Here is a 45,504-nt window from a genome sequence, read left to right as displayed (position 1 = left end):
TTCATTTGCACGTATCACCTTTCATTGCTTGTTTCTCGACAATTCAAGTATATAGAAATCGGTGATTACGTGCTTTTTTATTTATGAAATTTTTTCAAACCCCAACAAATATTATAGAGCCGAAAAAAGAATTCGCTTGCTTCTTAGTGAAGTTTAGCGAATTCTTTTTATTTTGTAATTCATCTTAAGAAAGCTCAGCCTCTACAGGAGGTGTTGATTCTTTTACCGCTCGATTTGCTTTTGCCCCCCAGTAAGTTGCGATAATTGGACCTGAAATATTGTGCCAGAAGCTAAAAATCGCACTAGGTACAGCCGAAACTGGATCAAAGTGAGCCATTGCCAAGTTTGCACCTAACCCAGAGTTTTGCATACCAACTTCAATCGATACTGCTTTTTGATCATCATATTTAAGCTTAAATAATTTCGCTACTAGGAAACCAAGTAAGTAACCTAATCCGTTATGTAGTATAACAATGGCGAAAATAGTAGCACCAGTCTCCAAAATTCGGTCACGGCTGCCGCTAACAACAGCTGCTACAATTAAAACGATCGCAACTACTGAAACTGTTGGAAGAATATCAATACTTTTAGCTACAAGTGGTTTAAATACAAGTTGTACAACAACACCTAATACGATTGGAATTAATACTACCTGTACAACAGACATAAACATTGCCATGAATGATACTGGCAGCCATTCGCTAGCTAATAAGTAAATTAATGCTGGTGTCATAATTGGTGCTAATAATGTTGTAATAGATGTAATTGTAACAGATAATGCCGTATTTCCTTTTGCTAAAAATGTCATAACATTTGATGATGTACCACCTGGACAACAACCTACTAGTATTACTCCGACAGCAATTTCTGGTGGGAGATTAAATAATTTTGCTAATGCGAATGCAAGTAAAGGCATAATGACAAACTGAGAAACGACTCCAATTGCCACCCCTTTAGGATGCTTCAAAATCAATCTAAAATCATCGAGCTTTAAAGTCATCCCCATACCGAACATAACGATGCCCAGTAAAATAGTGATGTAGCCGCCAATCCATGTGAAGTATTCAGGAATCCAAATTGCAAAACCAGCAGCGACTAAAACCCAAAGCGCAAATGTATTACCGGCAAATTTACCGATTTTCTGTAAAGTGTTCATATTGATGTTACCTCTTTTCTACTGAATGCTGAAAATTCTAAATTAAAAGATTTCAAATAACAACAAAATTCTGAAAACTAAGAATAGTTGTGATTAAGTGAGAATTTTATGTAATTAATATAGAAATAGTGGAAATGGAAATATTGATTTTACTTTTAATTAAAAGAAATTTAATAGGAAATAATTTATAAAAAATAGCGTAAAATTGTTGCTTCGTTAGTTAACATATTACGTTACAAATTGATAGGATATGATAATAATTGAATGATTTTAACTTGAATATTGTATCTTCAGACTATTTTTGGTATACTCTTACTTGTTGTGAAGTTTCAATTTCAGGAGGTGGAGTATATGCATACGGTATTGTTAATACTACTGATTATCGTGAGCGTAGCTTTAATTACAATCGTATTATTACAATCAGGTAAGAGCGCGGGATTATCAGGTGCCATCTCAGGTGGAGCTGAGCAACTTTTCGGTAAACAGAAAGCACGAGGAATGGATTTAGTTTTACATAGAATTACAATCGTTCTTGCAGTCCTGTTCTTTATCTTAACTTTAGCTATTGTAAAATTATAATGTGATAAAAATTTAAAGCCTAGCCGAGCATGGTTAGGCTTTTTATTATAAAATAAAAAAGAATGCAGATACTGTATACATAAGAAATAAATGGAGGCTTACTTATGCAAAAGGCAGAACTAAAACCATTTTTCTTTAAAGCAGGGAATCGGGCAGTATTATTACTTCATGGATTTACTGGCAGTTCTTCTGATGTTCGAATGCTCGGTCGATTTCTTGAAAAGAATGGCTACACTTGTCATGCACCACATTACAAAGGGCATGGCGTACCGCCGGAAGAACTAATCGAAACCTCTCCAGAAGAGTGGTGGGAAGATGTTCTGCAAGGATACCAAACATTAAAGGATGCTGGCTATGAAGAAATAGCAGTTGCAGGTCTTTCATTAGGCGGCGTTTTTTCTTTAAAACTAAGTACACTAAAACCATTAAAGGGCATTGTGACGATGTGTTCTCCTATGACGATGAGAACGACAGATAAAATGTTCGAAGGTGTACTAAAATATGCTAAGGACTATAAACGCTTTGAAGGGAAAAAGGATGATGAAATCGAACATGAAGTAGAAGCAATCCGATTAAAAGGAATGCCGTCCTTATCCGAATTGCAGCAATTAGTTGCAGATGTTCGTGGAGAACTTGACATGGTTTATGCCGCTTTATTAGTCGTTCAATCGAAAAATGATGAAATTATTGACCCGAATTCTGCTCATATTATTTATGACGAAGTGGAATCCTTAAAGAAAGAATTAATTTGGTTTGAACATTCTGGGCATGTCATTACGTTAGATAAAGAAAAAGAGCAATTACATGAAGCTGTTTTGAAATTTTTAGAGTCGCTGGATTGGGAAGTTTAAAACTGTAAATGACCAGCACCTCATTCCGATTAAGGGGTGAGTCTTAGGCACAAACAATTGGGCGTTTTCACTGCAGAGCAGCTAAGGGCGTTACAGTTTTCTTATAGTATCGCAAAAAGGAGGGAAATTATATGAGTCAAAATGAAGAATTACAACAGCGCATATTAAATCTGCTGAAACAGGATGATTATAAGCCGCTTAAAGTTGATGAAATAGAAGATGTGTTACAACTAGAGGACGCTGATGAATTTAAAGAATTAGTTAAAACATTGGTGAGAATGGAAGACGCTGGTTTAGTTGTGCGCTCTCGCTCGAATCGCTACGGTTTACCTGAACGTATGAATTTAATGCGAGGTAAATTTATCGGCCATGCAAAAGGCTTTGGATTTGTAACACCAGAAGAAGAGGGAATGGATGATATTTTTATTCCCCCTCATGAAATAAATGGTGCATTAAATGGCGATACCGTGTTAATACGTGTATTAAAGGAGTCATCGGGCGACCGCCGAGAAGGTACTGTTACGAAAGTTATTGAGCGCAGTAAAACGACTTTTGTTGGTACATATCAAGCAAATAGAGGCTTCGGTTTTGTCGTACCTGATGATAAAAAACTAAATATGGATATTTTTGTTGCAAAGGAAGATACATTAGGTGCAGTTGATGGACATAAAGTAGTGGTTGAAATCGTTAATTGGCCGGATGATATCAAGTCTGCAACAGGAATAATTACAAAAATTTTGGGCCATAAAAATGACCCAGGTGTAGATATTTTATCCATTCTTTATAAACACGACATTCCACCAGAGTTTCCACAAGAAGTCGTGGAGGCTGCGGGTGAAGTGCCAGATGAAATTACGGAACAGGATTTAGTTGGCCGCCGTGATTTGCGCAATGAAGTGATTGTGACAATTGATGGCGCCGATGCAAAAGACTTGGACGATGCAGTTACAGTAACAAAAAATGAGGATGGAACATATAAACTAGGTGTTCATATTGCAGATGTCAGCTATTATGTGACAGAAGGCTCAATCATTGATACAGAAGCATATGAGCGAGCAACGAGTGTTTATTTAACTGACCGTGTAATTCCAATGATTCCACATCGGTTGTCAAACGGTATTTGTTCGTTAAATCCGCAAGTCGATCGTTTAACGCTTTCTTGTGAAATGATTATTGACCAAAATGGACAAGTGATTGAACATGAAATTTTCCAAAGTGTCATAAAAACGACGGAACGGATGACGTATTCTGATGTTTATAAAATTTTAGAACATCAGGATGAGGAATTACTGAAACGCTATGAGCCACTTGTTCCGATGTTTAAGGATATGGCGGACTTAGCGGAAATTTTACGTAAAAAACGTATGGATCGCGGTGCCATTGACTTTGACTTTAAAGAGTCGAAAGTGTTAGTTGATGAAGATGGCTGGCCAACAGATATCGTTTTACGCGAGCGTACTGTATCAGAACGCTTAATTGAAGAATTCATGTTAGCTGCCAATGAAACAGTTGCAGAACATTTCCACTGGATGCAAGTACCGTTTATTTACCGTATCCACGAAGATCCAAAGCCAGAAAAGCTACAACGCTTCTTTGAATTTGTAACGAATTTTGGATTAGTTGTAAAAGGTACGGGAAATTCAGTTCATCCCAAAGCGTTGCAGGAAATTATCGCTGCTATTGAAGGAATGCCAGAAGAACCGGTTATCTCGACGATGCTGCTACGTTCCATGCAACAAGCGAAATATTATCCAGAATCGATTGGGCATTTTGGATTGTCTACTGATTTCTATACGCATTTTACATCACCAATTCGACGTTACCCAGACTTAATCGTTCATCGATTAATTCGTACGTATTTAATTGAAGGTGATGTATCGAAGGAAACGACATTTAAATGGGCACAAGCAATGGATGAAATTGCAGATCACACATCTGAACGTGAACGCCGTGCAGTTGATGCGGAACGTGATACAGATGCGCTGAAAAAAGCACAATATATGTCTGATAAAATTGGTGAAGAATTCGAAGGAATCGTATCATCCATTACGAACTTCGGTATTTTCGTTGAACTGGCTAACACGGTTGAAGGACTTGTGCATATTAGCAATATGACAGATGATTATTATCATTTTGATGATCGACAAATGATTATGATTGGTGAACATACAAATCGTCAATTCCGCATTGGAGATGAAGTGAAGGTTCGCGTAGCCAATGTTGTCATTGAAGAATCTTCCGTCGATTTTGAAATTGTCGGTATGGTCAAACAATTTGCTGGCCGCACTCGAAAAGCAGCACCTAAAGTGATTCATGCAGGCAGAAAAGGTGAAGGCGGCTCTGGAAGAGGAGAGCGCCGTGGCAAGAAGGATGAAGGTGGTTCCGCAAGAGGAAATCGCCGTGGAAAAGGCAGCGACGAAAAAGAAAGCTCACGCGGTGGCAATGGCGGCCGCAAAGTAAAACAAAAACAGAAGTTTTACGAGGGTGTCGCTAAAAAATCGAAAAAGAAAAAATCGAAGAAACGATAATATTGTTGGAGGGCTAGCTGTAATTGGCTAGCCCTAAAAACTGTTGGAAAATGATGAGGTTGCTTCTAATTTCGGGTTGAGACTAAGAAATTAGAGGCATCTCCTTGGCAATTGTGCGGTTTAAATGTATTATTTTCTAATAGAGCTTTTGTTGTGAGATTGTGAGGTGTTTGCTTTGGCAAAAGGAACTGGGAAAGTATTAGCCCAAAATAAAAAAGCAGGCCATGATTACTTTATTGAAGAAACATTTGAAGCAGGAATGGTACTGCAAGGAACTGAAATTAAATCAATCCGAGCTGGCAAAGTGCAGCTAAAGGATTCATTCGTTCGTATTCGAAATGGTGAAGCATGGATTTCAAATATGCACATTAGTCCATACGAGCAAGGAAATCGTTTTAATCATGACCCGCTGCGTACTCGTAAATTACTCCTACATAAAAAGCAACTTGGCGAATTAGTCGGTCGTACAAAACAAGATGGCTACACAATTGTGCCACTAAAAATCTATATTAAAGACGGCTATGCAAAACTGTTAATTGGTGTAGGTAAAGGTAAAAAGAATTACGATAAGCGTGATGATTTGAAGAAGAAAGAAGCGAAACGTGAAATGGAACGTGCGTTTAAAGCAAAAAATCAATTTTAGAGATTCGCTAGTTCTACAGGGCTTTGGTTAATAAAGGTACTGTAGGAATAAAGAGATGTGTTGAAGTTTTGCTATAATTATCTTATAATAAGATTACAAATTGCCAGTGCATTAAGGCACAAGCTTATAACGCCTTTTTCCCGTATGTGTGAAAACACATCTCCTTATTATAATAGGGGGACGTTACGGATTCGACAGGGATGGTTCAAGCTTGAGCTGCGCGTCGGAGGTCTCGGCTCCGTCATCAACGGAAGTTATATAATAACTGGCAAACAACAAAATTTAGCTTACGCAGCTTAGTCTCGTAGCGCTCCGCCTCTCTATCGCCCATGTAGAGAACGTGGGGCTCAACTTTAGTGGGATACGGTCGGTGGTGCCGCTTGAGTCACCGGCAAGAGATTTCCAAGCTAGCGTGCAGGACGCCTGTTTGTCGGCATAATGACACGCGAATTGTAAGTAGGCAAACTACACGCGTAGAAGCTTGAGTATTGGAGTTTCTGGACGCGGGTTCGACTCCCGCCGTCTCCATAATATGAAATCAGTGGATTTCAAACAGAGTCAAAACCCTTGATAAACAAGGGTTTTTTATTTTGCACTGTTTCATTAAATCGTAGTTAATTTCAACAATCCGATGTTAAACCCGATGTTAAAAAATCAATTTAAATACTCATAAAGTCAGTGAATTTCATGATTGCTTCTTCTTTAGCTTTCTTTGTAACATGTGTATAAATGTCCATTGTTGTTTTTACATCACTATGCCCTAAACGATCTTGAACTTCCTTCAAACTAGCACCAGCTTCAAATAACAACGAGCAATGTGTATGACGTAAGCCATGTGTTGTGATTGAAGCAAGATTATATTTATTCTGTACATGTAAAATCCATTTGCGATCTTTGGTAGGCTGCAAGTATTCGTTTTTCTCATTACTAAATACAAGTTGATTTGGTTGCATTGTATTATAGCCTAGCATGTGATAATATTGCTTCTGCTTTTTCTTCCACTCTTTTAATACAGCCATTGTATTATCGTCCATTTTAATGGTACGAGAATCACCTGTTTTAGTAGATTTTACATACAACCGATTATTTTTACCTCTTGAAAGAGCCTTATTAATGCGGATTTCATTTTTTGTGAAGGTCAAGTCATTCCATGTAAGAGCAAATGCTTCTCCCTTACGCATTCCAGAATAAGCTAATAATCGGAAGAAGGCATATGCTTTATAATTACTTTCTTTTTCTAGGCACGAAAGAAATTCGATTAGCTGTTCACGAGTGTAAAAGTTTTCTGTTTTTTCTTCGTCAGTTACGATGGACTTCTTAGAAGCCTTAGTTGGCATATCTACATGATCAAATGGATTTTTTTGAAGATAACTGCGTTTAATTGCAAAATCTAGCACCTTAGCGGCATAGTGTTTTACTGTACGAAACTTCTTTAGTTTTCCCTCCCACTCATCCACATGTTTTTGACAAACATCAATATTGATCTTATCAATTTTATATTGACTCATAGCAGGTAATATATGATTCTTGAAGATTCCCCTTGTTTTTACGAATGTACTTTCTTCTACTGTTTTTTCGTAATTCTTAATCCAAATGTCATAAATATCTTGATAGGTCTCGGCAATCGTTTTTCGAAACGAACCTTTTTCAATTTCAAGTTTGATGCGTGCAAGCTCTAATTCTGCTTCTTTTTTTGTTTTAAAACCGCTGCGTGTTGTTCGTTTTTCATTGCCAGTTAACGGATCAACACCGATATATATTTTAAATCGATAACGCTTTTGTCCATTTTTTAATGTATAAGGTTCAATTGGTGTTGTATTTTTTTTAGCCATGATAATTCCCTCCTGTACCTTTCGGAGACAAGCTTTGAGGAGGAACTCAAATTTATCAAAGTCTATGAACTCTGACGTTTAATACATATCATATTTGGGCTTGGATTTCAATTTGAATAGGAGGTCCTCGATCAAAACTTGCACAATTATGTGATAATAAATTAGTGACTGTTGCGTTTTAGAAAATTATCAATTTCTGCTTTTGAAACACGTTTTACACCATCAATCACGCAGACTTTTAAGCCCATCTCTCTGAACTTTTTAAATGTATTGAATGATACTCCAGCGTAATCCGCACCTTCTTTAAGACTCATCCATTCCCTTGTCTGTGGATTTTCCGTAAATTCAGCAAAAGCATCTTTTACTGTTGCTAATACTACGTTTCTTAATTCTTCCTCGAATCCTGAAGGCATTTGTAATTCAAATCTCATGTTATCTTTACTCCTTAACATTCTATTACTGAATTAGTAGGTATCTGCTGTTGTTTTATCTCTACTAATTCCAACTTAGATATAATTAAGTAAACGGGCGGCTGTTAAAATTTATTGTTTCAAATAAAGTTGTTCATGTTCAAGACCTCCAAAAATGTCTAATTTTTATCCACAAAAAAACAATCTTGTTGGATAAAATTTATTATATATTCTTGAGTAATATCGGATTTGAAAACTGAAGGCAAGTTGAATAGGGGATTTGTTGGCAGTAACCCTTGATTTATAAAGGGAATTCAGTGAAAGTAACGAATATACATGTAGAAGATAATATTTATTCTAATTACAATTGCAGTGACAAAGCTCTTGCTATTACAGGGATGGAGCCATACTAAAATTAATTTTTCTGGGTATGTACCAACACCATGAAAAGCACCAGTTACTTTGTAACCGTTAATATCAAAGTCCCATCTAAAATTTAGAATTAAGTTGGATTCAGAAATTGCATTCAGAACTTAGAAGCTAGATACAGATGCTTTTATAGATCAAGAAGAGCATTATAACATCTAATAATTATAAAGAGGTTACAAACATTAAAAATAATTATTTAATAGAAATGCGGGTGATTAAACTGGATATTAATATAGGTCAACGTGAATATTTATTGGAGATACTTAATTATGAGTATGTTATACCAAATGAATTTCATACATGCGTTAAAGATGCAATAAAAAGATATGCAACTAATAGCAGATATTCTGAGGCTGCTATTGATTCAATGTTAAAAAAGCCTCAAAGTATGGCATCAAGTATAGGAGCAATTAGGGATAATAATTTGAGCCTTTTCAGAGGTAAATTTGCAGAATGGCTGGCATGTATTGAATATAATGCGTTAAAAAACAAGGGAAATGTATTAATGACAATTATTAATCCTGATTCAACTTCAAAGGCAGATTTATTGCATATCATTAATAATGGTGATAAATATGAAGCTATCCCTGGACCAGATATTAAATGCGGGGGTAGTACATATGTTTTAGAACAGTGGAGCAAAATTGTAAATAGTAGATATGATATACCTATGGTTGATATGGATGGTATTCTGACAACTGAAGAAGGGTTAAAAATGCTTACTGCCAAGCAACGAGAGAAGTTTGAACACCTTAAACAAGTACATCCTAAGAAGAAGCCTATTAAATCTGAGTGGAATAAACAAGAAATTAATAGGCTTATGATGGATTATCTTAAATATGTAAGCGATGATATTACCCCTGCTGATTCAGAAGATAGACCGTTTGTTGCCAGTAAAGAAAATCGCGATAGAATAAGAGATAAGTTATCTAAACTTCAAGGTAAAATAGAAAATCGGTCTAGCTGGGATGAGTTCTGTAAAAAAGCTTCTGAATTACCAAATATACCAGAAAATTATTTGAATCCTATGACCACGGCAAAAGTAGAAAAGAAAAAACTCGAAGAAGTATCCAGAAAAAATACTAAAGCTTCAACTGAAATTATAAATGGAAAGGGAAATAAAAAAGTTAACAAATCAATACTGAATGACTTTACAAAAATGGCAGCAAATTTCTTTGGATATACTTCTCGTACTGAAATGGTGCTGGATGTAGGTGGGAAAATATTAACCTCTCCTCCAGTTAAAGCCGCTGCGGGTAGAGTATTTGCGAACAAGTTATTTGGAAGGGGTTCGGAATCGGGACCAAGTCTAATTGATAATGATTCGATAGAAATAAAAAGTAGTACGAATGAAAGAGCTAATAAAAATTGTTCTACCCACGCTTCTCCTAGGGAACATAATGTAAAGGGGCATGGGCAGCATTACTATACAAGAGAAGGTCTGAAGTGGAAAGAAAAAGAGCCATATTCACGTGGGAAAAAGAATGAAAATATATGATGATGTTGATTATCTCTATAAAAAATAGCAAGTATAAAATCATACACACGGAATAATGTATAACTGCTTTGATTTATATAAGCGTTTAATTTGCTATATAGTATTAGGTAAATATAGTGACGGATTACTAGGCGGTCGCGAGGATTGAAATAAATAATAATGATGCAGAGATTGAATAATGGTCTCTGTATTTTTATGTTTGAACAAACGGAACAAATTGGATAAAAACAGAAGCACAGATCAATACCAGTGCTTCTGTTAGTACCTATTTTAATGCTTTATTTTGGGGTTGAACAAACATATTATACCCGTCGAAAGTCATCTTTTTACCGAATATTGTAAATCTCAAAGGTAAAATATTTAAAATAGAAACAGAAGAAATTAATATGAACAACAAAGATATGTTTGATAAAAAAGAATCAGAGTGAAATAATATATCCTTTGAAAAATAGTATACTAGGCAAACAGAAATAATATTAAATAAGATACCTCCAAAAGAGAAAAGGAAATATTTAAACCAATGGACCCTATTGGTTAATGAATAGTCACATCCCCCGCCTAAAAAATAGTATGTATTTATCTGTATTTTATTTATTGAAAAAAGCTCTTTTCCAATCCCTAATATAATCTTATTAAAGGGAATCTTAAATATTTTCAAGAAAAACGCATGACCCAATTCATGGATGAAAATGGTCAAGGGAAAAATAATTAATAATGTAATAAAAATATTAAAAATGTATTCTAGCATAAAAACTCCTCCTTAGATCATTGTCAAATCAATTGAAATAGTGACTCTATTCTAAGTACCCTATGGTACATAAAAGGAATTCACTAGATTTATTTTCTTATAGGTAGTTTTATTTAACAAGTAATAAATTGGAAGGGTAGGGGACGGTATACTTGGTATTTCTGTAAAGGAGATCGTCAATATAGCAGAAGTGTATTTGTAAAAGGTGATATTTATGATATTAATTCACCAAATATGGGTGTACCTATTGAGAATATTGATTCTAAGTTTGTCAAAGTAGAAGACACGAAGTTAAATTGTGTATAGAAATAATTAATCTGAAAGAAAATATGTTAAATAAGAGTTAAAAATTATGTTGCATAGTACAACGATACTCTGCACTAGAAAATGCTCTTTCATAATCGGGCGCTTTCCTGGAATAAAAGGATTGGCCCTTTTTGCGTTTTAGGGCCATATTGTTGAGGAAAGGAAAGGAAAGGAAAGGAAAGTATATACATAGTTATATATAATGCAATTGAGATTGTGAAGGATTACACATTAAACTACCAGGAAGAGACGTAATGCTCTTTCATTCTTTGTGGTTAAGTTTTGATTCATGGATGGCTAATGGGTCAGTTTAGCTAGATGGAAATATTTACTGTAATAAATTTTATGGGAAGGGTATTATCAATGTGGATATAAGTTTTTTCTGGATAAGTGGCTATTTCATTAGTAAAAGTAAAGTAACCCTTCCTCAACCAGAAGCTATTATGTATTGGGCACCAGGTATGTGATCATTGTGAGATTACAAATGCGCAAATTATTGAAGTAGAATAATTTTAGAAAACTGGATAGGTACCAACTGCCTGTAAAAAATCCATCCATTCCTCTTAAGAGGTAAACATAAAGATAGAACAATCTAACTTTAATTTCTAAAAAAACTCTCTGTCAACATCTCAAATTACTAGAAATGTATTTTACGTTTTAGAGATTTAGTGTTGAGATGGTAAAATAAATGTAAGTAAGGAAACTTAAAAGCTTCCTTTCTGTTGATAGGGGGTCATATTGATGGATGTAGATGAAAGAAAGAAAAGAGCTGCAGAACGTAATAAGAAAAAATTAGAAGAGCGAAGACGCAAAAATAGAGAAAAAGCTAATGATCCAGCTCGTATCGAAAGAGAAAAAAAGAAAAAAGAAGCTGAACTAAAAGCGCTAAACAATATAAAAACAGAGCCTACGCCAAAGAAGAAGTTTCAAAACAGAAAGAAGTTCCAGCCTAAAAAGGAAGAACCCCAACTTGGCATGTCAAAAGAAAATAAGAAATGGGAAAAAAAACGTGTTGACCGCTATAATAAAAAAGTTTGGAAAGGATGGGATCGTGTAGAAAAGTCTGGTCCTGTGACTACTTATAAAAAAAGCGAAGAATGATGGTATTACTAGTTTTGTTGAACCCAAGTAAAAGCAAAAATCACTCCGTTCAGAGTGCTTTATAATAGTGAAACGGATAGGGGATATGTCTTGATGGCGGTAAGCTTGTGGTGGGGAACAAGATTGAATTAGTAGCTATCTTTTTTCAAAAAGTGAATACCAACAATATAAATTATTGATCTTCAATAATCAGTGGTGCAGTATGATGGGAGATATTAATGTGGATAATTTTCATAAATATGAAAGATCTATGAAACAAAGACCTCATGTGGTAATTTTAGGAGCAGGAGCAAGTTGTGCAACTATCCCAAATGGGGACAAAAACGGAAAGAAAATATCTGCAATGAGTGGATTTGTAGAAAAACTAGGGTTGTCAAATATTATCGAGAAAGTATCTATTCAAACGATATCTAATAATCTTGAAGATATTTATATGGAATTGGATGAACGTAGTGTAGATGATCCTAAATGTTTCGAAGTGAAATCTGAATTAGAAGAAGTTATTCAAGAATATATGAGTGGATATAAGTTGCCAGATGATCCAACTATTTATGATTTTTTGATTATGAGTCTTACGGAAAAGGATATAATTGCAACATTTAATTGGGATCCACTTCTAGTTCAAGCTATCGCACGTGCTCAACGCTATACAAAAAATATTCCTAATGTTGCTTTTCTACATGGAAATGTGGCTGTTGGTTTTTGTGAAAATGATAATGTCATGGGGAATGTTGGGATGCCTTGTAAATGTGGTGAGCCACTTAAACCAATGAAACTGTTATATCCAGTTAAAAAGAAGGATTATAGCAGTGATGTTGCTATTAAAAAATCATGGAAGTCTTTAAGTAATGCTTTAGAACAAGCATATATGATCACAATTTTTGGCTATAGTGCACCAAAGAGCGATGTTGAAGCAATTACTATGTTGAAAAAGGCATGGGGCTCAATCAATGATAGAAAGCTTGAAGAAATTGAAATAATTGATATTCGAGATGAAGATACTGTAATTGAATCGTGGAACGAGTTTATTCATACTCATCATTATTCATATCATACAAGTTTTTTTGATTCTACATTGGGACGTTGTCCGAGACGAAGTTGTGAAGCAACATTTGATAGGCTAATGAATTGTATTTGGCTTGATTCAGAAAAGGGATTTAAACAGAATATGAATTTTTCCGATATTGATAAAGTTACTTATAAGTTAATTATTGAGGAAGATGAAAAAAGAAGAACACTAAGCATGCTTGATCATCCATACAAGTAAAAACAACTAAGAGATTGTTCAGAAATATACAAATCTTATTCCACTAACTAGCCGTTATTGAATAACGATTAATAACAATCGGTCATGATTGTTAAACAAGTGAACCATCAAAGGATGGTTCTTTTTATTTAACACTTTACTGTATAGCAAATTGGCAATCTCTAAAACTGTTCAATTTAATGTCTCATTGATATGGTACTCTACTTGTTTAATTAAATCACTCGGGGCAATTTCCAACACATTAGCAATCTTAAAGATTGTAGAAAGAGTGGGCTGCCGCTGTGCTCTTTCTAAAAGCCCAATATACGTTCTATCTAAATCACACCTCAGTGCTAAATCTTCTTGTGATAGTTGGGCATCTTTCCGAAGTTTCCTCAGTACATAACCAAAAGCCTCATTAAGTTCCATTGTCACAATCACCTCTTAGTCTAAAACTAAAAGAATGAACAAATAACTCTACAGACTATAGTCATCAAACAAGTGCTGATGTTATAATAATTTTTAGAATTGTTAAATGTTGTAATTAAGAAGAAAAAGCAATTGGATAATAACTAGTAAAAGAGCTATGAGAGTAGATGACTACTAGAATGAAAAACTATTTTAGTACAGGAGGAGAATATCTAATGAGAGTATTTTTAATTTATCCAGTTGATTTAGGAAATGAAGATTGGATACAAGTTCATTTTGCTGAAAATGCTAATCAGGCAATTAAAAAAGCATGTAATTATTATGTGGAACACACTTATTTTGAAAATTACGAAGATAGTTACCGTCACAATTATCCCGAAAAATCCAGTCCATATTACTATTTTCATCAAGATGAAAAAGGTTATTTGTATGATGACGAATGGCAAATTCGACGAGATCTAAATGAGAAATATCAAGATGACGAAACAAAGTTAGATCAATACATAAACACACATTTTCGCGAAAATGTTTATAAATTCTTTAATGAAGATATATCGTTGGCAGATGAATATTTAGAAGTACAAGAATATAATGCTTCATCTAATCGGTCTAAATATGGTTTTAGCAACGACCTATATGCTTACATATTGAGAAAGTTTGAGTTCGAAATTCAAAAAGGATTTGTCGTTAAAGAAATTGAACAAAATCAATAATTTTAATACAAATGAACAACAAGTTGAAGTAGGTGAAGAGTATGGGGCTTAAAGGGCAAATGGGTGTCTCTGGTAGCATTGAGCGGCCACGAACTGCCAAACAGAAGAAAGATGCTGAAGCGCGAAAAAAAGCAGAAAGAAAGCAATTTGAATATTTCACACAATACAGATGTACAAAATGCGGAAGAACAACCGAAGAACCTATGAAAGGAGTAAATAAATTATTTTGTGTGAATTGCCATATTGAGGGTAAAGGGTTAAATGAAGTTTTAAAAATGGAAACAAAAGGGAAAAGATTGAAAACATCAGCTTATATGCCTAAAAGTAAGAAGAATTATGGTAACAAGAAGCCAAAATTTAAAAAGAAGAAATCTACTAAATAATTTCTATAAGAATTTAAATTTAAATTTATCAATAGAATATATTGTACATTAAAATGAGCGCAGCAAGAAGTGTAACAAAAATTAATAGACACATACGAAAGTAAATAGAAAACAATTTTTGGTTTTAGTATAGATTGGGAGTGTGTACCAATGAAATTTGAATACTTTAATGATACGGGTCGAGAAATAGGTATTCACCCTGCAACAAGAGAACATGGAACGGAATGCGATATGTCGCCAATTAAACACTTAGAAATACGAACATTTTATCTTCCAGATGGTACTTATCCTTGGGTGAAAATGTGGGATTACGAAGAGGAACGAGGCGGTCTTTGTATTTTAGTTTCGCCTCATATAGAAGATAAATAGATAAAACTAGAAGTAGATTCGAAGAGTGAGCAATTCTCTTGGATCTACTTTTTTAATTAGACTCACTTAATAATACGCCTTGTTATCACATTTTTTGTTTTAATAATTATTTATTAACTGCTTAATTTATTAAACAACAACAATGTCGTTCTAATGAGCATTTAGTTATGAATCTAACTTTTTAATAGATAGTTATAATAGATTACTATATTATGAGTGTATGGATTATTTTTACAAATTAAGAGTAATAATAAATATTTTTAACTAAGGTATAGGGGGTAAGAGTTAATGTTCGAGATTGAGAAGGGTAACAAAGTTAAACCACCAAAAAACTATGTTCAACACTTTTCAACGAGAATTCCTTGGAAGGATAACGACTATACGGGGAGAATTGACAATAATCCTAAGTATAATGTAGCTGCTCAAGTAATCCCGAATATAGCAACTTCAAGAGACTTGGAATTTGAAGAAATAAATAAAGGTAAAAGTTACGAAGCAGTAGGACCAGTAAAAATGCAAAGCTGGATTACAGAAAATGCTGCGTTTATGAGTGATACCAACCTTTATCTTAAAATGAAACATCCATATAAAAAAGGAAATGCAAAGTTCAGTCATTTTGAAGAAACTACTTTTGAGGTACAACCCTATTCATTTCTATTGCGCCCTTTTTCTTGGACATTAAAGAATAATGCGAATGAGAAACAAAAGTATTACAATTTTTATTTTGACTTAGAAAAGACAGAACAAATGCTGGATTGGTCAAGTTCGTGGGTATCGCATGGAGAATCTCAAAAAGGGATCTTTGATTACTTCTTTTCCGGCATAAAACCGAACAATTCATTGATATTTCCATATTACAAACAAGTGCCATTCATCGAAGATAATCGCCGTGTAATTGCGGGTATAGGAAATTTAGTATCAAATGTAGAAATTCGTGAGTATGAGTCTGATGGAACTAGTGGCGAAAAAAATTATATTTGGGAGACAAATGCAGCCCATTCAATAAGAGATAATGGTAATGCAGGCTTTTTAATGCCTTATCTTGAAATCTCCGAGTATATAAAAAAGCATCCTGAATTTGATGTATCAACTGTCACATTGTTTGAACCAGCAGGATTTAGAGCGGAATTTTCATATGCAGCTGAATGGGTCAGCTATGATGCGGCTATCGATGTGCTAAATCAAGCGAAAATGGCATTGAAAAATATTGCAAAACTCAATCTAAAAGAAGTCAATCATGAATGGGTGAATCGTCAACTTGATTATGTTGATAATCAGTTAAAAAGTGTTTGGAATCAACGTGGAATTTTCCCAGGATTAGGTTCAATCTTATCCGCTTTCGGTGTTAGATATGGTTTCGATATTGCTCATCATATTGATTTTTCTGAAAATGACTTAATTACTGAATTAAAATTATATTTTTCAGGAGATAAAGAAATAGGTATTGAGAAACTGGATGACAGCCTAGCTGACAAAGAGGATGAATTTACTGGTTTACTGAGAAATGAAAACAAAACTCGTTACTTCGAACTTCTATCTCGATTGAATTTGTCTGTCGAACAAGCTACGCATGCATGGGATCACCTGAAAAATTATGCTGCTGAAATTGTTGAAAACCCATATCTATTATTCGAGCTTACTAGAAAAGAAAAGGACGAGCATCAAATTACTATTTCTCAAATCGATAACGCTATGTTTGTTAATCCACTAGTGGAAAACAAACACCCTCTCAATAAACCAACCAAAATGAGAACTGAGGGTGATAAGCGCCGATTTAGAGCTTTAGTGACATTTGTTTTAGTTCAGTCAGCAAATCGTGGCCATACATTACTCAGCTATGAACGGGTTGTAGAAGAGATTAATCAATTACCATTAGATCAAAGAACTGATTTTCAAATTGAAAAGATTGAAGGTACACTGGAGTATTTACAGGACGGTGAATTGTACGTTGATGTGGAAAATACCTACATCAAATTGAAGGAATATCAAGAATATAAACAATTAGTTGTTGATATCGTCAATTGCCGTTTAGAAACTACTTTACCTAGTAAACAAAACTGGAGGAAAATTATTGATGACCAGTTTAAAGATCTGGAAAAAAATAACGAAGAGAACGATGAACTAGCTCGTAGTGAAAAGGCGATAGCCCTAAAGATTATAGAATCATCTAAAATCTCTGTCCTATTGGGAAGAGCGGGAACGGGTAAAACGACAGCACTTGGATTTTTAGCTTCATCAAAAGATATTAAAGCTGGGGGAGTATTAGCATTAACTCCTACTGGGAAAGCAAGAGTTCAACTTGAGAATTCGTTTAAGAAAAATAAAGTTGAAGCTGAATTTATGACTGTGGCGCAGTTTTTAATTCGTTCAGAAGGTTTCAGCTGGAACACAATGGCATATAAATTGCCAAGCAAACCTAGTACAAGTATTGCAAAAACCGTTATTATCGATGAAAGTTCAATGTTAACTGAAGAAATGTTTGCAGGCATACTCAAACTTGTTGACTCTCATGCTGAGAGAATCGTCTTTATAGGAGATCCAAATCAATTACCCCCAATAGGTGCAGGACGTCCATTTGTCGATTTGATTAATTATCTGAACACTGCTCATCCAGACAAAGTTGCAACGTTAAAAACTGAGATGAGACAAGGTACAGGTGGCGATGATTTGTCATTTGCACAGATATTCTCGAATTCGGAATCCATTGATAAGGATGTAATTTACCGTATATACAACAACCAAACAGATCATCGCCTTAAATATATTCAATACACAGATTTAGATGAATTGGAAAAGGTATTTTTTGAGGAACTGGTAGAAATCACAGAAATGACATCTGTAGATGATCTCGATGGTTTCAACAAAAGCATAGGAGCTGTGAAAAATGGTAATTATACAAATTATAATACCGGAGACCATATTGAAGATTGGCAAGTCCTATCTCCTACAAAATTTATAGGAACGGGAAGTTATTATTTAAACAACCAAATCCATCAAAAATATCGACAAGAGACAGTTGAAAGTTGGAAAAAGTGGAAATGGAAAAATAAATACGAACCCCAATCCGTTGAAAATATTGTTTTAGGTGATAAAGTTATTTCAAATAGAAACGAAAAGAGAAAAGCTTGGGATCATACCGAAGAATATATAGCAAACGGAGAACTTGGCATATTATGCAGAGCTCAAAAGAACGGAAATTATCCAACATCATATAGCTTCCGTTTTGGTTCATTTAAAGGGAAAGTATTTTCGTATACCCAAAATGAATTTGGGGGAGATAACAGTGATTCTAAATTAGAACTTGCTTATGCTCTTACAGTCCACAAATCACAAGGTTCAGGTTTTGGAAAAACTATAGTAGTCATAAATGGAAAAAGTTCATTTGTTACAAAAGAACTTTTATATACTGCGTTTTCTCGCCAACGTGAAAAGCTAATTGTCATAAGCGATTTGTCCATTCAAGAATTAGTTCAGTATGCGAATGATTGGTACTCAGATACTAAACAACGTTATACAGATTTATTTGAAGTTCCAAACATTGTTGAAATAGAGCTAGGAAAACATAAACGGTACTTTGAAGAAAGATTGATTCATAAAACGATTCGTGGTGAGATGGTAAGATCAAAGTCCGAAGTAATTGTAGCAAACATTCTGGATAAGATGAAAATTGACTATTCCTATGAAGAACCATTAGTGATTAGTGGTAAAACTTATATTCCTGATTTTACTTTACGCTACCAAGGCAAAACTGCTTATTTAGAGCATCTTGGAATGCTAGGAAATAAATCATATAGGAAGCATTGGGACGAGAAAAGAACAAATTATGAAAGTGTCGGAATAACGGAAAAAATCGGTAATTTAATAATTACAGAAGATGGATTAGACGGAAGTTTAGATGCTACGTTAATAGAGAGTAAAATTCAAACGTGGGTAAACAATAGTTGAATTGTAGTTCCTGTAATTTATTTTAGAATAAAAACAAACGCCAAATACCTTCATATAAAGGGGTTTGGCGTTTGTTTTTTCTACAATGATATTAAATTGGAGGAATCATAGATACAGTAATGCTACAGTTCAATTAGTCCTTTAACATGCTCACTTGCTTTTGTAACTGAATGTACAAAAGATCGAGTTTGGTTACGACGATTGTATCCCAATCGACTGTATTCGCTCAATAAAAGATTAAATTATGACAGTTTTGTTTTGGTGCCTTAGCACAATATAACAACATGTATATTTATCCTGGAATTAGGATTTAAGGTTTTAATTTTATATGGTAAAATTATACTAATACTCACATGATTTACATATTAATTTAAGCAAATGGGAATTATTTTTGGACAAGCAATTCTATCCTCTAAGACAAGGAATTGATGCGGCTGAGAATAAAAGAATAATAGACAAAGTCTTTTCTTAAAAATCATCAAAAATCAAAAGAGTAGGTAGAAGTTAATTATGCCTACTTTATTTCTCTAGTTCTAATAAATGTAAACGTACTAAGTAATTGGTATTACTAGCTGCGTGCTTGTTCATCACCGCAATACGAGCTTATAATGAAGTAAGGAATATGTTAAGGGGGAATAGGTAATTGAATTATCAACTTATAAATAAGTTAAATACTGAAGTTCCTCAATTGAATAATAAGTACTATAAATTACTATATATCTATGAGTCTAAATTTGGGAATACTTTAGAACGATATAGTGAAGAAAATGCTATTCCTTATTTAAATATTAATCTAATTCTAAGTGAAAAATTACAACATGTTCAAGCGAGTAGACGCCCATATAGAGCAGCTGAATATTTGAAAGAACTTCTTTTAGAAACAGAAAAAGATATCATATGCATCGATTACTATGAACTCTTATTTGAACCGTCACTGAACTTGAATCCATTTGAACTATTTAATAGTATAAGTCGAAATAAGACATTACTTATAACTTGGCGCGGTGATATTAAGGATGGTTATTTTATTCATGCCGTCCCGGGGCACCCAGAGTATGTTAAAATGCCAATAAAAGATGCGGTATTAATTCATTAATGAAAGGGTGTAATAAACTGATGAAATACAGAGATTTAGTACAGTTTGAACCAATTGAATCGGTTATCCAATTAAAAGATGCAAACGATTTAGAAAAGGCGTTTCATCTATTAGAAACATATGTAATTTCCGAACGTATGGCAGAGCAACTAAACGAGCTTATTATTACACAACTTCAATTTGCAAAAGCTGCCGATAACAAAGGTTTGCTTATCGTTGGTAACTATGGAACAGGTAAATCGCATTTAATGAGTGTGATTTCAACAATTGCTGAACGTGAAGGTGCAAGTGAACATATTAATAACCCATCTGTAGCAGAAAAAGCAAAAGAAATTGAAGGGAAATTTAAAGTTATTCGTTTGGAGATTGGTAGTGTTGGTACTTCATTACGTGATATTTTATGTACGTCAATTGAAGATGGACTTTCTAAAATGAATATTGATTTCAAATTTCCACCATTTGATCAAATCACAAATAATAAAGAAGCATTAGAAGAAATGATGGGATTATTTAATGAACGTTATCCTGATCATGGTTTATTAGTTGTTGTGGATGAGTTATTGGACTATTTACGTGGTCGAAGAGAACAAGAGTTAACGCTTGATTTAGGTTTCTTACGTGAAGTTGGGGAAATTTGTAGTAAAACGCGCTTCCGATTTATTGCAGGTATTCAAGAGATGCTATTTGATAATCCAAGATTCAGCTATGTTGCTGAACCATTACGCCGTGTGAAAGAACGTTTTGAACAAGTTCGTATTATTCGAGAGGACATTGCTCATGTAGTATCTCAACGATTATTAAAGAAAACGGATGAACAAAAAGCATTAATTCGTGAACACTTATCAAAATTCACTAAGCTTTATCATCGTTTAAGTGAAGATATGGAATCATTTGTGAACTTATTCCCAATCCATCCAAGTTATTTAACAGCATTTGAAAAAGTAAATAATATTGAAAAACGAGTTGCCTTAAAAACGATAAGTATTGAAATGAATAAAATTATTAACGAGGAAGTATCAGATGGAGCACCTGGATTAGTTTCATATGATAGCTATTGGAAATTCATCGAGGAAGATCCATCCTATAAGGCTATACCAGAAGTAGCAGAAGTACTCGATAAAGCCAAAATATTAAAAGATCGTGTGCAAAATGCCTATGCGAAACGACTATATAAACCAATGGCATTACGTATAGTTGACGCACTTTCATTGTATCGATTATCCACAGCTGATATTTATGACAATGTAGGTTTAACTGCAGAAGAATTACGTGATGACTTATTTTTAAATTTACCTGGTAGTAACGATATGTTATTGGAGGAAGACGATCCAGCAGATTTCTTAAAAGGTACAATCGATGTTGCAACGAAAGAAATTCAAAAAACGGTCAGTTTCCAATACTTATCTACCAATGAGTCGAATGGTCAGTATTATTTAGATTTAAAGAAAGACATAGATATCGAAAGCTTAATTTCTCAACGTGCAGAAACAATCGAGGAAGACAAGTTAGATCGTTATTACTTTAATATTTTAAAACAAGCCATTACATTAGATGACAATACGTATGTTACTGGCTATAAAATTTGGCGTCATGATTTACCTTGGGATAAACATCGTGTGACGCGCCAAGGATATCTATTCTTTGGTGCACCAAATGAACGTTCAACAGCACAACCAGAGCGTGATTTCTATATTTACATGCTTCGTCCGTATTTAAAAACACCATTTAAAGCCGAACAGAAGCCAGACGAAGTGTTTTTCGAGTTCAATCGTTCAGATGAGCGATTCGATCAGTTGTTAAAACTCTACGCAGCTGCAGATGACTTAAGAATCGATGCAACTTCTACAACAAAGAATCTATATACAAGAAAATTAGAAAGTTATTTCAAGGAAATTAATAAGTGGCTGAATGAAAACTTTGTCCATACTTTCGAAATTACGTATAAAGGGAAAAAAGGGACTGTTTTAGAATTTGGCATGTTCTTGCCTCAAAATGCAACAATTCAAGAAATTATTAATTCAGTTGCAGAAGGTTTATTGACAGATTGGTTTGAACAAAAATATGAGGATTATCCTTCGTTTAGTCAAATCCAAGGTGCGTACTTGTCTAAAAGTAATTTGCAGGGCTATGTATCAGAAGCGTTAAATTACTTGATCGGCAAGGAAACAAAAATGGGAAGTGCCATTTTAAACGGACTTGTTTTATTGGATAACGCGAATAAAGTAACAACTAAAAACTCTGGATATGCAAAGTGGATTTTGGATTTACTAGAAGCGAAAGGCAATGGCCAAGTTGTTAATTACAACGAGATAATCGAAACTGTCACAATTCGCGGAACAGAGGATTTAACATATACGAAGCAATTTAAACTAGAACCAGAATTGTTAATTGTACTACTTGCTACTATGGTTAGTACGGGTGATATAGAAGTCACAATTGATAATAAAACGTATAATGCAACGAGTTTGCAAGAGTATATTCAATTACCATTATCTAAACTTACACACTTTAGTCATGTGAAGAAACCAACAGACTTACCTTTAAAAGAATTAAGTGCAATTTTAGACTTATTTGGTGTGTCTCTACCTAACTTTGAGGATAAGGCTCTTTCTCAAGCAATTGTAACTATGACAGAAAAAGCAAATGAACGAATTAATGAAACGTTACATGTTATTCAAATTGTGAAGAAAGGGTTCCCAATGTGGGAAGGGATGCTTTTAAGTAATATTGAAATTCAAGAGAGTGTGAAGACATTAGAAGCTTTCAAGGAATTTTGTGAAGGAGTAAAACGTTTTAATACACCAGCTAAAATGCGTAATTTAAAATATGATTTAGGAACAATTGAAGCACAAGAAAACGCATTGCAAAAATTAACTTACTTTACAAATTTACATCATGTTATTGAAGAATGCATGAAAGTTGCAAACTATATTCAACTAGCGCAGTCAACAATGGGGATTCAAACGAATTGGTCGCACCGTGCTGCAGAGGCTTTAGATGAGCTTTCATTTGTGTTGAAGAAGCAAGAAAATCATTTAGAAGCTTTACAAAATGTGATTGCCCTAAAACAAGAATATATTCAGATTTACATTGAACATCACGATCAATCCCGCTTAAATGCAACTGAAAACAACTTGAAAAAGACATTGCTTACATCTAATGAATTGAAAACGTTAAAACAACTTTCAAATTATATTTCGATTTTACCTTCTGAACAAATTCAGAATTGGGAAAAATCATTAACTGATTTAAAAGAATGTTATGCAGTGACAGCGGAAACACTAGAGCATACCCCATTATGTAATAGTTGTAAGTACCGTATGTCTGAAGTATCTGGTAACGAAAAAGCAGAACTGAAAAAGTTAGAGGAACAACTTCCAAAAATTTATGAAAGCTGGATTGACACATTATTAACAAGCTTAAATGATCCATCTGTAAAAGAAAATATAGAGCTTCTACAAAATGAGCAAAAAGCGTTAGTTAAACAGTTTATGGACTCAAAAGAATTATCGTTACCATTAGATATTCGCTTAGCTCAAGCCATAAATGATTTATTAAAAGGATTCAATAAAGTAGAAATTTCTCTTGAGGATCTCGAAAATATGATGGCGAATGGTAATCCACTGTCTGTAGATGAGGTTCGTAAACGATTTGATGAACTTTTGAGAAGAACAGTAGGTACAAGCAATACAAACCAAGTTCGTATCATGTTAAAAAAATAAAAGGAGAGAATAAACATGACAAAAAATTCAGAACAACTCTCTTTAATCAACAAATCTGAGGCAGACAACACACCAGTAGTCTGCCTTGGAATTACGTTTGAAAACGATGAAGCAAGAAGAGAATATTTCCGTGAAGAATTACGAAAGAAACTACCTGAATTAAGGCAAATTGAAGGTTTTCCAGTTGGGGAAGATGAAGATATCATTGCAATTTCAGACCCGCCGTATTATACTGCTTGCCCGAATCCATGGGTTAATGAGTTTATTGAGGAATGGGAAAAGCATAAAAGTGTTATTGAGACAAATAATTATTTTCGAGAACCTTTTGTAGCCGATGTCAGTGAAGGAAAAACAGATCCTATTTATTTAGCACATTCTTATCATACTAAAGTTCCACACAAAGCCATAATGCGCTATTTACTTCATTACACGCAACCTGGAGATATTATTTTAGATGGCTTTTCAGGGACTGGAATGACAGGGGTAGCTTCGTCTCTTTGTAATGATACAAAAACATTAGAATCAATGGGATTTGAAGTAAACGGAAATATTGTAAAAGATCCAATTAATAATGAACAGTATTCAAGGGGTCATCGAAATACTATACTAAATGATTTATCACCAATTGCAGCCTTCGTTTCTCAAAACTATGTAAATCCTAGTCATGCTGAATCTTTCTCAAAAGAAGCTATTCAATTAATGGAAAAAGTTAAAGCAGAATGTGGATGGATGTTTAAAACACAACATATTAACGATGGTGAAATTCAGTATGATTCAAATGGAGAAGTTATTTTTGGAGACGTGAATTATACAGTTTATAGTGATGTGTTTGAATGTTCTTCTTGTATGAACGAAATCATTTTTACTGAAGTTGCTTTTAACTTAGAAACAGGTAGCGTCTTAAAGGAATTTAATTGCAATCATTGTGGGGCAAAGTTAACAAAAAATGGTTTGTCTCGTGTTAAAGAAACTATAATAGATGCAGAGGGCGAAAAAGTAGTATTATCAAAACAAATTCCATATTTAATAAACTATAATATTGGGAAAAATAACTATACTAAAAAAATTGATAGTTATGATATTAGTTTATTGAAAAGAATTGAAGAAACAGAAATTCCATATTGGTACCCCAAGGAACATTTACCTGATGGAGTTAATATTAACCAACCTAAAATAAGTCATGGTCTTACTAAAGTACACCATTTTTACTCAAAAAGAGCACTTCTAACTTTAGCAAAAACATTTGATTTATTGCATAAAATGCAATCAAAAAATAGACATTATTTGCATTTTGCTTTTGAACAAGCAATTCTTGGTATGTCAAAAATAGCACGTTATGTACCAACCCACTATTCTCAAGTAAATCAATATTTAAGTGGTACACTATATATTGGGTCACAAATAGTAGATGTTTCACTTGAGTATATTTTAAATAATAAAATCAAGCGATTAACAAAATTATTAGGAAGCTTTGAATCTAATTTTGAGAGAACAAATCTAGTATCTACACAAGCTATTCAATCTTTAAAAACAATAATGCCTAACTCAATTGACTATATTTTTACTGATCCACCATTTGGAGCCAATTTAATGTATTCAGATTTAAATTTACTTTGGGAATCATGGTTAAAAGTTAAAACGAATATTGACAAAGAAACTATTGTAAACCCTGTACAGGAAAAAGATATTGATAACTATAAAACACTTATGCAAGAGGCATTTGAAGTTTATTATAAGGTATTAAAGCCGAATAGATGGATTACAGTTGAATTTAGTAATTCTAAAGCTAGTGTTTGGAATGCAATTCAAGAATCTATGCAAAAATCAGGATTTGTTATTGCAAACGTTGCAGCCTTGGATAAAAAACAAGGAAGTTTTAAAGCTGTTACATCTACTACAGCGGTAAAGCAGGATTTAGTAATATCTGCTTACAAACCTTCAGAAGAAAATATTCAAAAAATGCGAGAGCAAACAAATACTCAAGAATCAGCCTGGACATTTGTAAATCAACACTTAGAAAAACTCCCAGTATTCCTTGGAACTAAAGGAGAGGCTTCTATGATTGCCGAACGTATGCCACGGATCTTATTTGACCGCATGATTGCGTACCATGTTCAGAACGGGTTACCAGTACCAATTTCGTCAGCAGAGTTTCAAGAAGGAGTAGCACAACGCTTCCCAATGCGTGATGGTATGGCATTTTTAGAGTCACAGGTTGCTGAGTATGATAAGAAGCGCATCCTTGTGAAGGAATTCACGCAAATGAATTTATTTGTTTCTGATGAAACTAGTGCTATTGAGTGGATTCGTCAGCAATTAATGAAAAAACCGCAAACGCGACAAGACTTACACCCACAATTTATGAAGGAAATACAGCATATTGCTAAACATGAGAAATTACCTGAGTTGGATGATTTGCTAACTCAAAACTTCTTACGTTATGAAGGTGATGAATCTGTACCTGATCAAATTGTTAGCTATTTACATCGTAACTATAAAGATTTGCGCGGATTAACAAAAGATGATGAGAAATTAAAAGAAAAAGCAATGAACCGTTGGTACGTACCTGATCCAAATAAACAAGCAGACTTGGAAAAATTACGTGAAAAAACTTTATTACGTGAATTTGAAAGTTATTTAGAGGAATTGGGTACACATAAGAAAAAATTAAAACAATTCCGAACTGAAGCAATTCGTGCTGGATTTAAAAAGGCATGGGGAGAGAAGGATTATCAAAAGATTGTCTATGTCGGTGATCGCTTACCTGAGTCGGTTATCCAGGAAGATGATAAGCTTCTGATGTATTATGATAATGCACAGGTTCGTGTAGAAATGTAAGTGTTTAGGAGAGATAACAAATGAAGGAAAAGTTCAAACAAATCTCTTTAATTAATGAATTTGAGGCAGACAACACACCAGTTGTTTGCCTTGGTATGACATTTAAAAATGAAGAACAAAGAAAAGAATATTTCCGTGAAGAATTACGAAAGAAATTACCTGAATTAAAAAAAATTGAGGGCTTCCCTATTGGGGAAGATGAAGATATTATCGCACTGTCTGATCCTCCCTATTACACAGCATGTCCCAATCCTTGGTTAAATGATTTTATTAAGGGTAATTCTGAAAGGTTAAAGGATGATCAATCTCCATTTATTTTAGATGTATCAGAGGGGAAAACAGACCCTTATTATATGGTGCATAGTTATCATACTAAAGTTCCTTACAAAGCAATAATGCATTATATTCTGCATTATACGAAACCGGGTGATGTAATTTATGATGGATTTTGTGGAAGTGGAATGGCTGGAATAGCGGCATATCTATGTGAGTCAACTGACGAAATAATTCAATTAGGTTATCGAATTGAAAATGAAAAGATATACGATCAAGAAGATAATTTTGTTAGTGAAGTTGGGCAGAGAAAAGCATTACTCTCTGATTTATCACCATTAGCTACGCATATTGCATCCCAATTAAATTACGACTTCGATAGAGAAGAATTTAAGAAGTTTATGCTAACAGAAATTGATAAATTAGAAAATGATTTAGGTTGGATGTTTGAAACTACGTATCAAGGGCAAAAGGCCAAAATTAATTATGTTATTTGGAGTGAAAATTTTATTTGCCAATCATGTGCTCATGAAATTAATTTTTGGTCTGTTGCTATAGAAAGAGACGAAAAGAAAGTAAAAGATAAGTTCTCATGTCCAAATTGTGGAGTATTAACATCAAAAAGTGAATTAACAAGAGCAATGGAAACTAAGTTTATCCCTGAATTAAATATTTATTCTGAAACAAGTAAATTTACTCCTAATGTAATCAATTTAATATACCAGGGAAAAAGAACTGAGAAAGAAGTAGATGATAAAGATATAGAAGTTTTGAAGAAAATAGAAGATTATCGCATGAAGTATAAAGTGCCAACTAATCCAATACCTAGTGGAGATGAGATTGGTAGATTGAAAAATAATGGTGTTTATTATGTAGATCAATTACTCACTGATAGAAATAATATAATACTTTGTGAATTGAAAAATCGTATAAAAAAAACAAAATATTCTAAAGAAGCACTATTCATTATTACAGCAGCCATAAATAATTTGACACAATTATATAGATGGCGTGCTAATGGCAAGGGAGGAATAATTTCTGGAACATATTATTTACCTTCAACACCACAAGAAAATAACCCTTTTAATCAGTTAAGAAGAAAAGTAGAAGATTTCTTAAAAATTGAATTTAAAAATTATCCTAGGAATACTTTAGTTAGCACGAATTCTATTACGAAATTACCTGTTGAAAATAATTCAGTAGACTATATATTTACTGATCCCCCTTTTGGCGCTAATTTAATGTACTCAGAATTAAATTTAATTTGGGAAACATGGATTGGAGTATTAACTGATAATGACACGGAAGCAATTGTTAATAAAAGTCAGAATAAAAATACATCAAAATATTATGAACTGCTTAATAAGGGATTTAAGGAATACTTTAGAATTTTAAAGCCAAACGGATGGATTACTGTAGAGTTTAGTAACTCTAAAGCAAGTATTTGGAATGCTATACAAGAAGCTATTCAAAAAGCTGGTTTTATAATAGCAAATGTTTCAGCATTAGATAAGAAGCAGGGGAGTTTTAAGGCGGTTACAACGACAACAGCTGTCAAACAAGACCTAGTAATTTCAGCTTATAAACCTTTCGAGGAAAATATTCAAAAGATGCATGAACAAACAAACACTCCGGAATCGGCTTGGACGTTCGTCAATCAGCATTTAGAAAAGCTTCCAGTGTTTCTTGGCTCAAAAGGTGAAGCATCTGTGATTGCAGAACGTACTCCACGTATACTATTCGACAGAATGATCGCTTATCACGTTCAAAATGGGTTACCTGTCCCAATTTCTTCTGCCGAATTCCAGGTAGGCGTTGCTCAACGTTTCCCAATGCGTGATGGTATGGCATTTTTAGAGTCACAAGTTGCTGAATATGATAAGAAACGCATCCTTGTCAAAGAATTTACACAAATGAATCTATTTGTTTCTGATGAAACTAGTGCGATTGAGTGGATTCGTCAGCAACTCATGAAAAAGCCTCAAACACGCCAAGACTTACATCCGCAATTTATGAAGGAAATTCAACATATTGCTAAACATGAGAAATTACCTGAGTTGGATGATTTGCTAACTCAAAACTTCTTACGTTATGAAGGTGATGAATCTGTACCTGATCAAATTGTTAGCTATTTACATCGTAACTATAAAGATTTGCGCGGATTAACAAAAGATGATGAGAAATTAAAAGAAAAAGCAATGAACCGTTGGTACGTACCTGATCCAAATAAACAAGCAGACTTGGAAAAATTACGTGAAAAAACTTTATTACGTGAATTTGAAAGTTATTTAGAGGAATTGGGTACACATAAGAAAAAATTAAAACAATTCCGAACTGAAGCGATTCGTGCTGGATTTAAAAAGGCATGGGGAGAGAAGGATTATCAGAAAATTGTCGATGTCGGTGACCGATTACCTGAATCAGTTATTCAGGAAGACGATAAGCTCCTTATGTATTATGATAACGCACAAGTTCGTGTAGAAATGTAAAGTGGGTGACGAGATTGAACTGGGTTGAGAAAATTACATCCTATTTCTCCATTAAAGGAGCATTGTATGTCGTAGCTGATTCTCAAGGTTTGCTAACTCGAGAAGAAGTACAAGATGTTTTTCAGAAACAGCAAATTTTCGTTACAACAATTGATGATCCAATGTTACTTCGATTGATGTATGAAAGAAATTTTCGTCATGTTTCCAGAGAAGAAAGAGCTACAATGTTAGTTGTATTACCTCATCAACAGTTCAATCTTATTCCTTATGATATGTATGAACAAGCACACCGCATAGCTCTGTCTTTGGAAATGCTTTTTTCAAAATTAGAACCAACAGCAGTACACTTATGTCCAATTGCCTATTATGAGATTTTATTTTCAAAACAAGATAGTTTAACTTATCAGCTTACTTATAAAGAATCGCTTCAATTTATACTAGAAGTTGTTTTAGAAGAAGAACTTCGTTATATCCTCAGTGATGTGGGATTAATTAAAATTGCAATGAATTATTTCAAGCGTTTTGATACGGGAATGCCTGAGCTATTAATTAATGAGTTAAGTCGAACGTTACAGCAGAAACGTATAATTGTTTCACCTGATGTTTATGAATGCTTTAAGTCTAAAGAGAAGCTGTCAAATTTTTTAAACTCTCGATGGAAAGAATATGTAGCTTATTACGTTAAAGGGAATAAAGAAATAATTACTGAATCCCCATCTTCATATTCCAATCGTTATTTCGATGACTTTTCATTAAGGAAACAATTAAATGAATGGATTGTACCAATTGAGATACAAGCTGATATACCAATCGAACCTTGGATGAAGGAGAACATTGTTGTAAAAGAAACTTCCAAAGAGTTAAATAGTATATCTATAAATTCTTTAAAAGGTGATTATTCAGCATTTGAGTTAAAAGAATGGCGTGTTTTTGCGAGTAATCTTGGAGATATCAAAGCGGAGTTTCTTGAAGATACTATAACTAGTAAGGAAATCAAAAAAATTACTACTGAGGCAAATAAAGCATTTGAAAATTGGATGTGCTCAAAATTTGAGGGGATAGCTTCGTTGCCATTACTTCCAAAACCTAAGATGGTGCATCAAATTCCACATTTTTTAGAGCATAAATTCAACACAAAAGTGGCTTTACTTGTGTTAGATGGAATGAGTTTTACACAATGGCACATAATCAAACAGTCATTAACTGAAGAGCGATGGTTATTTGAAGAAGATGCAGTGTTTACATGGGTGCCGAGTGTTACATCTGTGGCAAGACAGGCTATCTTTTCTGGAAAAGTACCTCGAGGATTTGCGGATTCTATTCAGACTACGAGTAAGGAAGAAAAGTATTGGAAAGAATTTTGGATTCATCATGGTTTTGCAGAGAGGAATATCGCTTATCAAAAGTCATTAGGATTAAAATCATTTGATCGACAAGATTTAAAATTTACTTCATCACCATTTATATCAATTTATGGAGCTGTCATTGATGTCATTGATGAGTTTATGCACGGCGCAAAACAAGGTCACCAAACTGTAAACTCTGAATTACAAATTTGGTTACAAAAGAAGTTTCTACATCAACTTTTAGATGAACTAGCTTCAAATGACTTTGACATATACCTTACATCAGATCACGGTAACATAGAGAGCATTGGGCTAGGAAGAATCTCACAAGGCGTAACTGTTGAATCAGCCAATCAACGTTCCCGCATCTATAAATCAGCAAATATACGAAACCAAACTGCTATTGATAATACTGATACATTGATATGGGATAATGTGAATTTGCCAGATGATTATTATGTACTCTTAGCTAAAAATAATGGAGCTTTTGTGCCGAAAAATGATAAGATTGTAACTCATGGTGGTATACATATAGAAGAAGTAATTGTTCCATTTGTAAAAGTATATCGTTAGAGAGTGGGTGCAAAATATGAAACCAGTTGGATTCGATCAAAAAATCCAATTACATCAGCTAGATTTTGTTCTAAAAAACATAGGTAAAGTATCTAACAATGAGATGCATAGTTTATTAGACCATTACTTACTTAATGACATTCAAGGTCCTGCATCAAGAAGATGTGCACATGCGATTATTATGAAAATATGGTGGTCAGTAGAGCAACATCACACATTAATAAGAGATTATCTAGTTTCAAACTATTCGTTGCTTTCTTCTCAAGAAAAAGGTAGTTTACATTGGTGCATGACAACGCTAGCTTATCCTTTCTTTAGAGAGCAAGTTAACTATCTAGGTAAAAATTTTAGAATGGCAGATGAGGTAAGAAGTAAAACGGTTGTGGCAGAAATGAAAAACCTTTATGGTGACCGTCGCAGAGTTGAAGTAGCAACGGGTGCTGTATTTGCATCAATCAAGAATTGGGGCTTTATCAATATGATCAAGCCTGGAGTATATATGTTACCAAATGAAAAAGTGAACATTGATTCTCCAATATTAAAGCAATTAATGGTAGAAGTGTTAATGGAACACTTACAAACAGATAGTGTGAGTCTTGAAATGGTTAATAATAGTGCAATTTTTTTCCCATTCAATTACCATATAAGTATAGGGGATTTAGCACAAGACCGATTTTCCATTGTACGAAATATTCGAGATACATTTATTGAACGAAATCCTAAAATCCCTTATTCCGTGTGAGTAGGGGATTTTTATATGGAGGTTTAAAATGAATATTGGTGATATTATTACAGGCCCGTTTTTTCCAGAAACGATTGAAATTAAAAAGGTTGAGCAGTTTGGCGATGAGTATCAATTAATTGAAGGCATCGGAAGAAATTCAAATGAATACTATGAGCATTTATTATCAATTGAAGATTTAGACAAAATTACTATTTTGAGTACATCTTCCGAAAATCGCTTTGAACTTACAGGTATGGATGTACAGCAACGGTTAATACAACTCGCACTGGAGATTGAAGACAAGCATTCTAAAGCACGTGCATTGGGAAGCAAACAAGTAATGCCTTTACCACACCAAATTGAAGCTGTGTACAGTAGAATGCTACAATCTCCGAGTATTCGTTATTTACTTGCAGATGATCCAGGTGCGGGGAAAACAATTATGTCTGGCATGTTAATTAAAGAGTTAAAAGCTAGGGAAAGTATACAGCGTATATTGGTACTTGTTCCTCCATTAGTGCTAAGGCAATGGCAAGAGGAAATGGAACAAAAATTCCAAGAATCCTTTAAAATTATTAATCGCGCTGTGTTAAATGAATATGGTAGTCAAAATCCGTTTATTGAAAATAACTGTTGTTTAGCATCAATCTATTGGGCAAGTAGAGAGGATATTAAACAACTTATATTAGAAGCACCATTTGATTTAGTCATAGTAGATGAAGCACATAAAATGGCTGCATATTCTTACGGGAAGACACAACGAAAAGTATCTAAAACAAAATTATATCAGCTTGGAGAGAAGCTTTTAGCGAAAACAGAGCATTGTCTATTGTTAACTGCGACACCGCATAAAGGGGATGCTGAGAATTTCCGTTTACTTATGAAATTAATTGAACCAGATTTATTTCATCAAATATCTTCTGGTGAATCGTTAAAAGATAAAAGCAATCCATATATCATTCGACGATTAAAAGAAACGATGGTTAATTTTGATGGGACGCCAATTTTCCCAAAACGAACAACTAAAACCATTCAATATAATTTAACTGAACCTGAATTAGAATTGTATGAGGCAGTTACAAATTATGTACAGACCCACTTTAACCGTGCGATGAATGCAGGCCATAATAGTACTGCATTTGCGATGATGTTACTGCAAAGACGTCTTAGTTCTTCTATTGAAGCAATCCATAAATCACTTTATAGAAGACATAAACGTTTAATGACTTTGCTTGATAAAACAGAAGCTGAACGAAAAAAATATATGCTTCAAATTGAAAAGTATTATCAAAATACACTTGAAGAAGAAGTGGTAGACCAAGAAGAATTATTAGAACGTAAACTTGAGCTAGCAATGGATGACGTTGATATTGAAGCGTTGAAAGAAGAAATTGCTGAGTTAAAAAGATTGCTTTCAATGACAAAAACATTAAAGCAATACGGAATGGAGCGTAAATATCTTGAATTAGAAGAAATGCTTTTTGGTGTAGATGGTCTCATCTATTCTGGAGAAAAGATTTTAATTTTCACGGAGTCTGTAGATACATTAAATGCTTTAGAGCAAAAGCTATCCGAACGTGTACCTAATATTGCAAAGATTGTTGGTAAGTACTCAATGGATGAACGTCGAAATCAAGTAGAGCTATTCCGAAATTCTTCTCAAATCATGCTCGCAACAGATGCAGGAGGCGAATCCATCAATCTTCAATTCTGTAATCAAATGATTAATTATGATATCCCTTGGAACCCAAACCGATTAGAACAACGAATGGGGCGTATCCACCGCATTGGTCAAAAGAATGAAGTATTCATCTTTAACTTAGTAGCTCAAAATACACGCGAAGGTTACGTCATGCTTAGACTTCTTGAAAAACTAGAAACGATGAAAGAAGATCTAGGAAATGACCTCGTATATAACTTCATGGGTGAACTACTAGATGGTGAGATTAACCTTTCAGAATTGATGAAAGAAGCAATTCTTTCAAGGGAGACGTTAGATGATATCATTGCTCAAATGGATAAAACATTAAGTGATGAACATAAAGAATTACTTGAAACGATGAAGAAAATGAAATTTGAAGAAGAGTCTATTGATGTGGAAGCAATGAAGAAAGAGCAATACGATATAGAACTAAATCGCATTCCTAATCGTGTATACGCTCCATTTGTTAATTATGTGTTGAAACAAAATAATGTAAAAATAAACGATAGCCAAGACAATAAAGTACATCGAATCGAACGTTTTCCAAAACTTTTACGTGATCAATACAGCAAGCAACTTAAATTAGACGACACATATCGTTATACTGGTTATTCTGAATACCAGACAGATGAGGTGGATTATTTATCAAAGGAAACACCGATTTATTCTATTACTAAGACGTTGTTAAATAGGACAAACGATCAGATTTCTTTGAAACGTTATTTGCTCATGTATGAAGTGCCAGAAAAGTTAAAGATAGATTTATATCGTGTAGTTTTGAAAGATGGTACAGGTAAGGAGTTACAAAACCAACTAGTTTCCATTGCAAAGCGAGAAGATGAAACCATTATTTCTTTAAATCCATATTGGATAGCTTTAGGACAATTTTCAGAGGAAGTCACAGAATTACCATTAATCGAGGAAAAAGTGTTACAACGTGAAATTTTAAATGTTACGTTAGAAGAAAAAAAGAAACTTGAAAAAACACGTACCGCACAATTGAATCGAATGCATGATTTTTTCGTACAATCCTTTGAGACACAGTATAACGAAGCATATGAAAAACTAATACAGTACCAAATGGATAATGCAGATAACAAAAATTCAGCACTAATTAACCAAATGAATGCTCAATTAATCGATATCGAAGATCAAAAAAATCGCAGACTAGAACTATTAAATAAACAGCGAACAATCACATTACTTCCACCAAAGAAATTAGCTCAATTTGAATTGATTCCAAATGGCGTATCCTACCGTGTCATAGCTTCAGATTATATTGAACTCGTTACAAAACATGAAAAAGCTAATGGCAGAAAAATAATTAAGATGTTTGATAATCTAGGTATGGTTGATTTTTATAGTGAACGATTTAACGGAGAAGAAAGGTTTATCATTTTAACAAAGAATGAAAACTTCCTGATTAGTGAAGAACAACTAGAAGATTTACACAACATAATTGATAAGGTCTACATTTATATTATCAATAATGATAGTATTGAGGAAGTTAAGTTTAGTTTGTAATCAATAATTGAATCCAGAATAATTTTCCTTTTAAAGTTTCAGCGGCCTCGTGGAGTATGCATATTAACATCTCCATGAGGCTTTAAAATACTAAAAATATCCTACGAATAACTCAATAAGGTTATTTGATTTATGATTTATGGAAGTAAAAAAGATAATAAGAAAGGAAGTAGAAATCATTGTCGCACTTATACAGTTTTATAGATAATTCTTTTCCGAAAATTGCAAAGTTATGTCAAGAAATTGAAGGTATCATATATAAAAGTCCAAGAATGGCATTAACATCTTGTCGTACATTGGCTGAAACATTACTAGAAAAAGCAGTGGAGGCAGAAAACTTAACTAATACAGTCCCAAATACTTTTCAAGAAAGAATCACCTATTTTCATAGAGAAGGTATTATAACAAATGAACAAAACGAGGCATTCTATGTAATTAGAAAATATGGTAATGCTGCTGCTCATGATTCATTTAGAAAATTTTATATACGAGAGGCACTTGAAGTTTGGGAAAATACTTATAAAGTAGTTAAATGGTTTATTGAGGTATATGGATCAACAGAGATACAAGTACCTGAATATGATGAACCTGCAGTTAAAGCGACAGATCACGAAGACTTATCAAAAGTGTTAGAAATTATTAAAAGTTTAGAAGAGAGATTACAAGGTGGCGAAATCAGTTCTAACGAAGGACTATCTGATGAAGGTTTATCAAAAGCTCACCAAGTATCTCGTGTTATTAAATGCGATAATGAACAGTTAGAAATTCCGTTTTTTCTAAGGGACGCTTTTTTATTACCACAACGTTTCCCGAAATCAACAACCTTCCTTATACGATTAAATGGTGAACAACAAGCAAGAATTATGAGTGAGCTACCTGAAAACTTTGAAGGTCTTCATCAGCATGTAAAACGTTTTAATGAGAAAAACGATGCTACTTTTTTTGAAGAGTTAAAAGAATACGTGAAAGAAGAAACAATTCGTAAAAAAATTGAAGAACAACATCCTGGTGAAATGATACTTTTTTACAAAGAAGATTACATAATTTTAACCGAAGCATTAGGTGAAGTCGAACTAACAATTCAAGACTTTCCAGGTAGCCCGAGCTTTATCAAACAACTCCATGAGCAAAATATAACAAAGGTTAATCAACTTCCAAAAGAACTCGTGTTGTTAGGGAAATATAAAAATGTTGGTGAAACAACCCTACAAAGACTTTTTGAACAACTAAAATTAAAAGCACTAGAAATCTCAAAAGAATATGTAACAATTTAATAAAATGAGAACCACTAGAAATCTGTACTGAATTTAAGCAAACAGATAAATGTGGTTCTTTTTAATTTGAACATTTTGTGAAATATTATTAAGTCGACCGAAAAAAATAGAAAATGACTATATTAAATAGTGGATGGGTATTTTTAAAGATTTACTGTATTAATCTGAAAACCTTGTTAAATCAATAAAAGGCTACTACACCCCCACAGGAAGCTTCAGTTTTAGCTATTTTGAAAAAGACTCAATAACATTCAGAAAATAATATTTATATGGCTATTATAGGTCGTCTAAAGATGTATGAATCATTCTTTAATAGAGATGATCACAACATATGAGTAAAAGGATCTAAGAGGCCTCTAGTGATATTAAATTGAATTTTAGTGATACCAACAATATATAGCGCGGCAGTTTTTATTTAAATAATATTATGATGTTTTCATATCCAAAATAAAATGTAGCTGCAAATCAATTAATAAATAATGTTGTATCTGTAATCACATCACCATTAGAAATGAATTAGCCAAAATTCATAGGATAAAAGTGGATAGCTGTGTTCATTAATGTAGTAAAAAATATAATTCATTGATCCCTCCAGCTGCATATATACATATACTATTAAACACAATCATCAAGGTTACCTACATGGATATATAATCAATTAATTGAAGCAGTAGTATTTTTACTCATGTAGTTAGCTTAGTTAATTGACAACAAATGATTAATAATCTTCAAATGACCTTGACTGTAGTTGCTATTTGCAGATGACATTAATCATCAATAATATTCATACTTCCCCTAGTAGTGACCCTTAATATATATAATATATATAATAAAAGTCACTAATGGGGGATATATCATTTAATAATATTAGTATATTAATAGCCAATAATGGTGGAATCCTCCTGTTGACCGATTAAAATGAAATGCTTACTTTCACACATGTATTAAACAACATGTTTACGGGAGGATGCATTATGAAAAAAGTGACGTTAAATAATCTAGAAATCCAATTGTTCATTAATATGAATGAAGCACAAATTTCTAAAAAGGGTCGACAAGCAGTTATTAATAAATTAACAACTATGGGTATGAAAAATATCCAAATAGAAGGCAAAGGAAAGAATGCTTCCTATACATTTGATTTTCCAGATCGCTTTGGTGAATTGCTGATGCTTCCAAAACAACGTTTACCTCAGTACTCAATGATAGAAATTGAATGTATGGATCTATTAATTAAAGGAAACGAAAGAGATGGTCTTGTCATGTTCTTTGATGAACTGATTAAAGAAATTGCTACAAAGCATGGCGCAGAATATGAAGCTGTAAAAACAAAGATCAGGCGTATCAAATCACATTTAATGGATTGCGGTCTTATACAACCAAATAATAAAAGTCATCGTGTAAAAGTAGATGATGAATGGGTAACAGGTAAACGTGCATTTGCCATACATGGCGAAATAAAAAACGTTTGGAAAAAGACATATATACGACAATTAGAGGAATATCAGCAACTTTATCCCAATGCTGAGAGTGTTCCGAAATGGGTGTTTAAATCAGAAAATCAACAATTAGCCATAAGTACTATTCCTCGATGGTTTTCTGTAGACTGTTACAAAGTTGCAAAAGGCTATGTTGTAGATGAACGATTGTTAAGTGACATTCAATATGCAAATGATGCAATTCTTCAAACGTTTAATTTGGATGCAGTAAGAAACGAAATTTCAAGAAGACAGAAGAAATATAAAGAGGAAAAAGCAGCTGACGATGAAATACTGGCAGAAATGGAAAAGCGCAATCAAGAAGAAGGACCGTCCAAAGCGGATCGAAAAAAAATTCTAGAACAGATTAAGCAAATGCCTAAATTTGATTAAAGTTATTTAAAAAGATTTTCCTTAGTAATGCTGAGGTGAAATCTTTTTTTAATTAAAAATATTCATCTGAATAATGGTTATCGTTTTTTTGTGGAACCAAGATTGTTGGATTAGTCGATTGACCAGTTATTTGTGTAGCCTCTCCAATTTAACCATTTAGATAAGATTTATATGCTATTAAGGTTTTCTCTATGAATTCCTCATACTTTCATAATAAATTGCACTAAGAGGCTACTATGTGCCTTAAAATGATCAAACTAATAATAGTTTTCAAGATTAAAACTTAAATCGGTGGGAATATATAATAATTAGCCGAAGGCTGGTGGAGTATCGATTAAAGGATAAATAAAAGAATTTTATTAAAATACTATTTCAAAACATAAATTCCCATTGATGTATGATTTTATATATTGACCAATCCAAACTGAAATGCTTACTTTCATTCATGTAAACCAAACAAATTATTATTGGAGGAATAACAATGAATAAAGTATCGCTTTCAAACAAACAATTACAGTCTTTTATCAATATGACTGAAGAACGAATTTTGAAAAAAGGCAAACAAACTGTTATCGATAAATTAACGTCAATGGGTATGCAAAATATAGAAATCGAAGGTAGAGGTAAAAAGGCTGTTTATACATTCGAAATACCAGATGGCTTTTATAAATTACTAATGATTCCCAAAAGTAATCTTCCACGTTACTCTGAAATCGCTATTGAATGTATTGAGATCTTGATTCAAGGAAATATCAGAAATGGTATAGTAATGTTCCAAACTGAACTAATTGGAGAACTAGCATCTAAATATGGTACACATATTGATGGCGTTAGTACAACATTTAATCGTATAAAGGGATATCTTGATGAATGCGGTTTATTAACTATTGGTGAGGAAAAAAGTAACCGAGTAAAAATCGGTAATAATTGGGTAGTTGAAAAGCCGAAATTCGATGAACATGCAAAAGAATTAAGAAAAGAATGTGAACTTCTGACTCAGTTGATTCCACAAGTCAGCTCTGTAGCATTCTGGAGAAATAAAGCTGAAGTCAACATCACACCTCCAGTTGCGATAAATCATCAATTAGATGGCAAATACTATTATGTATCAAAAAGTGTAATTGCTAAACCACAACTATTAGATGACATCCATTTTGCACAAACAGAATTGTTGAAAACATTCGACTTAAATCATGTGCGAAATGAAATACTAAAGCGACACGAGCAGTATAAACAAGAAATAAATCAAGGAATTCAACAACAAATGACATTGTGATAGTTTGAAGCAAAAAGTCTGAGAACGTAGTATTAGATTCTATATCAGAACATAACACGTCTCTAATTACAAAACTTTAAAGAGATTTCTTCTATATAATTATAGGGGGAATCTTTTTTGTATGGATTTTTACTATAGAAGCTTAATACAAGGCAATACACAAAATGGATTTGTGTCTCTACAGAATGAAGTAGTATCGAAAATCGCAAAGAAGTGTGAGAAAGATTATAAAGCTGTAAAAAAGACTTTTTTACAAATTAGGGAACACTTCAAATACTGTGATTATTTAACACCACTTGGAATAGGCGATAGTCATCGTGTCAAAATTAATGGAGAATGGGTAACAGGGAGCTTGGCAGAAGATTATGAAAAACAAGCGAAAGACATTTACGAAAGAAACCCGATGATCCAATATTTAACGGCTTATGGGTAACAAGTATGGAATATTGGGAAAAGTTTGGTGAAACTTCGGTGGTGGATGATTTTGAAATGGCATCTTTATTAGGTGTTGATCAATATATAAAAGCATGAGGAATTGGCAGTACGGCTCAGCTTTTAGATGATATCCTTTTTGTTAAAATGGAATTGTTAAAAACATTCGATTTAAAGTATGTGCAGGATGAAATTGCAGAACGACAGAAGAATTCTAAATCAGAAATTACCTATACAATAAAACATTCGAATGTATGTGTTTATGACCTATTGGACTCTTAATTTCTATAGGGAAAATCCAATGAAAAGTAAATTCCACTGAGTGTAAAAAATTTCTCTTAACAATGTTTAGGAGAAATTTTTTGCATATATGAGGGGGTGGGCACGGAAAGATTAGGATAAATAATTCGAATAAACCTACTTTCGCTTCGAAATTATATTAGTTTTTTCCACTATAAGGGCATCAAGTCAGGAGAAAAGATATATCAGAGCATTTGCATGAATTTTAATTAAATACAGGGAATGAACTATTTAGTAAGTGAAATTACATTCATAGTAAGTACCTTATGGAAAATGTTTGGTAATATTGGTAGGATTAAAATGAATACGTAAATATAACAAGTATAACTTATTAAACTATAGTAGAAAGTCACCTTTGTCTGAATCACATCAAATAGAAATATATAATACTTACGCTAGAAATAATTGGGGAGAGAAGATTATGTATTTAAAAACGCTAAAATTATATAATTTCAGAAAGTTTGCTGTTAATAAAGATTCCAGTGCTGGTTTAACTGTACATTTTAATAAAAATCTTAACTTAATAGTAGGTGAAAATGATTCAGGGAAAACAGCAATAATTGATGCAATAAGATATTTATTGGGAAGTTTAAGTGATGATTTTGAAAAAATTTCTTTGGAGGACTTTTATTGTATAAACAAAGACGAATTTACTGATACCTTTGTGATAGAAGGAATATTTAGCGATTTAAATGACAAAGAGGCAGGTAAATTTTTAGAGTGGCTTTCATTTGATACAGAAAATGAATATCAATTGAGAGTGATTTTAAAAGCTGAAAGAAAAACAAATGAAAATGGAAAAGAGTATATTGATAAAAAATTATTAGCCGGAGAAGAGAATTGCGAACTAAGATTAAATAGCCAAGCAAGAGATTTACTGAAAACTACTTATTTAAAACCACTAAGAGATGCAAGCTCGGAATTGAAACCTGGCTTTAGATCTAGGTTGGTAAATATTTTAAAGGCACATCCAGTGTTTCAAAGTGGTGAATCTAGTGAATTAGTTCAAGTAATGGAAGAAGCAAATTCCAAGTTAGAAGCTTTTTTCGAAAAAGAATATACTAAGGATCGTTCATTAATAAAAGATATTGAAAACGTATTAAGTGATTTTTATGATAATGCGGATTTACATAAATCTAAAGCAAAGTTTAATGTAACAAAGAGTGATCTAACATCGATTTTAAGAAAATTAAGTTTGAATACAGAAGAGATAAATCTAGGCTTGGGTAATCAAAATTTACTATTTATAGCAACTGAATTGTTATTATTAAACAATTTTATGAGTGAAGCTAATACTATTGGTCCTAATATAACTCTTATCGAAGAAATAGAAGCACATTTACATACACAAGCTCAGATAAGATTAATTAAATTTTTAGAAGCTGAGCTAGAGAAAAGTAACTTTTCAAGTCAGTTTATTTTAACAACCCATAGTTCGGATTTAGTTTCTTCTATTAATCCAAGTAATATAATTATGGTTCATAATCAATTTTGTTACCCCATGAGTAAAGAATATACTTTGTTAAACGAGAATGACTATAAATTTTTAGAAAGGTTCTTAGATGCTACAAAATGCAATTTATTTTTCGCAAAAGGGATTATTTTGGTCGAAGGAGACTCAGAAATGTTATTAATTCCAGCTTTGGCTGAATTAATAGGATTACCTTTACATAAGAATGGTGTTTCAATAATAAACGTTCATGGAACATCATTTGAACGTTATATAAAGTTATTTTCTAGATCCAATCATTGGATCGAAGAATTAATGTATCCTGAATTGAATATTCCTATATCTATAATTACTGATGTTGATGTAAAGCCATATATTTATTATGAAAAAGAAGGTTTTAAGTCTGTATATAGAATTAGTAACAATGATCATCTAAATGAAGTACTAAAAATACTAGGTAAAACTGAGGATGAGTTGAAAACTGAGTTTATTGGTAAAGAGTATTCAACATTAAGAAAACTTGCTAAAGATTTTAATTTTGATGTGAGTTCTGAAAAAGAAGACGAATTGGAATTAGTGATTAAATGTGATATAAGTGCAGACTATATTAATAGTATTAATAGAGAAAAGAAAAATACTATAGATGAAAAGTATGGTATTTATAATTGTAACTTGAATATAGGAATTGCTCCTGAATGGACTTTAGAATTTAGTTTAGCAAAAAGTTGCGTTAGAAAAATGTTATATAGAGCAATTCATACATTGAGATATAAAAGTGCCTTTGAAGGTAAACGCTTAAAAGAATATAAGGAATTCAGACAGATAATTAAAAAAGACAATAATTATTCAGATAATATTGCTTACGAGATATTCAAACCAATTGATAAAAAATTAGTATCAAAAGCTGAAATTGCTCAAGAACTTAGTGTATATATAAAAGATCTTTATGAACGAAACAAAGATAAAAAAGAAGCATTAGAAAAAATACAAAATATAATAATGCGGGACGACTATTTGAAGTATCTTATTGAAGCAATTAAACATGTTTCATCATTAAATATTGAGGATAAATCTGAGGAAGTAGAAAAAGTAGGTGTTTCCCAATGATTTATACAAAAGAATCATTTTTAAAAGAAATAGAATCAAAATTATTACCTAAAGGAGCTGCGTTTTCAGAACAACAAAAGTCAGTTATTTTACTCAATAATACTGCAAATATTGTAGCGGGTCCCGGATCTGGAAAAACAACAGTATTGACAGCTAAATGTGCTATGTTATTACATGGTAATATTGGTAATTCTAAAGGGATATGTTTAATTACACATACAAATGTAGCTGTAGATGAAATAAAGAGTGGATTAAGTAAAGTTGGATTTAATAGTATTGAATACCCCAATTTTATTGGTACAATACAAGAATTTTTTAATTATTTCTTTGGCAAGAAAGCTTTTCATATAATATTTGGAGATAAAAACATTCGAATATTGGATGATGATGAATACAGAGAAAGATTTGATTATTATTTTGATAGGTTAAAACCAAGTTGGTATACCAGTAAAAACCCGAATGTAAAAGGTAAAAATCCACAATTAATTATTAATCAAGATTTAACCTATGATGTTATTAGTGATGCTAATAGCACGTATAGAGATGCTTTTAATAATAGTATAAAATCATTATTAGAATTAGGGATTATAACAAATAAGCAATGTTTAGAGTTGTCAGCTTGGTATATTAATAAACATTTATTAAAAATAAGATCCTCTCTTTTTAATAGGTTTGAATATATATTATTAGACGAGGCTCAAGATACAAATGAATTTCAATATGAATTATTAAATAGTTTATTTTTAAATAATGTAAAATTCCAACGCTTCGGTGATCCTTATCAAGCGTTATATACTATTTTTGATACAGAAGAAGATGCTTGGATACCAACTGAAGAAGCTATTGATATTAATAAAAATGAAATTACTGAAACATCCAGATTTAACGAAAATATTGCTAATTTAGTTAAAAACGTTTGTATAGAAAAGTATGATAGTTTTAGTTCAATTAGTTCTGTAGATTCATTCCCCCCTTATTTTATTACGTATGATAATGGATTAGATTTAAAGTTAAAATACGAAGAATTAATAACTACTTTGGAAGAAGAATCTTTAGAATATAAAAATTCTAATAAAAAGGATGCTATACTGTCAGCAAAACACGATGATTTAGCTAATTTATTTGAAGATTATATTAGATCTAACTCAAAAGTAAGAAGGTCAGAAAGTGTAATTAAACAAATTTATTCTTTAATTTTGCGTATGATTGCTAAAGAATTAGATTTAAATTTTCAACAAACTGAGGAAAAACTAAATTCCTCTCTTGATAATAAAAGTAGTGTTGCTAAACTAATTAAAGATCTGGTTACAAAAGATGATATAGAAAGTACTATTACAAATGTTATTCAAGAAATAGAAAAAATTAAAAATGATATTATTGAGCCCCAGAATAAAGAGAAAATCAAAGATCAATTAAGTAGTTTTATCAAAGAAATGCAATCTACAAGTAAAAATATAAATGTAGAACAAAATGATGCTGAGTTTTATATCGGAACCGTTCATTCAGTTAAAGGTGAAACTCATAGGTCAACACTACTGGTATTAAATACAGTGTTCTCAGATTGGAATGAAACATTTAGATATGAGATATTCGAGCTATTATATGATTACTTAATAGGTAGTTATCAAGAGTTAGAAAACATCAATGATTTGGATTTAAAGAGAGAAACTAAAAATGCTTTAAAACTGGCTTATGTTGCATTCAGTAGACCAACTCATTTAGTCGCTATTGGTATTCATAGTGAAATGCTAACTGAGGAATTTAAACAAGAACTTATTGAGTATGGATGGAAGGAATGGGGAAATGAACTATAGTTTGATTTATCCACACATTACATTTAGTGAACTCAGTATCATGTCAAAATGAAAGCCTTAAAGTATGAAACTACCTGAAATTATGAAGGAAAGAAAAAGGTATTTTTATGTAGATACTTGCCTCCGAATAGGCGAATTTAAGTAAACCGATGTTAAAACCGATGTTAGTAATTTATAAAATACCTAAAAAAGCTGTGTGAACACTGGCATTAAGCCATTACTGGAACAAGCGGGTTCGACTCCCGCCGTCTCCATACATATGAAACCATTGAGTTTCACTGAGTGTGACTTTAAGTATATTTTTGCCGGTTTGGCAAGGATATACTTAATTTTATTGGCTGTACAATTTATAACGTTGGTGAATGAAAATCACCTTCTCCCGAAAGTTGGAGAAGGTGATGGAATTTCACTAGCGTTATTTTCTTTTATTTTAATAATAGAAAACAAGTGAGGTTCCCTGTAGAATTAAAGTCGACCAAAACCATCATTCAGGAGGGAATTCACTTGTCATATTCTAATAGTATTAA

The 45,504-nt window shown here is 32.9% G+C and carries 30 protein-coding genes and 1 other RNA gene; 26 read left to right on the top strand and 5 right to left on the bottom strand.

The features are described 5' to 3' along the window. Positions 1–184: 184 nt before the first annotated feature. Positions 185–1,156 carry a bile acid:sodium symporter family protein gene (locus EKG35_RS12370; RefSeq protein WP_126294771.1) on the bottom strand — a complete coding sequence of 324 codons (972 nt, stop codon included), beginning with the start codon at positions 1,154–1,156 and terminating at the stop codon, positions 185–187. Between the two features lie 351 nt (positions 1,157–1,507). Here EKG35_RS12370 and secG point away from each other — a divergent pair, with 351 nt between their 5' ends. The 5 genes from secG to ssrA all read left to right on the top strand — a co-directional run bounded on the left by secG (position 1,508) and on the right by ssrA (position 6,288). Beyond that, positions 1,508–1,735, top strand: coding sequence for a preprotein translocase subunit SecG (secG, locus tag EKG35_RS12365; RefSeq protein ID WP_126294770.1), 228 nt, complete (start codon positions 1,508–1,510; stop codon positions 1,733–1,735). A 104-nt stretch (positions 1,736–1,839) separates the two neighbouring features. Continuing rightward, positions 1,840–2,586 carry an alpha/beta hydrolase gene (locus tag EKG35_RS12360; RefSeq protein WP_126294769.1) on the top strand — a complete coding sequence of 249 codons (747 nt, stop codon included), beginning with the start codon at positions 1,840–1,842 and terminating at the stop codon, positions 2,584–2,586. Between the two features lie 131 nt (positions 2,587–2,717). Further along, positions 2,718–5,114, top strand: a complete 2,397-nt coding sequence (gene rnr, locus EKG35_RS12355; RefSeq protein ID WP_126294768.1) for a ribonuclease R — start codon at positions 2,718–2,720, stop codon at positions 5,112–5,114. 175 nt (positions 5,115–5,289) lie between these two features. Further along, positions 5,290–5,757 carry an SsrA-binding protein SmpB gene (gene smpB / locus EKG35_RS12350; protein ID WP_126294767.1) on the top strand — a complete coding sequence of 156 codons (468 nt, stop codon included), beginning with the start codon at positions 5,290–5,292 and terminating at the stop codon, positions 5,755–5,757. Positions 5,758–5,933: 176 nt separating this feature from the next. Continuing rightward, positions 5,934–6,288: a transfer-messenger RNA gene (gene ssrA / locus EKG35_RS12345) on the top strand. A 128-nt stretch (positions 6,289–6,416) separates the two neighbouring features. On the opposite strand, the gene EKG35_RS12340 is transcribed toward ssrA, so the two are convergent. Next, on the bottom strand, positions 6,417–7,589 hold the full coding sequence (locus EKG35_RS12340) for a site-specific integrase (RefSeq protein WP_126294766.1): 1,173 nt from the start codon (positions 7,587–7,589) through the stop codon (positions 6,417–6,419). Between the two features lie 161 nt (positions 7,590–7,750). Continuing rightward, positions 7,751–8,020 carry a helix-turn-helix domain-containing protein gene (locus EKG35_RS12335; protein WP_246020336.1) on the bottom strand — a complete coding sequence of 90 codons (270 nt, stop codon included), beginning with the start codon at positions 8,018–8,020 and terminating at the stop codon, positions 7,751–7,753. Positions 8,021–8,633: 613 nt separating this feature from the next. On the opposite strand from EKG35_RS12335, the gene EKG35_RS12330 reads away from it, so the two are divergent. Continuing rightward, a complete protein-coding gene (locus tag EKG35_RS12330) occupies positions 8,634–9,926 on the top strand; it encodes a hypothetical protein (protein WP_126294765.1) in 1,293 nt (430 codons plus the stop codon). Between the two features lie 265 nt (positions 9,927–10,191). Here the strand turns inward: EKG35_RS12330 and EKG35_RS12325 are convergent, their stop codons facing one another. After that, positions 10,192–10,674: an RIP metalloprotease gene (locus EKG35_RS12325; protein ID WP_126294764.1), complete on the bottom strand. Its 483-nt coding sequence runs from the start codon at positions 10,672–10,674 to the stop codon at positions 10,192–10,194. Between the two features lie 1,047 nt (positions 10,675–11,721). Between EKG35_RS12325 and EKG35_RS12320 the strand changes: the two genes are divergently transcribed. Beyond that, entirely contained in the window at positions 11,722–12,081 is a 360-nt protein-coding gene (locus EKG35_RS12320) for a hypothetical protein (protein ID WP_126294763.1), read from the top strand. 220 nt (positions 12,082–12,301) lie between these two features. Beyond that, positions 12,302–13,348, top strand: a complete 1,047-nt coding sequence (locus EKG35_RS12315; RefSeq protein ID WP_221766333.1) for a hypothetical protein — start codon at positions 12,302–12,304, stop codon at positions 13,346–13,348. Between the two features lie 171 nt (positions 13,349–13,519). Here the strand turns inward: EKG35_RS12315 and EKG35_RS12310 are convergent, their stop codons facing one another. Next, positions 13,520–13,756 (bottom strand): helix-turn-helix domain-containing protein, encoded by a 237-nt coding sequence (locus EKG35_RS12310; protein WP_126294761.1) that lies wholly within the window; start codon positions 13,754–13,756, stop codon positions 13,520–13,522. Between the two features lie 215 nt (positions 13,757–13,971). Here EKG35_RS12310 and EKG35_RS12305 point away from each other — a divergent pair, with 215 nt between their 5' ends. From EKG35_RS12305 to EKG35_RS12225, 18 genes are all read left to right on the top strand, one after another. Then, a complete protein-coding gene (locus tag EKG35_RS12305; RefSeq protein ID WP_126294760.1) occupies positions 13,972–14,469 on the top strand; it encodes a hypothetical protein in 498 nt (165 codons plus the stop codon). A gap of 41 nt (positions 14,470–14,510) precedes the next feature. Further along, positions 14,511–14,852, top strand: coding sequence for a hypothetical protein (locus EKG35_RS12300; protein ID WP_126294759.1), 342 nt, complete (start codon positions 14,511–14,513; stop codon positions 14,850–14,852). A gap of 150 nt (positions 14,853–15,002) precedes the next feature. Then, positions 15,003–15,221 carry a hypothetical protein gene (locus EKG35_RS12295; RefSeq protein ID WP_126294758.1) on the top strand — a complete coding sequence of 73 codons (219 nt, stop codon included), beginning with the start codon at positions 15,003–15,005 and terminating at the stop codon, positions 15,219–15,221. 288 nt (positions 15,222–15,509) lie between these two features. Further along, on the top strand, positions 15,510–19,166 hold the full coding sequence (locus EKG35_RS12290) for an AAA family ATPase (protein ID WP_126294757.1): 3,657 nt from the start codon (positions 15,510–15,512) through the stop codon (positions 19,164–19,166). 643 nt (positions 19,167–19,809) lie between these two features. Next, positions 19,810–20,262: a BREX-3 system P-loop-containing protein BrxF gene (brxF, locus tag EKG35_RS12285; protein ID WP_126294756.1), complete on the top strand. Its 453-nt coding sequence runs from the start codon at positions 19,810–19,812 to the stop codon at positions 20,260–20,262. A 20-nt stretch (positions 20,263–20,282) separates the two neighbouring features. Further along, the gene (locus tag EKG35_RS12280) at positions 20,283–23,984 is read left to right on the top strand and encodes a DUF6079 family protein (protein WP_126294755.1); all 3,702 of its coding nucleotides are present in this window, start codon (positions 20,283–20,285) and stop codon (positions 23,982–23,984) included. Positions 23,985–23,999: 15 nt separating this feature from the next. Continuing rightward, positions 24,000–26,822: a DNA methyltransferase gene (locus EKG35_RS12275; protein WP_126294754.1), complete on the top strand. Its 2,823-nt coding sequence runs from the start codon at positions 24,000–24,002 to the stop codon at positions 26,820–26,822. Positions 26,823–26,842: 20 nt separating this feature from the next. Next, positions 26,843–29,584 carry a DNA methyltransferase gene (locus tag EKG35_RS12270; RefSeq protein WP_126294753.1) on the top strand — a complete coding sequence of 914 codons (2,742 nt, stop codon included), beginning with the start codon at positions 26,843–26,845 and terminating at the stop codon, positions 29,582–29,584. A gap of 14 nt (positions 29,585–29,598) precedes the next feature. After that, the gene (pglZ, locus tag EKG35_RS12265) at positions 29,599–31,503 is read left to right on the top strand and encodes a BREX-3 system phosphatase PglZ (RefSeq protein ID WP_185807743.1); all 1,905 of its coding nucleotides are present in this window, start codon (positions 29,599–29,601) and stop codon (positions 31,501–31,503) included. 16 nt (positions 31,504–31,519) lie between these two features. Beyond that, positions 31,520–32,245, top strand: coding sequence for a hypothetical protein (locus tag EKG35_RS12260; RefSeq protein WP_126294751.1), 726 nt, complete (start codon positions 31,520–31,522; stop codon positions 32,243–32,245). 28 nt (positions 32,246–32,273) lie between these two features. Beyond that, positions 32,274–35,453 (top strand): DEAD/DEAH box helicase, encoded by a 3,180-nt coding sequence (locus EKG35_RS12255; RefSeq protein WP_126294750.1) that lies wholly within the window; start codon positions 32,274–32,276, stop codon positions 35,451–35,453. A 179-nt stretch (positions 35,454–35,632) separates the two neighbouring features. Further along, positions 35,633–36,727: a DUF4145 domain-containing protein gene (locus tag EKG35_RS12250; RefSeq protein WP_281274615.1), complete on the top strand. Its 1,095-nt coding sequence runs from the start codon at positions 35,633–35,635 to the stop codon at positions 36,725–36,727. A 974-nt stretch (positions 36,728–37,701) separates the two neighbouring features. Next, positions 37,702–38,598 (top strand): hypothetical protein, encoded by an 897-nt coding sequence (locus EKG35_RS12245; RefSeq protein ID WP_126294748.1) that lies wholly within the window; start codon positions 37,702–37,704, stop codon positions 38,596–38,598. Between the two features lie 481 nt (positions 38,599–39,079). Continuing rightward, entirely contained in the window at positions 39,080–39,874 is a 795-nt protein-coding gene (locus EKG35_RS12240) for a hypothetical protein (protein ID WP_126294747.1), read from the top strand. 121 nt (positions 39,875–39,995) lie between these two features. Continuing rightward, a complete protein-coding gene (locus tag EKG35_RS12235; RefSeq protein ID WP_126294746.1) occupies positions 39,996–40,307 on the top strand; it encodes a hypothetical protein in 312 nt (103 codons plus the stop codon). 146 nt (positions 40,308–40,453) lie between these two features. Beyond that, a complete protein-coding gene (locus tag EKG35_RS21450; RefSeq protein ID WP_281274614.1) occupies positions 40,454–40,588 on the top strand; it encodes a hypothetical protein in 135 nt (44 codons plus the stop codon). 439 nt (positions 40,589–41,027) lie between these two features. Further along, complete coding sequence (locus EKG35_RS12230) at positions 41,028–43,163, top strand: ATP-dependent nuclease (protein WP_126294745.1); 2,136 nt, start codon at positions 41,028–41,030, stop codon at positions 43,161–43,163. Further along, positions 43,160–44,977, top strand: coding sequence for a UvrD-helicase domain-containing protein (locus EKG35_RS12225; RefSeq protein WP_126294744.1), 1,818 nt, complete (start codon positions 43,160–43,162; stop codon positions 44,975–44,977). Before EKG35_RS12230 ends, EKG35_RS12225 begins: the two co-directional genes overlap by 4 nt. The last annotated feature ends 527 nt before the right edge of the window (positions 44,978–45,504 follow it).

The organism is Lysinibacillus telephonicus (assembly GCF_003966145.1).
Classification (GTDB): Bacteria; Bacillota; Bacilli; order Bacillales_A; family Planococcaceae; genus Ureibacillus; species Ureibacillus telephonicus.
This window is presented reverse-complemented; position numbering and strand designations above follow the sequence as displayed.

Excerpts from the sequence above, each read along its gene's own strand:
- EKG35_RS12370 (WP_126294771.1), bottom strand. The coding sequence starts at position 1,156 with ATGAACACTTTACAGAAAATCGGTAAATTTGCCGGTAATACATTTGCG.
- secG (WP_126294770.1), top strand. The coding sequence starts at position 1,508 with ATGCATACGGTATTGTTAATACTACTGATTATCGTGAGCGTAGCTTTA.
- EKG35_RS12360 (WP_126294769.1), top strand. The coding sequence starts at position 1,840 with ATGCAAAAGGCAGAACTAAAACCATTTTTCTTTAAAGCAGGGAATCGG.
- rnr (WP_126294768.1), top strand. The coding sequence starts at position 2,718 with ATGAGTCAAAATGAAGAATTACAACAGCGCATATTAAATCTGCTGAAA.
- EKG35_RS12340 (WP_126294766.1), bottom strand. The coding sequence starts at position 7,589 with ATGGCTAAAAAAAATACAACACCAATTGAACCTTATACATTAAAAAAT.
- EKG35_RS12335 (WP_246020336.1), bottom strand. The coding sequence starts at position 8,020 with ATGAGATTTGAATTACAAATGCCTTCAGGATTCGAGGAAGAATTAAGA.
- EKG35_RS12330 (WP_126294765.1), top strand. The coding sequence starts at position 8,634 with ATGCGGGTGATTAAACTGGATATTAATATAGGTCAACGTGAATATTTA.
- EKG35_RS12325 (WP_126294764.1), bottom strand. The coding sequence starts at position 10,674 with ATGCTAGAATACATTTTTAATATTTTTATTACATTATTAATTATTTTT.
- EKG35_RS12320 (WP_126294763.1), top strand. The coding sequence starts at position 11,722 with ATGGATGTAGATGAAAGAAAGAAAAGAGCTGCAGAACGTAATAAGAAA.
- EKG35_RS12310 (WP_126294761.1), bottom strand. The coding sequence starts at position 13,756 with ATGGAACTTAATGAGGCTTTTGGTTATGTACTGAGGAAACTTCGGAAA.
- EKG35_RS12305 (WP_126294760.1), top strand. The coding sequence starts at position 13,972 with ATGAGAGTATTTTTAATTTATCCAGTTGATTTAGGAAATGAAGATTGG.
- EKG35_RS12300 (WP_126294759.1), top strand. The coding sequence starts at position 14,511 with ATGGGGCTTAAAGGGCAAATGGGTGTCTCTGGTAGCATTGAGCGGCCA.
- EKG35_RS12295 (WP_126294758.1), top strand. The coding sequence starts at position 15,003 with ATGAAATTTGAATACTTTAATGATACGGGTCGAGAAATAGGTATTCAC.
- EKG35_RS12290 (WP_126294757.1), top strand. The coding sequence starts at position 15,510 with ATGTTCGAGATTGAGAAGGGTAACAAAGTTAAACCACCAAAAAACTAT.
- EKG35_RS12280 (WP_126294755.1), top strand. The coding sequence starts at position 20,283 with ATGAAATACAGAGATTTAGTACAGTTTGAACCAATTGAATCGGTTATC.
- EKG35_RS12275 (WP_126294754.1), top strand. The coding sequence starts at position 24,000 with ATGACAAAAAATTCAGAACAACTCTCTTTAATCAACAAATCTGAGGCA.
- EKG35_RS12270 (WP_126294753.1), top strand. The coding sequence starts at position 26,843 with ATGAAGGAAAAGTTCAAACAAATCTCTTTAATTAATGAATTTGAGGCA.
- EKG35_RS12260 (WP_126294751.1), top strand. The coding sequence starts at position 31,520 with ATGAAACCAGTTGGATTCGATCAAAAAATCCAATTACATCAGCTAGAT.
- EKG35_RS12255 (WP_126294750.1), top strand. The coding sequence starts at position 32,274 with ATGAATATTGGTGATATTATTACAGGCCCGTTTTTTCCAGAAACGATT.
- EKG35_RS12245 (WP_126294748.1), top strand. The coding sequence starts at position 37,702 with ATGAAAAAAGTGACGTTAAATAATCTAGAAATCCAATTGTTCATTAAT.
- EKG35_RS12240 (WP_126294747.1), top strand. The coding sequence starts at position 39,080 with ATGAATAAAGTATCGCTTTCAAACAAACAATTACAGTCTTTTATCAAT.
- EKG35_RS12235 (WP_126294746.1), top strand. The coding sequence starts at position 39,996 with ATGGATTTTTACTATAGAAGCTTAATACAAGGCAATACACAAAATGGA.
- EKG35_RS21450 (WP_281274614.1), top strand. The coding sequence starts at position 40,454 with ATGGAATTGTTAAAAACATTCGATTTAAAGTATGTGCAGGATGAAATT.
- EKG35_RS12230 (WP_126294745.1), top strand. The coding sequence starts at position 41,028 with ATGTATTTAAAAACGCTAAAATTATATAATTTCAGAAAGTTTGCTGTT.
- EKG35_RS12225 (WP_126294744.1), top strand. The coding sequence starts at position 43,160 with ATGATTTATACAAAAGAATCATTTTTAAAAGAAATAGAATCAAAATTA.